This window comes from Marivita cryptomonadis, assembly GCF_002115725.1.
In the GTDB taxonomy this organism is placed as follows: domain Bacteria; phylum Pseudomonadota; class Alphaproteobacteria; order Rhodobacterales; family Rhodobacteraceae; genus Marivita; species Marivita cryptomonadis.
Genome location: NZ_JFKD01000011.1, coordinates 113486 through 170737, shown reverse-complemented (window position 1 = coordinate 170737; position 57252 = coordinate 113486). Strand labels below are relative to the sequence as shown.

The window sequence follows — 57252 nt, the reverse complement described above, 5'->3', positions numbered from 1 at the left end:
TTCCTTGCGCCGCAGGAGGCCGGGATCAAGCCGTGGGTGTAGTTCGAAACCCTCAGACTTGGCCGCCGAAATGAGTGCGCTTGCGTGGTCCACGTATCTGTTAACCGTGCCGACCGCCAAGCCGACCTTTTCCTTCGGGAGACCTTCGGCCTTGGCGAGGACCGATTCTATCGGGAGGGTGTGATCTGACGGCGATTTGCCGAAGGATTTCGGCAACTGAAGAAGGACAGACCTAAGTTTCACGAAATCGGCTTGGAGAAGGGACCGAACATCAGTCTTGCCTGTAACCCGTTGAAGAAGGGTCCCAAAAGCGCGGTACTGGCGCGCCGTCTTTTCTTCCAGTCCGTCATCCGCGTGTTTTTTGAACTGGATCATCCTCTCGATGACTGCGGTGATCGACGGGTCGAGATCGGAAGAGTCTGGTTCATCCGGCAGGATTTCTTGGACCACGATGGGGGTGTCGTGTGGCTGAACATCGGTCACGGCCGAAGCGGCGACGGGATCGGGCGAACGGGGGGATTCTGGTTGCTCAGCGTCTTGCGGGAACGTGCCTTGTACCGGATCGAACCGGTCCATCACGTCAGACGCGAGTGCACGTGCAGGCGGGGTTGTCACCACCGCGTTGGCCGCTCGCTTGCCCTCAATGAACAGCTCGAGCAGCTGGATGGCTTCTCGGTCCCCGTTGATCCGACGCCCGGTGACCTTCTCGAATTCGGCGGCCCTGCGATCTGCGCCGATGTGACCCTGCAACATCGGCCTGTAGTGTCCGTCAAGGATTAGCCGGAGCATGGCCACCTCGGCGCGACTGCGGCCTGCTGCGATCAGCTCCTGCTCAACCTGGTCGGATATTGTCGCGCCGATCCCTTGTTCGGCCAGAATGTCCCAGGCTTCTGTCATGCCGGAGGTGATCTGCCGTTCAATCTTGCAGGGTGGTGCCCCGTAGCGGAACCGCAGGTCTTGTCGCAAATCATGCTCTGCGGTCACATGGGTTCTGACCACGTGTTGCAGGTATTTCCTGGCTTCGTCCAGGGTGATCCGGTCTTGCTCAAGGGACGCCATAAGTGGTTCGCTCTCCGCGCTCAGTACACGGGCTAATATAGTCGCTCGACCCCGGTCTGTGGTGCGCAACGAGACCCTGAGGTCGACGATTCTTGTGGATTGCGGCCGCACCTTGCGTCGCCAGTAATAGACGCCGTCTCGGCAAGTGAGATGGGGGAGAGCGGTCATTTTCGGGCTCCAGATAGGAGACCGACCTAAATACACCGCCGCAGCGGTGTCACAGTCTGGTGTCACAGTAACGGACCCCCGAAGGGGAAAGTTACTGATATCAGACCCTTACGGTAAAATTGGCTCCGGCGGTAGGGATCGAACCTACGACCAATTGATTAACAGTCAACTGCTCTACCGCTGAGCTACGCCGGAACACGAGGCGGGGTTTAGCAACAGTGATCAGGCGCGTCCAGAGGGATTTGTGAAAAAAATGAAATCACCGTCATGTCAGGGAAAAAAGCGCCTCTGCGTGGAGTGATCCTATCGGAGACACAGTGTTTTTCCCATGTAGATCAATGAGATGTGCAAGGACGTTTCGTGTGGCCGCAGGAAGCAGCGCGGCCGGAGTGTCGGTGTAGATGCGCTTGGCAAGGGTGGCGCTCGTGGCGGGGCCGTCCTGTAACGCCTCCAGCACAGCTGCTTCGCGCGACAGTCGGTGGTTGATCAACCAGTCCAGCCGCTCCGCAGGATCGAGGATCGGCGCACCATGCCCAGAATGAAACACGGACCAGTCTTGCGACTGCAATCGCCGACAGGATGCCATGAAGTCTGTCAGGTCCCCATCGGGGGGAGACACCAGAGAGCTGGCCCAGCCCATCACCAGATCGCCGCAGAACAACACGTCGTTCCATGCAAAGCTGAGGTGGTTGCCGAAATGGCCGGGCGTGTGCAAGGCGCGCAGGGTCCATCCGTCGCCCGACACAGTTTCACCATCGGTAAGTAGGATGTCCGGTTGAAAATCCCGATCCACACCTTCACCACCGCCCATCAGGCCGGTCGCCGCGAGTTGCTGCATCACAGCGCTGCGTCCACCTGTGGCGTCCGAGAACGCGTAGATCGGCGCGTTTACTCTGTCCGCAAGAGCGCGGGCCAATGGCGAATGATCAACATGGGCATGAGTAACAAGAATGGCGGAAACACGTTCTGTCCCAATGGATTGAATTAGAGCGTTCAAGTGGTTTTCGTCGGATGGACCAGGATCGATGATCGCCAGATCTCCGTCACCGATCAAATATGTGTTGGTGCCTCGAAAGGTCATGGGCGACGGGTTCGGTGCCAGCACGCGGCGCAGACCGGGGGCAAGCCACTCGGCAATGCCCGGTTCGGGCTGAAAGTCGGGTTGGGGATCGCGCATCATGACCTGACAGCATCAGGGCGCACCGGGAAATGCAATCCCTGTCGCGCCCGGACATTCCGTTTTGCCCACAGCTGGAGTAGCGTCGCAGCATGACATTTGATTGGCTCAAACGCTACATGCCCCGAGGCCTTTACGGGCGCGCCGCGCTGATCCTGCTGCTGCCCGTCGTGGCGCTGCAGCTGGTGGTCTCTGTGGTGTTTGTCCAACGGCATTTCGAAGGCGTCACCGAACAGATGACCCGCGAGATCGCCCGGCAGATCAACACCTCGCTTGATCCGCAATGGGTGGATGATCCGGGGATCGCCAGAGCGCTGCGTCTCGATTTTCTGCCGACGGAACCGGACGCCTTGCCTTCGCAGGATCTGCGGCGGTGGTATGACTTTTCGGGGATCGTGGTGATCCGCACGCTGCGCTCCTATGTCATCGGGTTCGAACGGGCGCATCTGGTCGATGATTGGACGGTTCTGGTCTGGGTGCAACGCGGCGACGATCCTCTGGTTCTGATCGAATTCGACCGAGAACGGGCGTCCGCGTCCAATCCGCACCAGCTTTTGGTGAACATGGTCGTCTTTGGTGCGGTGCTGACTGTCATCGCTTACCTCTACCTGCGCAATCAGTTGCGCCCGATCACCCGCCTCGCCGGAGCCGCAGAAGCGTTCGGGCGTGGACGGCACGTGCCGTATTCACCGTCCGGTGCAGTCGAGGTTCGGGCGGCGGGGCATGCGTTTTTAGACATGCGCGCCCGGATCGAACGGCAGATCGAACAGCGCACCATGATGCTATCGGGGATCAGTCACGATCTGCGCACGCCGCTCACTCGTTTGCGGCTGGCGGTGTCGATGCTCGATGACGAAGATCGCGAGCCGCTGGAGCGCGATATCGACGACATGCAGCGCTTGATTGACGCGTTTCTGGATTTCGCGCGCGGCAATGCCGACAGCGCCCAGCCCGAACCCACTGACATTCCTGATTTTGTTCAGCAAGTCGTCGAGGATTGCGCGCGCAGTGGTGTTCCGGTGACATTGGTCGAGGCGACGGGAACCGGGCAGGTGATGCTGCGTCAGATGGCGATCCGGCGTGCGGTGGAAAACCTCATTAATAATGCCGAGCGTTATGGGTCGCGTTGCGAAGTGTCCGTGGCCTTGACCGACAAGTCTTTGCGCATCCGGATCGAAGATGATGGTCCCGGTATCGCCACCGACCAGCGCGATGTGGCGCTGCGCCCCTTCGTACGGCTGGACCCGGCGCGCAATCAGGACAAGGGGTCAGGTGTCGGGCTGGGTCTGGCAATCGCCGCTGACATTGCGCGTGCGCATGGTGGTGTTCTGCGTTTGGGCGAAAGCGAGACGATGGGCGGCTTGCGGGCGGATATCGTCATCGGTCGGTGAAACGGGCCAGAGCAGGCCGGTCTACGACTTTAGTCTCGCCATCAAATTGAGCGGCAGTGACAAAAAAAGTTGAAAAGTTCATCGTTGTTCTGGAATACAGTGGGATACCGTATGCGCAGTTTGCCAGAAACGGACCGAAAAGACGAACACAGGACGCCCCGGAATGCCGGCTTATCAGTATGTTCACGATGTCATGCTTCGCGATTGCGAGCCGTCAGGCATCGTTTTTCTGCCCAGATACTTCGACATGGTTCATACCGTTATCGAAAATTGGCTCGATGAAGCGCTGGATTGGCCAATGAGCCAAATTCAGGGCAGCGACGGTCTGTCCTTGCCCTTTGTCAACATCAGCGCCGAATTCCCCGCGCCCAGCCGTTTGGGGGATCGTCTGACATGGCGCCTGTCGGTGCGTGAACTGCGTCGGAGCAGCATGTGGCTGGAACTGAGCGCCACCACCGGTGCGGAAACCCGTGTCACGATCACCGGCACGCTGGTTTTGTCCGAAGCCGTGGCCTTGCGCACCCGACGGTGGCCGGATGCAATTGCCGAGCGGGTCAAGGACTACCTTGTCGCGCCTGACTCCAAGTCCGGAAAGAAAGTGGCGGAGTGACGGTCAGCTTGCGATTTCGCGGGCGGTACTGTGCAGAAAGTCGATCAGCTTGGTTCTGTCCAGCGGCTTGAGCAGAAGGTCGATCTCGAGTCGTTTCGTCTCTTGCCGCAATGTCGCAGAGCGCTCCGCAGATACGATAGCACAGGGCAGGCGACCCAGTCGGCGTGTCAGTTCTTCGAAAAGCTCTGTGCCGGAAGCGCCGTCGCCCAACTGGTAGTCCAGAAGTAACCCATCCGGGGTAATCTGCAGATCCTCCATCAGGTCCAGCGCGCTTTCCGCGTCTTCACTTTCGATCACGCTCACGCCCCAGCTTTCGATCAGGATCGACATGGCGCGTCGCAGTTGCGGGTCGTTTTCGACCAGCAGAATGATCAACCCGGATTTCAGCAGGCTCATCGCCGATGAATTGCGTGACTTCACTGGCATGTGCAACTGTGCCTGTCGGGCCAGCGGCACGTTCAGCATGAAACACGACCCGCGCCCGGGTTCGGACCACAGCCCCAGCGGATGACCCAGTCTTGCACAGGCACGCTCCACGATGGCCAGCCCAAGGCCCAGCCCGTCATTGTTGCTGGCCTTGGTATCAAGCCTGCGGAACTCTTCGAAAATCGTGTTCTGGTCTTCTTCGGCAATCCCCGGCCCGGTGTCCCAGACCTCGATCCGGACAGAGTCGCCGTTGCGTCGGGCGCCGACGATCACCCGACCTGTATCGGTATAGCGAATGGCATTGGTCAGCAGGTTCTGAACGATCCGACGCAGGTAGGACGGATCGGATTCGACCACGTGCGAGCTGTCGACGATGCGCAGCACCAAACCTTTCTGGGCAGCCAGCATTTCCATCTCGTCGCGAAGGGGATCGAAAATTTCGCGCAGAGCGACCGGACGAATGTCGAAACTCAACCCGTCAGTTTCCAGTTTCGAGATGTTGAGCAATGCGTCGATGATCTGTTCGGCCGCGCCTAACGCGGTCTCGGCCTTGGCCAGCACGGCCTGTTCGTTTGGGGTTTCGATTTTGTCGGACAAGGACGCCATGAACAGTTTGGCCGCCGACAGGGGTTGCAAAAGGTCATGGCTGGCTGCCGCCACAAAGCGCGACTTCGATGCATTGGCCCGTTCTGCAGCACTCAGCGCGTCTTCCAGCTCAAGTGTGCGCTCCATCACGCGCTGTTCGAGGATCTCGTTCAACTCATAGAGCTTTTGCGCCGCCTCGCGTTCGGCCGTCACATCGGTGCACGAGATCACAAACCCCCGATCCGGCATGGCGCGCCCAAAGATGTGCAGAACGATGCTGTCTCCGCGCTGCACCTCAAAGGACACAGGCTGTCGCAGCCCATCTGACGTGGCCCAACGCCGGAACGACGCCCGGTCGATGCCGCGCGTGAACTGGAATGTGTCATCCAGATCATCCAACAGCCCGGTGAATGACGCACCGATCCGCAATCGCCGCGCGGGGATCGACAGCAGGCTGCCCAGTTTTTGGTTCCATCCCACAAGCCGCGCGTTTTCGTCAAAGATGCACACGCCCTGGTTCAGGTGATCCAGCGTCGCGCGGATCATCCGCGTCTGCTTGTCCCGCAGCTTGGCCTGTTCCTGACGTTCCACCCGCATGATGTCGGTAATGTCTGTCTGAAGCACCACGGTGCCGCCATTCGCAGTGCGGTGTTCCGAGACTTGCAGCCAACGATCATGCGTCAGTTGCACGTTGAACATCACCCGCCGGTCCTTGTGGCGCTGACGGCGCATCTTGGCCCAAGTGTTGCGGTCCTGATGATCCGGCAGATGCAGATAGGCAGACCGGCTGACCCGGTCGACATAGCTGTCAAAGGCAAGACCGGGCTTGAGATCATCCGCCGTATCGCGGAAATCCCGGCAAAAGCGCGAGTTGCACATGACAAGGTCGTCATGCGGATCGAAAAGTGCGAAGCCTTCGGAAATGGTCTCGATCGCGTCGGCAAGGTTACGCCGGGCCGCTTCGGTTTCCTGATTGGCACGGGCAAGCTGGCCATTGGCGTCGTGCAGCAGGTCCAGCGTGCGTTCCAGCTCGAGCGTCCGCTCGCGCACACGCTTTTCCAGCAGGGCCGCGCGTTCGAACTGTGCATACGCCGCGCCGGAATGCGACACACCGTATTCGACGCGCCGCATCAGACTGTCAGCGATCTTGAGCAATTTTTCGTTCTGTCGTTCCAGACTGTCTCGGGGATCAATCAGGGACACGGGTCGCCTCACCGCTGGGGGGCGGGTAGATGGCCACACCCGTCAGGGTCTGGTTCACATGCAGCCCACCGATCTGTTCACCATAGGTCGAAAACCCAACGACATGGTGCGCGCTCAGAACATCTGACACCGCCCGGGTTTTCTGCAAACGCCCGGCTTCGATCCGGCGCAAGATACAATCGCAGCCAAGAATGAACTCGGGCTTGTCGTGTTTGCCCAAGTCGCTCAACCCGCGGTCAAGATGGGCGACGATGTCATCATGGGTCGCCAGCGTCAGGACCATGCCTTCGTTGATGGCCGAAAAGAACACCAGATCGTGGTTTTCCTTGACCTGCTGGATGGCACGCACGTGATGGACATCACCCAGCCGCACCACCACCGGGTGTTCGGCAAAGGTGAATTGGTCCAACTGGTGCGAATCCAGCCCAAGAAGTCGCGCGTATTCCAATGCTGCAGGCTCTGCGTTGATTTCATGCACAACGCGATCCTCGGGCGAGGCCGAGGTCACCACCATCCGCTGCTCGGTCGGCACCAGGTGATCCAGGCTGAACACCCGTACGGGGCGGTCACAACGCACCACCACCACGATCGCAGCGTTGCGCATCACTTCGCCATTTCGGGCAAGCCATGTCTGACCGAACCGCGTGCCATCGCCGGAGGAGCCCCCAAACAGCGGCGTCGGCCCAAGGCCTGCCGACAGGAATGCGGTCAACTGCTCTTCCCGAAGGCTTAACCCGTCGACCATGAGGAACGCGAATTCCGACGTCCAGTCAGGGGTTTTCTGCGTCAGCGACAGTCGGGCTTCGATCAATGCATCGGCGACAGATTGCTCTTCGATTTCGTCAAGTTTTTCAATAGAGTATGTGATTGTTTTAAAGTGATTCTTGCGAAACGCTACGGCAATGATCTGATCGTCTTCGTACCCGGCACGGCCAATTTCCCCCGCCGTGGTGCACGCCAAAACATCTGCGCCCCCAAAGAGGTGCGCAGTGGTGGCCACCAGTTCTGCGAAATCCGCCTCCGGAGACACAAACAGACAAACAAGCTCGAAAGGTCCCGGTCCGAGTTGTTTGGCTATTTGGTCTGCGGGGTCGGGATCATCACAGCGCACTTGCGCGACTGCAATGACCTCTTTGGCGGTCTCAGAACGTTCGGCCTCAGGAAATACCCGGCTTCCTTCCACTCTTTGGTTCCCAAGTGTTGGCTATCGGGGATGATAGGAGGATCAGGCGTCGCTTGGCAAGACTCGGTTAAAGCGCGCCTCTTGGGCGATCAGTACAGCTTGAGTCCGGCTGTGCACGCCCAGCTTGCGCATGATCGCTGTGACATGGGCTTTGACGGTGGTCTCGGCTATGGAAAGATCAAAGGCGATCTGCTTGTTCAGCTTGCCTTCGCAGATCAGATTAAGGATGCGCGCCTGCTGATTGGTCAGTGATGCGAGCCGCGACAGGGCCTCTTCGGGCGCGTCGCGATTGTTGTCCTGCCCCTGCGGATCGATATAGCCATCGGGCACAAACGACTGACCTTCGCGCACTGCGTCAAAGGCCCTTCGGAACACCGCACGTTGAGAATGTTTGGGCACAAACCCGTTTGCGCCAGCCTTGAGCGCGTGGCTGATCATCCGGTTGTCGGCCATCGACGACACGATCAGGATTGTCGATTTCGGTGCCGCTGTCCGCAGCCGGACCAGCCCATCAAGGCCGTTCACATCGGGCAGGTTCAGATCCAACAGGATCAGATCGAAATCCGCATCAGCAGCAACCTTGGCAAGGGCCGCATCCATTGTCCCGGCCGTCTGGATTTCAGAGAAGTCAGCGATGGAGCGCAGGGTGAGCATGAGCGCGTCACAGAACAGGGGATGGTCATCCACCACCAATGCGTTCAGCTCGGCTATCGGAATATCTCGCATGGTTCTGCTCTCTTCTGTCGTCCTTTCGGCAGACGCGGCGACCCTCTGCCTATCACATCAGAGTAAGGAGTTCTGCCCGCGCCGTCTCTTGCCGAAAGGTCTCATACGGCGCGGGTCGATTTCAGCGTTCCGGCAACAGGCCTCTGGGGTTCAGTCGCAGCACCAAAAGCAGGATGATCCCCATGGTCAGCAGGCGCATATGCTGCACGCTGTCCAGAAGATGTGCCTTGAGCCAGGATCCATCCGCCATGCCCGCCGTGATCAGCGACATCAGAAGATGCCCCATCGGTTCCACCTGCACCCAAAGGAACCAGATCAGGAACCCACCCAAGACCGCACCAAGGTTGTTGCCGGATCCGCCAACAATCACCATCACCCAGATCAGGAACGTATAGCGCAGCGGTTGGTAGCTGCCCGGCGTCAACTGCCCGTCCAGCGTCGTCATCATTGCGCCTGCGACGCCGCATATGGCCGAACCAAGGATGAACACCTGCAAATGGCGCGCGGTCACATCCTTGCCCATTGCGCGAGCGGCGGTCTCGTTGTCGCGGATCGCCCGCATCATCCGGCCCCATGGACTGTTCAACGCAAGCTGCGACAGCACCAGCAGCACGATCAGGACGGCGGCGAACAGCAAGCCGTACTCGATCTTCACGTAGATCGTCGATGCTGTGGTCGCATCCAGCCCGAAGCCGGCGGCGCGCTCCACAAAGGCGGGATCGTTCTGCAGGTCCACTTCGTAAGGCACCGGGCGGGGTAGCCCGATGACGTTCTTCACACCCCGCGCCAGCCAATCTTCGTTCTTCAGGATTGCAATGACGATCTCGGCAATCCCCAGCGTCGCGATGGCGAGGTAGTCAGACCTTAAGCCCAGCGCCGTCTTGCCGATCACATAGGCGGCACCCGCCGCCAGAACTCCGCCGACAGGCCAAGCCAGCAACACCGGCAGGCCCAACCCGCCCAAGTATCCCGCCAGCGCTGGATCGACCGCCTCGACCGCCTCGACCGAAGGGTCGAGCACCATCCGGTAGATCACCATTCCGATCAGCAATACGCCCGCCGTGCCCCAGCCGCGCAGTTTGCCCGATGTGCGCGCCCAGACCAGAACCGCCGCCACGATGGTTGCCGCACCCAACACAAGGCCCAACAAGATACCACCGCCACCAGCTTGCCATGCCGCACCCACGGGCGGCATCGAGATCAGCACAACTGCCAAGCCGCCCAGCGCCACAAATCCCATGACACCTACGTTGAACAGCCCCGCAAGACCCCATTGCAGGTTCACCCCCAGCGCCATCACGGCGCTGATCAGCCCCATGTTCAGGATCAGCAGTGCCGAGTTCCAGCTTTGCAAAAATCCGGTTCCCAAAATGAGACAGGCCACAGCCCCGAAAAGCAGAACGGTTCTCATATCGATTTCCCCCGGAACAGACCGGTCGGTCGGAACAGCAACACGATCACAAGGATCACAAAGCTGACTGCGAACTTGTATTCGGTGCTCAGGATCTGCACCAAGCCGTCGGGCTCAAGGGCAGGGGGCATCATATACACCAGCACCTTTTTCCACGCATAGGTGATCCCGACCTCGGAAAAGGCGATCACGAAGCCGCCCGCGATGGCCCCCAGCGGATTGCCAAGCCCTCCGACGATGGCGGCGGCAAAGATCGGCAACAATAGCTGGAAATAGGTGAAGGCCTTGAACGACTTGTCCAAGCCATAAAGCACACCGGCCACCGTCGCCAAGGACGCTACGATCAGCCATGTCACCAGCACCACGCGCTCGGGGTTGATGCCCGACAACAGCGCCAAATCCTCGTTGTCGGAAAACGCCCGCATGGATTTTCCGGTGCGCGTCTTGTTCAAAAACCAGAACAGCGCCGCCACCACGGCAATCGCTGTGATGACGGTTATCACCTGCGTTGTGCGCAGTGCCAGACCTTCCTCAAGCCCCGTCATGTCGCGGAAGGTTCGGGCAGAAATCACAAACCGCTCGCCATCCGCAAAACGGTAATCGTCCGGGCCAATAATGATCCGCGTCAGACCGTTGTAGATAAACATCACGCCCATCGACACGATGACCAAGATCACCGGTTTGGCCTTCTGCGCGCGGTAGAATTTGTAGACATACTTGTCCGTCAGCAGCACAAGTGCCGTCGCACCCAAGATGCCGATCGGAATCGCAAGCAGGGCTGTAGGCAAGGGCCCCAGACTGACCCCCATGGCCTGCAATCCCCAAGTCGCGAGCACCGTGACCATTGTGCCCACAGCCATCGTGTCGCCATGGGCGAAGTTCGAGAACCTCAGGATGCCGTATATCAGCGTCACCCCAAGCGCGCCCAGCGCCAGCTGGCTGCCATAGGCAATCGCTGGGATCAGCACGAAATTGGCCAGAGCGACAACGCCGTTCAGCAGGTCCATATCAGGTGACCTCCGCTGCGGACGGGGCGCATCCCCATCTTCTTCTTTTCAAAAATATGCAAATTCCACATCTCCACGCGCGCCCCGTCAGCCACCAAGGAACGACCGGCGCACATCGGGATTGGCCAGCAAATCCTTGCCGGTCCCCGAATAGCCGTTCGCGCCTTGCACCAAGACATACCCTTTATCAGCAATTTCAAGCGCTTGCCGGGCATTCTGTTCCACCATCAAGATCGAGATCCCGGTGCGGGCCACTTCGATAATGCGGTCAAACAATTCGTCCATCACGATGGGCGACACACCCGCTGTTGGCTCGTCCAGCATCAGCACTTTGGGTTGGGTCATCAGCGCCCGCCCCACGGCAACCTGCTGGCGCTGACCTCCAGACAGTTCGCCCGCCGCCTGATGGCGCTTTTCGCGCAGGATCGGGAACAACTCGTAGACCTGTTCCATCGTCTTGCGGAAATCGTCGGTGCGGATGAACGCCCCCATCTCGAGGTTCTCTTCCACCGTCATCGACGTAAAGATGTTGGATGTCTGCGGCACAAAGCCCATGCCATAGCGCACCCGCGCCTGTGGCGTCAGTTGGGTGATGTCCTCGCCATCGAGAAGCACACGGCCTTCGCGCAGATCCAGCATCCCGAAAACCGCCTTCATCGCGGTCGATTTGCCCGCACCATTAGGGCCAACGATTACCGCGATCTCGCCTTTCTCCACGGCGATGGTGCAGCCGTGCAGGATGTCGGGGCCAGCCTTGCCGTAGCCACCGGTCATGTTCTCGCCGATCAGAAACGGCCCGTCACCGCCCGGCATGGGGCGCACCTGCGTGCCCGAAGCGATCAGCGTGCCCTGACCGTGCGGGTTGGTGATCGACGCGTCCTTGTTGCCACGGTCGTCCTGATAGGGATTGCCGCTCATCCGACCGCTTCCTTGTTTTTCAGACCGGTGCCCAGATAGGCTTCGATCACGCGTTCGTCCGCTTTGATCTCGTCAATCGTGCCTTTCGATAGCACCTTGCCCTCGGCCATGACGATCACCGGGTCGCATAGCCGTCCGATGAAATCCATGTCGTGTTCGATCATGCAGAACGTGTAGCCGCGTTCCTTGTTGAGCCGGATGATCGCGTCACCAATGGTATTGAGCAGGGTGCGGTTCACACCTGCACCGACCTCGTCCAGAAAGACGATGCGCGCATCCACCATCATGGTGCGGCCCAGTTCCAGCAGTTTCTTCTGACCGCCAGACACCTGACCAGCCTTGTGGTCTGCGAGGTGTTCGATGGTCAGGAATTCCAACACTTCATCCGCCTTGGCCCGCAGCGCGCGTTCCTCGTCCGCGATGCGCTTGCGCCCGAACCATGTGTTCCACAATGTTTCGCCGGTTTGCCCCCCCGGCACCATCATCAGGTTCTCGCGACAGGACATGGAACTGAATTCATGCGCGATCTGGAACGTGCGCAGCAGCCCTTTGTGAAACAGCGTGTGCGGTGGCAGGCCTGTGATATCCTCGCCCGCCATGAAAACTTGCCCGGACGTCGGTGGAAGAACGCCCGCCACCACATTGAAAAGTGTTGTTTTTCCGGCTCCGTTTGGGCCGACAAGACCAGTGATGGAGCCGGTCTCGATTTCGAGAGAGGCGCCATCAACCGCGCGGAAACCGCCGAAATGGCGGTGAAGGTTCTTCACCTCGATCATCGTGCATCCCTGTGGCGGTGTTGTCCGGCCCGCCTTCTATAGTGAAACGGCGCGAGAAATCTCCCGCGCCGCTTGGTATCGAGTGCCGTGGACGGCTTAGCGGTAGCCGACAACCGTCAACGCGCCGCCTTCGACAGTGAATTCCGCATAGGAACCCGCCGCTTCACCCGGCTCGACCAATTCGACGCCTGTCGCGCCTTGGTAGTCGACGTCGCCGCCCGCCGCGAGAATGTCGATTGCCTTGCCCAACTCACCCGGCAGGATCTGCTCGCCCGGTGCGTTTGCGATATCGAAGATTTTGGACTGGTAGTCGCCTGGCTCTTTCGAACCTGCGGCGGCCATCGCCAGAAGCATCAGCGCGGCTGCATCGTAGGATTCACCCGCATAGACCGATGTACCATCGATCCCGGCTGCCGTTGCCATTTCTGCGAACATCGCAGCACCCGCGTTGTCCGAACCCGGCGCTGTGCCGATCATGCCGGCGATATCGTCGCCAAACCGTTCGACCAGCGAGTCGCCGATCATGCCGTCACCCATGGCGAACATGTCGAATGCGCCCGTGTCGAGCGCGCCCTGAATGACGCCTGCGCCACCCTGATCGACATATCCGAGCACGACAAGAGCGTCGCCACCGGCAGACGCCAAAGCACCGACTTCAGCCGAGTAATCCGCCTTGCCGTCTTCATGCGGCGCGGACAAGGTCACCGACCCGCCAGCCGCTTCGTAGGCGGCCTGAAACGCGTCGGCAAAGCCCTTGCCATAGTCGTTGTTGGTATAGGTCACAGCGGCACTTGTGATGCCCTTTTCGATCATGATCCCGGCCAGCACGGCACCTTGACGCGCATCCGAAGGTGCGGTGCGGAAGAACAGGCCATTGTCCTCGGCAGCCGACAGAGCGGGCGAAGTGGCGGAAGGCGAAATCATGACCATGCCGTTGGGCACAGACACGTTGGCCAGAACCGCGCCGGTCACACCGGAGCAATCGGGGCCCATCATTGCGCTGATGCCGTCGGATGTGATCAGGCGTTCTGCCGCGGCGGTCGCGGCTGCACTGTCGACGCAGGTCGAATCCGCGCGCACGGCTGACACAGTTGCGCCGCCCAGCAGTTTGCCGCTTTCGGACACTTCGGTAATCGCCATTTCGGCACCGGCCGCCATGGCAGGTGTCAGGGATTCAATCGGGCCAGTGAAGCCCAGGATGATACCCATCTTGATTTCATTGGAATGGCTCGCGGCAAAGGCCGAACCCGCCATCAACGCGCCAGCCGCTGTGGCTGTCAGAAACTTTTTCATAATTATTCTCCCGTGTTGGAACATCGCTGTGTTCTCGCAAAGACGATATTCAGATGCTGTGGAAAAGAAAAGGCCTCACGCATTGCAAGGCGTTCGGTGCATCGCTCACGTTTTCAATAACTTAGGGTTTGAGGTTGGGACGTTTCGAATCTTTTTCCACCATCCGGCATCCGCTCACGACTTCGTAAGTGCAGTTGCCGCAAGGTCAGATGCACTTATTTCAGACGGTAGTTGTGACGAATGGAGATCTGCCCATGACCGCCCTGCGCCGCTTTACGCTTTCCGTGTCTTTGTTGATGTCGTCCGCAGCCCTTGCCCCGGTCATAGCGCAAGTCACGTCGGAAACGATCCAGACCAGTGCCGGCCAGATGCAGGTCTCGGCCGTGGTGACCGGGCTCGACGAGCCGTGGGCGTTTGGCTTTTTGCCAGAGGGCGAAATCGTGGTGACCGAACGCGACGGTCGCGTTTTGCTCGTCACGCCGGGTGCCGGTGTCGTGACGCTGCGCACGCCGCCCGAAGTGGATGTGGACGGGCAGGGCGGCTTGCTTGACGTGCTTGTGCCCCGTGATTTCGCGCAAAGCCGCACGCTGTTCTTTACCCACGCCAAACGTCAAGGTCGTGGCAGCGGCACGGCGGTGACCAAGGCGGTGCTCCATTCCGATGGAACGGCACTTACTGATCACGAGACGATTTTCGAAATCGCGCCCGGGTCGAGCGGGGGGCGACATTTCGGCTCGCGGATCGTTGAGGCGCAAGACGGGACATTGTTCATCACGGTCGGCGATCGTGGGTCTGATGACACAGCACAGGATCGCAGCCTGCATAATGGATCGGTCTTGCGCATTACAAAGACCGGGGCTGTGCCTTCGGACAATCCGTTCGTGAACACCGCAGGCGTTCAGCCTGAGATCTGGTCCTACGGTCATCGCAACCCGCAGGGCGCGGCGATGGACAGTAACGGCCAGCTTTGGGTCACCGAACATGGCGCACGTGGCGGGGATGAAGTGAACCGAATCCGGAAAGGCGCAAATTTCGGCTGGCCGGTGATCTCTTATGGCACGCATTACTCGGGTCGCAGCATCGGCGAGGGCACGTCCATGCCCGGTATGGAGCAGCCAGTGGCCTACTGGGACCCATCCATGGCGCCGTCTGGGCTGACCTTCTACAACGGTGGTCCGATCCGGGCATGGTCAGGCGACATGTTCGCAGGATCGCTAAAGTTCGACTACATTTCCCGCCTCGAAGGCGCGCCGTTACAGGAGGTTGAACAGATCCAAGGGGACAGCACCCAGCGCGTCCGCGATGTCCGGCAAGGACCGGATGGGGCACTCTGGTTCCTCAGCGTCGGCAACGGTGCGCTTTACCGGATGGCTGGCTTAGGCTCGTAACGGCGCAGAGCACATGCGTCGACGCTTGTGCGTCGTTTCGTCGAGGAAAACGGCCTCAGCCTGTGTCAATCAAGCACGACAATTCCAGTGTGTTTCTGTTTGTGCTCCGGCTCGACATGGATGGTCACCCGGCTGTCGGGCACGGCCTTGCCGATCGCTGCTTCGATCCGGTCGCAAATCTCGTGTGCGTCGAACACGGTCATGTCTCCCGGCACCACAAGGTGAAACTCGACAAAGGTCACCTTTCCGGCATGCCGTGTGCGCAGATCATGCGCCTCGACCGCGCCATGGGCCTTGTCCGAGATCGCCTCGCGGATCCGCGCCAACGTGGTTTCGGGCACCGCCTCGTCCATCAGGCCGCTCAGCGACTCTTTCACCACCCGCGAGCCTGACCACAGGATGTTGACTGCCACAAGCGCGGCCATGATCGGGTCGAACAGCCACCAGCCGGTGGCGAAGGCGGCCAACACCCCCACGGCGACACCGACCGAGGTCAGCACATCTGTCCATAGATGTTTGCCGTCTGCGACAAGGGCAGGGGATTTCAACCGTCGTCCCTGACGCACCAGCACCATGGCCCAAATCGCGTTCAGCGCGGTGGCTGCACCATTGATCAAAAGCCCTTCGATCGGGGCATCAAGCGCGCGCGGGGACAAGAAGCCCGCATAGGCTTCGCGCAGGATAAACAGGGCCGCGATGATAATCATAACCCCCTCCAAGACGGCGCTGAAGAACTCGGCCTTGTGATGTCCGAACGGGTGATTTGCATCCGCAGGGCGCTGCGCCACACGGATGGCGATCAACGCCGCAAAGGCAGTGGTCAGGTTGACCGTGCTTTCCAACGCGTCGGACAAGAGCGCCACAGACCCGGTGATCCACCATGCCAGCGTCTTGAGCCCAAGCACAATGACTCCCACCAGCAGGCTTCCTACAGCGAGTTTGAGCGCGGTGGACATGGCGTTCCCCTTTGGATGGGGGCGCTTTACAGGGGGATGGCGGACCGCTCAACCCTCTGAATTTGCGGTTGATACTGACTTGCAATTGGAGTGCTGGGACATGCGTCGACGAAAAGCGTGGAGCTACTGGTTGGACAGCACGACCCCAGCCCCAACCAGACCCACCGCCAACAGGCACGCCGGGTCGAGGTTGCGGGGTTGCAGACCAAACCCACCGACCGCATCGATCATCAGTGCCGCGATGAGTTGTCCAAGGATCATGACTGAAAACATCGTCACAACGCCCAAACGCGGCACTGCGAGGATCGCAGCAAGCACCCAAAGTGCGCCCAAATGCGCCGTCGGAAAGCGCCCACTACGGGATCGAGTTCAGGGCGCTGAAATTTGGTGTCTCTGCTCCGCGTAGGACGGCGATGACAGTCAAAATGATGAAGCCGATCCCGAAAGATAAGGCTGCCGCAGCAACCGGATCGCCCAAGGCGCGCGCCACAACCGCGTTTGCCGGGGCCTGCAGAGAGGCATGGGCTGGCCTCTGCAGCCCATGCCTCTTGTGAGCCTGTCAGGTCAGCAGCTCGTATCCGCGTTGACCGTGCAGCACTTTGTCGAGCCCCGAGTTCTCATGTTCTTCGGACACGCGGATGCCAACCACTCCTTTGCAAAAGAAGATCAGAACCAGTGTGACGCAGATCGTATAGGCTCCAACAATGGCGATACCGCCGATCTGAGCCGTCCAATTCGCAATGCCCAAGGGAGCGATCATCATCGACCCGTAGACACCACCAACACCATGGACAGCGAACACATCCAGCGTGTCGTCGATACCGAACCGACGCAACAGATAGACCGCTTCTTGGCACATCATCCCGGCGATCGCTCCGATCAGCAAGGCATAGGCCGGATCGACAAACCCGGCGGCCGGGGTAATTGCGGCAAGACCGGACAGGGTGCCCGTGACCATTCCAACCAGTGTGAACTTGCCGAATTTCACATATTCCCAAGCAAGCCATGACAGTGATGATGCGGCACCAGCGATAAGGGTCACTGTCAGTGCCATGGCCGCTGTCGGATCCGCAGCAAGCGCCGAGCCTCCGTTGAAGCCAAGCCATCCAACCCACAGCATTGCAGCCCCCATCATCACGAGACCCGGGCTATGCGGGTTGCTGTTGGTGTTGAGCCGGGGCCCGATGACGATGGCAAGAACCAGCGCGGCCAATCCGGCGGTTTGATGCACGACCAATCCTCCCGCGTAATCACGCACGCCCAGGTCGCCGAAAATGCCGCCATCCGACAAAAATCCGCCACCCCACACCCAATGGGCCACAGGCGCGTAGACCAGAAGCATCCAGAGACCTGAGAACAGCAAAACGAAACCGAATTTCACCCGTTCGGCGCAAGCGCCGAGAATGATAACCGGCGTGATGATCGCAAATGTCATCTGGAACGCAAAAAACAGGATCTCCGGCAAGGTGCCGACCATCGTGTCAAGCGTCACTCCATTCAGGAACAGCTTACCAAAGCCGCCCCAATAGCCGTTGCCGTCGCCATAAGCGATGGAATAGCCCGCAACATACCACAAGACCACCATAAGGCAGGCCGTTGCAAAGCATTGCATGAACATGTTGACGACATTTCGTGCGCGCACCATTCCGCCGTAAAACAGCGTTAACCCCGGAATGGCCATGAAGAAAACGAGTGTCGTAGCGACCAGAATCCAAACCATATCAGCCGAATTCATATTACACCTCCCAAATCGATAACAAACAACTACATCTGGTAGAATAATGGGCGGTGCTGCCTAGGGATATGGCAAATTGACCTTGGGTCAGCGTTATCCACAGATATTTCACATGTGGTTGGAAGAGCTACCCGCAGCAGTCGGAACGGCACTGATGTGCCGCGCTGCTTTGCCGCGGTGATTGTCTCGTCAGTGTCAGATCCGATGCGTCAGACGGACAGCCGCGACGCATGCGCCCCACGTTCGCGGTAGGGCGTTGTTTCGTAATGTGCCCGGTAGCATTTCGAGAAATGCGACGGCGATGCAAACCCGCAGGCAAGCGCGACGTTGATCACGCTCATGTCCGTTTGCATCAGCAGGTTGCGCGCCTTTTGCAGTCGCAGTTCCATGTAATAGCGCTTGGGGCTGCGGCTGAGGTAGCGGCGGAACAGACGCTCCAACTGACGTGTCGACATCCCGACCTGCTGCGCCAGAACCGACGGGCTGATCGGCTCTTCGATGTTCTGCTCCATCATCTGGATGACTTTGGACAGTTTTGGGTGGCGCACGCCTATGCGGGTCGGCACGGACAGACGTTGGGTATCCTGATCGGTACGGATCGAGTTGTAGATCAGCTGATCGGCCACAGCACCTGCAAGTTCTTCGCCGTGATCGTCGGCAATAATCTTGAGCATCAGGTCCACCGACGCTGTGCCGCCTGCGGTGGTGATGCGGCTGCCATCGACCACGAAGATCGACTTGGTCAGTGTCACTTCGGGGAATTCCTCGGTAAAGCTGTCCTGATTTTCCCAATGGATCGTCGCGCGTTTGCCGTCCAGCAACCCGGCCAGAGCCAGAGAGTAGGCGGCGGTGCACAGACCACCGATCGACAACCCGCGCCGGGCTTCGCGGCGCAGCCAGTTGATGACACGCTTGGTGGTGGCTTTTTGTACGTCGATCCCACCGCATACGATGACGACATCGTCACGGTTCATTTCGATGAGGTCAGAATCCAGTCGGAACGACACACCCGCCGAACAGGTGATTTCTTCTCCGCCTTCACCGATAATGGTCCAATCGTAAAGTTTGCGGTTCGCCATCCGGTTTGCGATCCGCAACGACTCCACGGCTGCCGCGAAACACAGCATGGTAAATTCGGGCAGCAATACAAAGACAAATCGGCGCGGCCGGCTTGGGACGTGATCAAGTTCAACGGTCTGGCGTGTCGGTAACATGAAATTCTGGACCTTCGGCAGTGCTCTGCGGCACGTTGCAGGTCACAAGGTCAGAAGTGACGCCCGGGGTCAAGCGTTCGGGGACGATTCCTTGCTGGTCAGACCGGGGCGGTTTCTGTATAGCGGGGCCGCTAACGCTAACTTACTTGGATTGACCGGAGTAGAGACGATGACCGAGTGGCAAAAATCAGGCTGGCGCGCGAAACCGCGGGTGCAGATGCCTGACTATACGGATGAGGCAAAGCTTGAGGCTGTCGAGGCCCAGCTGTCGAAGTATCCGCCGCTCGTATTTGCGGGCGAAGCGCGGAAGCTGAAAAAAGCTCTGGGTGCGGCGTCGCGCGGCGATGCGTTTTTGCTTCAGGGCGGAGATTGCGCCGAGGCATTTGACCAGTTCAGCGCAAATGCGATCCGCGACACCTTCAAGGTGATGTTGCAGATGGCAATGGTTCTGACTTTTGGTGCCAAGGTGCCCGTGGTCAAGGTCGGCCGCATGGCGGGCCAGTTCGCCAAACCGCGTTCTGCGCCGACCGAGGTGGTGGATGGTCTGGAACTGCCCAGCTACCGGGGTGACATCATCAACGAGCTGGCGTTCACGCCCGAGGCGCGCATTCCTGATCCAGCCAAGATGCTGCAAGCCTATACGCAGGCGGCAGCAACGCTGAACCTGCTGCGCGCCTTTTCAACCGGCGGCTATGCCGACGTGCATCAGGTGCACCAGTGGACACTTGGCTTCACCGACCGTGAGGAATCTGAAAAGTACCGCGATATGGCGAACCGCATCAGCGATACGCTGGATTTCATGCGGGCCGCAGGGGTCGATAGTGATCGGGCGCACACTTTGGCGACTGTCGATTTTTACACCAGCCATGAATCACTGCTGCTGGAATACGAAGAGGCTCTGACCCGTCAGGATTCGACCTCTGGAAAATGGCTGGCTGGCTCGGGTCACATGATCTGGATCGGTGACCGCACCCGTCAGCCGGACGGCGCGCATGTGGAATTCGCACGCGGCGTGCTGAACCCGGTGGGTCTCAAGTGTGGTCCCACGACCACCGCAGAAGATCTCAAGGTGCTGATGTCCAAGCTGAACCCGGAAAACGAAGCGGGCAAGCTGACCCTGATCGCGCGCTTTGGTGCAGGCAAGGTGGGCGAACATCTGCCGCGCCTGATCAAGGCCGTGGCCGAAGAGGGTGCAAACGTCACTTGGGTTTGCGATCCGATGCATGGCAACACCATCAAGTCGTCCACCGGCTACAAGACCCGTCCGTTCGATCTGGTGCTGCGCGAAGTGCGCGAGTTCTTCGCCATCCATAACGCAGAAGGCACGGTTCCCGGTGGCGTGCATTTCGAGATGACCGGTCAAGATGTGACCGAATGCACCGGAGGTGTCCGGGCGGTGAGCGAGGAAAACCTGAGCGACCGCTACCACACAGCCTGCGATCCGCGTCTTAACGCCTCTCAGTCGCTTGAACTGGCGTTCCTTGTGGCCGAAGAGCTGACATCACGTCGCGAAGCACAGGTCGCCACCAAGGCGGGCTGAACAAACTTTCGAATGTGACAAGTGGGCGGCTCTGCGGGGCCGCCCTTTGCGTCTCATACTGCATCCGCTCTAGCGAGGTCAGTCTCCTAGAGCAGGGATGTGTAAACAAAAACTTCTGGAAGATATCTTCGGGAGCATGTGTGTATTTTGCCTGCTTCGCGGGCAAAGCACTCTCTCATTGCTGCTTTGCGAATGATTGCTTAGACGTTTCTTTGATCGAACCAAAATTCGTTTTCATTTCGATAGCAGACCAAAAAAAAGCTTTACCTTTGCAAGCGGCTAATTTTGGAGGAAATTCAATACCGTTCGAAAAAAAGATGGATTTTCGATAATAGCTATGTAACGCTCGCTATCTATAATGATGGGGAAGACTAAACGTGCCAGTAACAGCTGCAGGATTGCTCAAGATAGCCCTAAAGGCGGGGGCAAAAAAATTTGGAGAGAAGGCCGGTGCAGCCGTCTTCAAGGGATTATTTGGAGATGTTTTTGGGTCGAGTGGTGGATTAACCGCCGGAGAGATGAAACGAATTCTTGATGAAGCCCTAAAGAAATTTGGAGAGCAGTTAAAAATAGACATTAAAGATTTGCTTGATGGAGAACGAAATAGAGATGCTTTAGTTGCTTTAATGAGCTTAGCCGACACGATGGATGCCTTTGGTACTGCTCCAGATGCCCAAACTGACTTGCTAGACGAAGCAGCACGGGACGCAAGGCTTCTCACGAATGCTTACAGCGAAATTGGGAAGGCAGCTATTGAACATTACGTCTATGCCGCAACGTTGTTCATTGCAGTCTATGAGGCTCGGGCAGAGTATATACACAAAGACAATCAGAAAGTAATTACAAACAACATCATACCTGCTGCTTTAGCGCACTATAGTCGTGTGCGCGAAGCACTTCTTCGTGAGGCAGATCAGCGTGTTACAGTTACACAAAGTTACTCGTATTATCCCCCAGCTAACGAAATTGTCGTCGTTACATATAGGCTGCTTTTAGATGGGCAAGCGGTTGGCGGAGCCTCCATCAAGTACCCGGCAATAGGCAAACCCATTGGAGAAGATGCTTACGAGCGGATGAAGGATCAGGAAAAAGAGGTACGCACGCAAGTTAACGACGATGTCAAAATACGCCTCGACGGTGCAAATGATATGGTTAATGCTTGGCAAAAGAAATACCAAGTCGACGTAGCCCGTGTAAAATTGCTTTCAAATTCTGATACTTAAAGGATTTTGATTAGACTTTGTTCATCGTCACAACGGCATTAGTTGGAAGCAATCTTTGCATTCATAACAACATAATTTTTGTTCATTTGACGCTCAAATGAGCCTTTAAAGCAAAGCCTGCGAGGCTATCATTGTGCTGCCGCAGGTCATGGTAAATATTTACATGAATACACGGTGCCAGTAGTAACTATTGATGGCACTGAACCAGCGAATTGCAAAATCGCAAATTGAGCTTTTCCCATAGATCCATCAGAGCTAGACATTTGTCCGTTCAGTAGCTTCCGTCATTTTGGGTTCGAACCCGACATTGCGTTCGGAACTTCTGGTGTGTTTTTGCTTCGATACAAAGTGCGAATGTCAGCTCCGCAAGGTTTCACATGTTCATTGGTTGTCGACGACAAGCCGCAGATGCGGGCGACGTGTCGGGGCAGGGCGGAAGGTGATCGTTGCCACGCCAAACTGGCCGGGCTGTTCAATCGCTTCGCCCGTCAAAGCCAGTCCGCCGAGGAATTGCGTGACACGCCCACCTGTGTCTTTCAGTGGGTAAAGCATCAAACGCGCCGCCACGGTTTTGGTGGCTGCGTCGGTTCTGGATGTCAGCGCCACTTCAACCGCGCGGCGGGTGTCGCAACAGGTGGTCAGCGCATCGTTGAACGTGGCGCGATCCGCGTTCCGGATCAGCAGGCTCAGCGGCAGACCGTTGCAGCGTTGGCCTGACAGGTCCTCCACCGCGCCACCTGCCACGCGGATGCGGGCATGAGAGCGTCCAAAGCGCTTGGCCAGAAAAGCGTGATCCAGGGCGTCCTGAAACTGACCGGGATCGACATCAGACCAAAGCGGCAGATCTCCCTGCACGGCGAGGCCTGTCCAATAGGCGTCCAGTATGTCAAGTGCACGCGCCCCGTGCCTGGTCAATGCATGGTGTGTCATCGACATGATGATCATTGCGTGCCGTCCCATCCCAAGTGTCGACCCAAGGCGTACCATATTTCAGCCGCAATTTGGTCTTGGATCTTAACAAATGGTTAACTTCTCACGGCCCGCCATCGGCTTGCATCATATCGGCGCACAGCGTAACCCAACGCCTGACATCGGGGGAACGAGGACAAAGACATGCGTCAATCCATGACGGGTTTTGCGTCGGGGCAGGGAGAGGCATTGGGCCTCACCTGGACTTGGGATCTGCGCAGCGTGAACGCACGCGGCCTCGACATCCGGGTGCGGGTGCCGGATTGGGTCGACGGTCTGGAACAGACGCTTCGCGCGCTGGTCACCAAACGCGTGGCACGGGGCAGCGTGACGGTCTCGCTCCGGCTGCAATCCAGCGGCACCGAACCTGCACAGGAACTGAACGAGGCGCAGCTTGACCGCGTCTTGACCGCGATGATGCGGATCGAGGCCGAGGCGATGGCGCGGGGCTTATCGTTGACTGCGTCATCCGCCGCCGATTTGATTACGGTGCGCGGCGTCATGGACACTGCGCATCAGCAATCCGACCCAGCGGAAGTGCGTGCTGCACTGGTTGCGGATTTCGCCCCTGTTCTCGACAGTTTTATCGCCTCCCGGAACTCCGAAGGGGCGGCGCTTGAGGATGTGCTGAATGGGCAGGTGGACCAGATCGCGGCACTGGTATCGCAAGCCGATACTGTCGCTGAAGCCCGAAAAGACGAACAGGCGGACCGGATGCGCGCCGCTATGGCGCGTGTGATAGACGCGCACGACAGCGTTGACGAACAGCGTATCGCTCAGGAACTGGCATTGATCGCCGTCAAAGCTGACGTGACCGAAGAAATCGACCGGCTGCGCACCCATGTCGATGCGGCGCGATCCCTTCTTGGGGCCGGCGGCGCTGTGGGGCGCAAGCTGGATTTCCTGATGCAGGAATTCAACCGCGAGGCCAACACTCTGTGTTCCAAGGCTCAATCGGCGCAACTGACGGCGGTTGGGCTCGAATTGAAAACCGTCATCGAACAGATGCGCGAACAGGTCCAGAATGTGGAGTAAGCCATGATCAACCGACGTGGATTGCTGGTGATCTTGTCCTCGCCTTCGGGCGCGGGAAAATCGACCCTGTCGCGGCGTCTGCTGGATTGGGACGAAAGCCTCAGCTTTTCGGTCTCCGCCACCACCCGCGCACCGCGTCCCGGCGAAGTGGACGGTGAGCATTATCATTTCCTGAGCGAAGACGCCTTCAAACGCGACGTGAATAACGGTGACATGCTTGAACATGCACATGTTTTCGGCAATTTTTACGGCAGCCCGCGCAAGCCCGTTCAGACTGCGATCGACGCGGGCAATGACGTGTTATTCGACATCGACTGGCAAGGCGCGCAGCAGATCGTGAACTCGGCCCTCGGCCCACATACCCTGTCGATCTTCATTCTCCCGCCGTCGATCGAAGAACTGCGCCGACGTCTGGAAAGTCGGGGGCAGGACAGTGCCGAGACCATCGGCAAACGGATGCTCAAAAGCTGGGACGAAATCAGCCACTGGGGCAGCTACGACTATGTGCTGATCAATGATGATCTGGACCAGACTTTCGAGCGCCTGAAGACCATTGTCACAGCCACTCGCCTGCGGCGCTTGCAGCAGCCGGGCTTGGTGGATCACGTTCGCAAGCTCCAACAGGAATTCGAGGATCTGACATGACGCTCTACGTTTTGGACGGCATCGCGCCGGAAATCGCTGAAGACACTTGGATCGCGCCAGATGCAAACCTGATCGGGCGCATTGTCGTCGAAGGCGCAGCCAGCGTCTGGTTCTGTGCAACGTTGCGCGGCGACAACGAGGTGATCACCGTGGGCGAAGGCAGCAACATTCAGGAAAACTGCGTGCTTCACACCGATATCGGCTATCCGCTGACCATCGGCAAAGGCTGCACCATCGGTCACAAAGTCATGCTGCATGGCTGCACGATCGGCGACAATTCCCTGATCGGGATGGGGGCCACGGTGCTCAATGGTGCCAAGATCGGCAACAACTGCCTGATCGGGGCAGGGGCCTTGATCACCGAAGGCAAAGAAATCCCCGATGGGTCTTTGGTCATGGGTGTCCCCGGCAAGGTGGTGCGCGCGCTTGATGAAGCGGCCATTGAAGGTCTGCGCAAAAGCGCGCTTGGTTATCAGGCCAATATGCGCCGCTTCCGCGATGGGATGATTGCGCTTTAAGCGCCGATTTTTGTTCGGTTTCTTGAAACTTGTTCTTGAAGCCACGCGTGGATGCATCAACTTTCTCAGTTGGTCAAAAGGATGTGTGTCATGAAAGCGATTTGGGTCAGTCTGTGTTTGATGATGGCGGCTGCCATGGTGTCCGCCCACGAGGTGCGCCCGGCGATTGGTGATCTTGAAGTGGCCGAAGGTCAGGTGGACATCACTCTCACCCTGAACGGCGAAGCCTTGGTGGCTGATGTCAGCCTTGAAGGGATCGACAACACCGACGCATTGGACGCATCCGAAGAGGTGGATCGCCTCCGCGCGCTCGAGCCGGATGCCCTGAGAGCCGAGCTCGAGCCGCGGATGGCAGAATTCATTGATAGTCTAGAAGCTCAGATCGCAGGTGAGCAGCGCGCAGAGCTAAGCGTTTCAAGTATCGAAATAGACCCAGTTGGAAACGTTGAATTGCCGCGCGATACTGAAATCGTTCTTTCGGGTCCGATGCCAGAGTGGGCGGGAACTTTCAGCTTAACTTGGCCCGCAGCCTATGGCGCGCTGGTGCTGCGCCAGCAAGGCGTAAACGAGCCCTACACCGGGTATCTCGAAGGTGGGCAAAGCAGCGGACCGATCGCCATTGGCGGCGGGGATGAAGCCAGCGGCTGGATGACCTTCGCAACCTATATCCCGGTCGGCTTCGATCACATCCTTCCCAAGGGGCTGGACCATATCCTCTTCGTGCTTGGCCTGTTTTTCCTGTCCACGCGAATGACACCGCTGCTGTGGCAGGTCTCGGCCTTCACGCTGGCGCATACCGTGACGCTAGCCATGGCGGTGCTGGGCATCGTGTCCGTGCCGGGCAGCATCGTGGAGCCCCTGATTGCGGCCTCCATCGTCTATGTCGCGGTCGAAAACATCGTGTCCGACAAACTGAACCGTTGGCGACCTTTCATCATTTTCGGCTTTGGTTTGCTGCACGGTTTGGGCTTTGCCAGTGTTCTCGGCGAGTTTGGGTTGCCGGACGGGCAGGTTGTTCCGGCGCTGATCGGCTTCAACGTCGGTGTGGAACTGGGCCAGCTGACCGTGATCGCCATTGCCTTCATCCTCGTCTGGTATGCGATCCGCGTCGATCGCGGCGAGGCGGATGTTGCCCCCGCACAGGGGCTCTACGCCGTGCTGGCGGTGATCTTTGTGGGGCTGGGCTTTGCGATGAACACGCCCGGTTTCCAAGAAATCATGGGCGCATCTGCGATGGTGTTCTTCTGGCCGCTTGCCGCACTTTCCGTGCTTTGCGCGGTGTCGGCCACTCTGGTCGATCAACTTGACGCCTACCGCCGCTATGTCGCGGTGCCGGCGTCGGCGGCCATTGCGCTGGTGGGTGCATATTGGTTCGTGGAACGGGTGTTTCTGTAACTCCAATCATCGCTTGACGGGTCGGCCCAAAGGTCACAGGCCGACCCGTGGCGTTGAACGCCCGTTGTGTCACGTGGGCGACCTGCGCTAGCGTTGACGCAACGAGCAGTCGAATAACGGCAGTCACACCATGACAGGCGGTTCCACCATGCCCACCTCTGGGCTTGTCAGTTGTATGCGCAACGAAGCGCCGTTCCTTCTGGAATGGGTGGCATATCATAGCTTGCTGGGGTTCGACCGCATCTTTGTCTACACCAATGCGTGCACGGACGGCACTGATCTGATGCTGGAACGGTTACAGCAGATGGGTGTCCTCACCCATCTGCACAATCCCATGTCCAAGGGGCTTGGTCCGCAGGAATCGGCGATGCAGCACTTCCTGTCGCTGGACGATGTGCAGCAGCTTGACTGGGTTCTACATATTGACGCGGACGAGTTTCTGAACGTGCAGGCCGGGCAGGGCAGGATTGCCGACCTGCTGGCTGTAGCGGGATCTGCGGATGTGATGGCGCTCATGTGGCGGCCTTTTGGGAACAACGGGTTGACCCGCTGGACCGGAGGCAGCGTGCTTGACACTTTCACCGCCACGCAAGCCCGACCTCGCGCGCCGAACGCGCAGCACAAAAGCCTGTTTCGGCCGCGCAGTTTTGGTGCCGCAATCGACCATATGCCGAAAGAGCCGCTGTCCGGGGACGTGTGCCTTGTCAACAGTGCGGGCGTCACGTGTGACCCGCGCGCCTTGTTCAGCCGCCATCAGGCACGCTACCGGATGCCAGTCGAAAACCTGAGCTGGGACAACGCCTATATCAACCACTATGCCATCCGCTCTGACGACATCTTTCTGATGAAGAACGTGCGGGGTGATGGCATGGGTCGCGTCAGTGAAAAGTATTTCCTCAATTCCAAATTCTATCGCCGTCAGAACAAGAATGGCGGACAGGACACCTCGATCCTACGGCACCGGGATGCCCTGAACGCGCGGATGACCGAGTTCATGGCCGATCCTGTCCTCGACTTCCTGCAGACTCAGGCACTCAGCGCGTTTATCCGAACGCGTGACAGGGTGCTGACGCCGGAACGCATCGCGGAATGGACAGCACCAGAACCCGTCGCCCAAGGCTGATCGCTGGCCCGGTCCCTGAGGGCTTGCGCACCGCGCAAACCCCCGCTATACGCGCGCCACTGACACCACAGGCGGGGTCGGGCCTTTGGGGGAGACATCCCCAAATGTCCACCGGTTGGCCACAAGGCTGATACCCCCGCTGAGGATTGAAACCGGAAAGGATAACGACAATGGCTCTTCCAGAGTTCACATTGCGCCAACTGCTTGAAGCAGGCGTACACTTCGGCCACCAGACGCAGCGTTGGAACCCCCGTATGGGCGAGTTCATCTACGGCGCGCGCAACGGCATCCACATCATGGACCTCACGCAGACCGTTCCGATGCTCGACGCAGCACTGAACGTGATCCGCGAAACCGTCGCGAAAAACGGCCGTATTCTCTTCGTCGGCACCAAGCGTCAGGCACAGATGCCGATCGCGGAAGCCGCTGAAAAGTGTGCCCAGTACTATATGAACCATCGCTGGCTGGGCGGCACGCTCACAAACTGGCAGACCGTTTCCAAGTCGATCCAGCGTCTCAAGCAGATTGACGAGCAAATGGCGAACGGCGCCGAAGGCCTGACCAAGAAAGAGCGTCTGGGCATGGAGCGTGAGCAGGGCAAACTGCAAGCGTCGCTCGGCGGTATCCGCGAAATGGGCGGTGTGCCGGACCTGCTGTTCGTCATCGACGTCAAGAAAGAAGCACTGGCCGTGGCCGAAGCCAACAAGCTGGGTATCCCGGTTGTGGCAATTGTCGACACCAACTGCTCGCCTGCTGGCGTAGACTACATCATCCCGGGCAACGACGACGCCGCCCGCGCGATCAGCCTCTACTGTGACCTCGTGTCCCGTGCAGCGCTTGACGGCATGACCGCCCAGATGGGTGCTGCCGGTGTTGACCTTGGCGCGCTCGAAGAGGCACCGGTCGAAGAAGCGCTGGCCGAAGCCACAGCAGAAGACGCGACCGCGTAAACGCGCGTTACCGCGCCGTTACATCGATATGACAGGGCAGGGCCGTTGAACAAACGGCCCACCACGCCCGAATTTGAAATGAGGAGAGCCAAGATGGCGATCACAGCAGCACTCGTGAAGGAACTGCGCGAACTGACCAGCGCAGGTATGATGGACGCAAAGAAGGCGCTTGTCGAAACCAACGGTGACATGGAAGCCGCCGCTGACTGGCTGCGCACCAAGGGTCTGGCCAAAGCCGCCAAGAAATCCGACCGCACTGCGGCCGAAGGTCTTGTGGCTGTCAAGGTCGATGGCGGCAAAGGCGTTGCTGTCGAAGTAAACTCGGAAACCGATTTCGTCGGCAAGAACGCGGAATTCCAGGCGATGGTCGATGCCATTTCCGGCGCCGCGCTGACTGCAAGCGATGTCGAAGATCTGAAAACCACAACTGTTGGTGGCAAAACCGTTCAAGACATGATCACCGACAAGATCGCCACAATCGGCGAGAACATGTCGCTGCGTCGCATGTCCACGCTCGAAGGTGGTCAGGTCGTGTCTTACGTGCACAACGCTGCGGCGGACGGCATGGGCAAGATCGGTGTTCTGGTTGCGCTGTCGGCTGAAAACGAAGCCTTCGGCAAGCAGGTTGCGATGCACATCGCGGCCGTGAACCCGGCGTCGCTGTCCTCGGCTGACCTTGATCCGTCGGTTATCGAGAAAGAGCGTCAGATCCAGATCGACATCGCACGCGAGTCGGGCAAGCCCGAGCAGGTCATCGAAAAGATGATCGAAGGCCGCATGAAGAAGTTCCTCAGCGAAGTCACACTGCTGGGTCAGGCTTTTGTGGTTAACCCGGACCTGACCGTCGAAGATGCGGCCAAAGAAGCTGGTGTTGAAATCACTGGTTTTGTTCGCCTCGAAGTTGGTGAAGGCATCGAGAAAAAGGTCGAAGACTTCGCAGCCGAGGTTGCAAAGGCCGCTCAAGGCTAAGTCTCTGATCTACGACTGAAAAAGGAAGCGGCGCTGTTGAAATGAACAGCGCCGCTTTTTTGCGGGAGCAATGGACACACATCATATTGGGGATGATGTGGCCCCTCGGCTTGTGACGGCAATCAACCGGGACAGGTCTTTGCCACAACACACCAAGTGACTTTCGAATGAGACCCGCAGAGCCAAAGCAATATCATGGGTGCGGGTCCCGCGTTCCTTGGCTAAAATTGCCACCACTCACGGAACATCACCACTGTGCCAAGTTACGCTGGGTCAAGGAAGTCAGGATTTCCAGACCTCACAGTTTTTTCACGCCTCTAGCGGTCGGTGATAAACATCTGATTTTGCAGCGCTGCTTTCAGAACCGCTTGCGCCGTGGTGTCGACGTTCAACGCCTCACGCGCAAGGCGCAGATGCTTTTCCACGGTCGCTGGCGTCAGCCCCATGATGGTCGCGATGTCCTGCGTGGTCTTTCCGCCGCCGACCCATTCCAGCGCTTCACGCTGCCGCTTGGTCAGCGATTGATTCGGCGGAGTATAGGGCAGGGTGAGGATCTTCAGATGCACGATGTTGTTCATCAGTTGGATCAGTTCGCCGGATTGATCCCACAGCGCGTCTACATCCTTTTGCGACAGACCGTCCCGCGCAATCAGCGCAATGGCGCCTTTGGCGCGATCCGACAGGCTGCGAAAGCTGATCGAATAGCCTGCCGTGATCTTGTGCTGTGCATTGAAGTTCAGAATACGCTTTTCGTCATCGGTGACGGTTCCGCTCTGCATCATCATCTGCAGCACCGACCAGCTTGCCGCGCCGTCATTGTCCAGAGCCCAGCGCACCATTGGCGCCGAACGGTACATGCCTTCGTTGACGAACGCATTCACATAGGCTGTGTCGATATTCGAAAGGACGATGAAATCATCCGGGTCGCCAAGCGAAGTTGCGGTGCGAAACCGTGTGAAGCCATAGAGCAAGCGATCAAAGCCGCAGTCTGCCATGCGACGGCAGTGAAGGTCCCACAGCTCTTCGATGCTGTTGGAATGCGTCAGGTCCAAAAGGGCTGCGTTTTGTTCGGGTGTCATGAGGTTTTGCCGAAGGTTCATCTGTATGCTCTAAGTTGCGAAACTGGGGTTTGTCCAGAAACAGATGCGTATCGTTATTACATAATACTGATTATGCGACTTATGGGTGTGTAGCCGCAAAGCTAAAATGTCACCCATGAGCAATTCAGGAATGTCACTCTGCCCTCAAAAATGACTGAGGGTGAACTGACATGGGATGGGTGGTTATGAGCGCGCGCGAGTTGAACCGAGTGGAGGTCCTGGCGCAGGTCGATGATGGTAGGTTGAGCATCGATCATGCGGCGAGCATGTTGGACCTGACGCGTCGGCAGATTTTCCGGCTGTTGAAGCGGTATCGTCAGGACGGCGCGTCAGCGATCCGGCACAAGGCGCGCGGCAAACCCCCGAACAACCGCATCCATCAAGCCAAGCGCGATTACGCTCTGAGCCTTATCAAAGAGGATTACGCGGATTTCGGGCCTACATTGGCTACTGAGATGCTGGCTGAACATCACGGGTTGAAGGTTTCGCGTGAGACTGTTCGCAAATGGATGGTTAAAGATGGGATTTGGCTATCCCGCAAACAACGACGCACATTCCATCAGCCCAGACTGCGCCGGGAATGCTACGGCGAGCTGATCCAGATCGATGGGTCTGATCATCGGTGGTTCGAGGATCGGGGCGATCCCTGCACCCTGCTCGTCTTCATCGACGACGCGACCAGCACGTTGATGGAACTACGATTTGTGACGTCGGAGAGCACGTTCAGTTATTTCGAAGCCCTGGAGAGCTATCTGCTGAAGCACGGTCGCCCGGTCGCATTTTACAGCGATAAGCACACTGTCTTCCGCGTACCAAAGCCCAATGAACACATGACGGGCATGACGCAATTCGGGCGTGCCTTGGCAGAGCTGAACATCGAGATCATCTGTGCCAATTCATCCCAAGCCAAAGGGCGTGTCGAACGCGCGAACCGAACGTTGCAGGACAGGTTGGTCAAGGAGCTGCGCCTTGCGGGTATCTCCAACATGGAAGATGGCAACGCATTCCTGGTGGGCTTCGCTGAACGCTACAACGCGAAGTTTGCAAAGGCCCCAGCCAAGCCGGACAACCTGCATCGTGCTTTGAACATCGAGCCGGATCGCCTCGCGGAAGTCTTTTGTCTCCGCGACAAACGCTATGTCACCAAGGACCTGACGCTGAAGTATGACCGCAAGCGCATCCGGTTGGAGGTCAATGATCTGACGCGTGGCTTGGTCGGCAAATACGTAGATGTCTACGAGATGCCGGACGGGCGCATCCAGGTGCGTGCCAAAGGCGTTGCCCTACCCTGCAGCATCTTCGACCCGCATCAGCAGCGGGTTACCCACGCAGCAATCACCGAGAACAAACATCTCAGCGCTGTGCTGGCCCACATCAAGAAAGAACAGGAGAAGGCCGCGTCTCCGCCGAAGGTCAAACCCGTTAGCGCAAAGAACAATTACAAAAAGAACGGGCGCCGGAACACTGGCTGGAACAGCCTTGCAGACCAAAAGCGTATCGCAGACCGCAAAGCCAGCCAGGGCTGCGATATCTGAGGTCTCCGCCCTGTCAGGCTTTGCTCCCGTCATCGTCCTTGGTGACACTTCTGCTTTGCGAGCCAGGTGACATTTCTACTTGGTTGCAACATGGGTGCCGATATGACGCACAATAATTACATGTTAACAAAGCGTTAAATAGCAAATTTAATGTTTAATGCGCAGCTCTGGTTTTGACCAACCTCCTGATAAGTCCTGCGTTCAGCCCCCTCCGGTCAAACACATGTGTTTCGGGAATCGCCCCGGAACCGAGTCGCGCCGGATGTTACACAAACGGCAGGTATCCTGCGTTCACCAACCTCCGATCAACCTTATTTCGATCCCAGGCTTCACCTTCCGCAGCGTAAGGGAAAGAATTTTAAACAAAATAAAACAATGTGTTGGGATGCGCAGCCGCCATTTATGCTGATGCAGTGACCTGTGTCATAAAACCGTTACGTAACTGTCACAAAAGCATGGCCGAACATGAATAGACCCACCGCCAACGGTCATCAGGGGATGGCCGAGAGATATCCAACCAAGGAGCTGACATCATGTCCGTAAAACTCTCTGTATCGGCGCTTGCTATCGCTGCCGTTTCCGCAACAGCAGCCGCAGCGCGTGACAACGTGCAGGTTGCAGGGTCGTCCACCGTCCTGCCCTACGCGTCCATCGTGGCCGAGGCATTTGGCGACAACACAGACTTCCCGACACCGGTTGTCGAATCCGGCGGTTCGTCCTCGGGCCTCAAGCGCTTCTGCGAGGGCGTTGGCGAAAACACTATCGACGTAGCAAATGCTTCCCGCGCAATCCGCGAAAGCGAAGTTGCCGTTTGTGCCGAAAATGGCGTAACCGACATCATCGAAGTGCGCATCGGCTATGACGGCATCGTGTTTGCCTCGCAGCAGTCCGGTCCTGCCTTCACCGCGTTCGAACCCGCCGACATCTTCAACGCCATCGGCGCGAAGGTTCTGAAAGACGGCGCGATCGTAGACAACACGCACACCACATGGTCCGAATTCAACGCCGACTTCCCGGATGCGGAAATCGCGATGTTCATTCCGGGCACCAAGCACGGCACACGTGAAGTGTTCGAAGAAAAAGTGCTGCTGATCGGTTGTGAAGCAACTGGCGCAATGGAAGCCATGATCGCTGGCGGCATGTCGGAAGACGACGCAGAAGATGCTTGCCTTGACGTGCGTCAGGACGGCAAGTCGGTTGACATCGACGGCGACTACACCGAAACCCTCGCCCGTATCGACGCCAACACCAACGGCATCGGCGTGTTCGGCCTCGCGTTCTACGAGAACAACACCGACAAGCTGAAAGTGGCCACAATGTCCGGCGTTGAGCCGACCACTGCCACCATCGCTTCTGGTGAGTATCCGGTCTCCCGCCCGCTGTTCTTCTACGTGAAGAAAGCCCATATCGGCGTGATCCCGGGCCTCAAGGAATACGCACAGTTCTTCATCTCCGACGATCTGGCAGGCCCGTCCGGCCCGCTCGCCAACTATGGCCTCGTATCCGACCCCGAGCTGGCAAAGACTCAGCAGATGGTTGCTGACGAAAAGGTCATGGGCGCAGACATGTGATCGTTTGACGATCTGAAACGACGGGAGGCGGCACATAACGCCGCCTCCCTTTTCTTATGACCATCGACTGACGACACTGGGGGCTCCATGCCATTACTTTGGCTTTTCCTGCTCGTACTCGCAATTGCAGCCGGGGCGTTTGTCCTTGCCCGCGCGCGCGTGATGGCACAGGCCGGACAGGACCGGCGCACCCTGCATTCTCTTCCGATCTACTACGGCAGCAATGCCGCGATGAAATCCGCGATCCCTGCCCTGTTGGTGCTGGTTCTGTGGCTTCTCGCGCAGCCGTTTTACGTGAACAACGCGGTCTCGGACATGATCCCCGAAAGCGCCATCGCTGACAGCTCATCGCGCGGACTTATCCTTGCCGAAGTGCGTCGCGCGGCGGACGGGCTGGATCTTGCAGTGTCCACCGGCGGCATGACCGAGAACGAAGCGCGCAACACACGGGCGGATATCTCGGACGTCACAGCGCGTCTGTCCGACGCTGGCGCCATTGTTACTTCGCAGATCACACAGCCGGTTCTGCGTGCTGCACAGCAGTTCCGTGTGCTCAACAGTGCCGGATATCAGATCATGTCTGCCGTGGTGTTGCTGATTGCCGCCGCAGGCGCGCTCTGGGGCTTCAAGGAAACCAAACCCGATTTCCGCGCCCGCAACGTGGTCGAACAGGGTGTCCGCGCCCTGCTCATCGCGGCGGCGTCCATCGCCATTCTGACCACGTTGGGCATCGTTCTGTCTTTGGTGTTCAACACCATCGAATTCTTCCGCCTCTACCCTGCCTCCGACTTTTTCTTCGGCACCAGTTGGGCACCCAGTTTTTCGGGGCGTGGTGGTTCGTCTGATCTGGGCATTCTGCCGCTGCTTTGGGGTACGTTCTACATCTCTATCGTGGCTTTGGTCGTCGCGGTTCCTATTGGTTTGTTCGCGGCGATCTACCTGTCCGAATACGCAAGCTCGAGGGTTCGCGCGTTTGCCAAGCCCATGCTCGAAGTGCTGGCCGGTATTCCGACCATCGTATACGGCCTCTTCGCCCTGCTCACAGTTGGCCCACTTCTGGTGCAGGTTTTCGGTGATGACGGTCTGGGTTGGATGCAGGCAGGCACTGCCGTAATGACCGCCGGTCTGGTTATGGGGATTATGCTGATCCCGTTCGTGTCGTCCCTTTCGGACGACATCATCAACGCTGTGCCCCAGTCGATGCGTGACGGGTCATATGGGTTGGGCGCCACACAATCGGAAACCATCCGCCAGGTCGTCATTCCAGCCGCCCTGCCCGGCATCGTCGGCGCGATCCTGCTGGCCGCCAGCCGCGCCATTGGGGAAACCATGATCGTCGTTCTGGGCGCAGGTGCCGCCGCGCGTCTGTCACTCAACCCGTTCGATGCAATGACCACCGTCACCGCCAAGATCGTGTCGCAGTTGACAGGTGACTCTGACTTTGCATCGCCCGAAGCACTGGTGGCCTTCGCCCTTGGGATGACGCTCTTTGTCATCACCCTCGGGCTTAATGTCTTGGCGCTCTACATCGTGCGCAAATACCGGGAGCAGTACGAATGACCGACGCAAGCATGGACAATGTTCCCGTCAAAGGCAGCCTGACAACCGTCGACGCCCGCACCAAAAAGCGCAATGCTGCCGAAAAGCGGTTCAAGGCATATGGCTTGGTCGCGATCATGATCGGCCTGTTCTTCCTTGTCGTGCTGGCAGTGTCGATCCTGCGCTCCGGCCTACCGGCCTTCACACAGGCGGAAGTGCGCGTCGAATTCACGCTGACACAAGCGCAGTTCGACGAGGCCGAAAGCCAGATGCTCAAGACCAAGGCGTATGAGAACTTCTTTATCGCGGCACTGCAAAGCCAGCTTGAAGAACGCGGTCTGGACGTGAGCTTTGATCCTGCTGCTATCGAACGCCTACTTGGCAAGACGGGCAGCACGATCCGTGAATATTTCCGCGAGAACCCGGACCAGATTGGAACTCCGGTCACGTTCAACCTCGCTGCATCCTCGCGCGTGGACGGCTATTTTAAAGGCCGCGTCAGCCGCGACACCGTGGTCGACAGCCGCTTTCTCGAAGTGACGGACCTTGATCTGGTGGATGCCTTGGCCGACGCCGGGATCATTATCACCGCGTTCAACTGGAACTTCATCACCGGATCGGACTCCGGTGTGGACAACCCCGGTGGCGCTGGCATCGGCGTGTCGGTGATCGGTTCGTTCTTCATGATGCTGGTGGTGCTGGCGCTGTCGCTGCCCATCGGCGTGGCCGCGTCGATCTATCTTGAGGAATTCGCGCCGCAAAACTGGTTCACCGACTTGATCGAAGTGAACATTTCCAACCTCGCTGCGGTGCCCTCCATCGTCTTTGGTATCCTTGGCCTTGCTGTATTCATCCAGTTCATGCACCTGCCCCAATCGGCCCCGCTGGTCGGTGGTCTGGTGCTGACATTGATGACCTTGCCGACGATCATCATCTCGACCCGCGCGTCACTGAAATCGGTGCCGCCGTCGATCCGCGAAGCGGCCTTGGGCGTCGGCGCATCCAAGATGCAAACCGTGTTCCACCACGTCCTGCCGCTTGCCGCGCCGGGCATCCTGACCGGCACCATCATCGGTCTGGCACAAGCGCTTGGCGAAACCGCGCCATTGCTGCTGATCGGCATGGTCGGTTTCATCGCCCGCGCCTATCCCGAAGGTGTCGTGTCCGGTTTCATCGATCCCAACTCTGCGATGCCCGCTCAGATCTACACATGGGCCGCCCGCGCCGATGCGGGCTTCTACGAAAAAGCCTGGGGCGGGATCATCATTCTGCTCATCTTCCTGCTGACGATGAACATCATCGCCATCATTCTGCGCCGTCGCTTTGAGCGTCGCTGGTAAACTGGACCCTGCCCCATGTACGATATACCACACCACACACAGGAGACCGCCGTGACGGACGTCAAAATCAAAGCCAAAGACGTACAGGTCTATTACGGTAACAACCACGCGATCAAAGACGTGTCGGTCGAGATCGAGAACAACACGGTTACTGCTTTTATCGGCCCCTCGGGTTGCGGCAAGTCGACGTTCCTGCGCTGCCTGAACCGGATGAACGACACGATCGACATCTGCCGCGTTGAAGGCGATATCCTGATCGACGGCGACGACATCTATGACAAGCGGGTCGATCCGGTGCAGCTCCGTGCCAAGGTGGGCATGGTGTTCCAGAAGCCGAACCCGTTCCCAAAGTCGATCTACGACAACATCGCCTATGGCCCCCGCATCCATGGCATGGCCCGCAACAAGGCCGAGCTGGATGATATCGTCGAACGCGCCCTGCGTCGCGGCGCCATCTGGGACGAGGTCAAGGACCGCTTGCAAGCGCCGGGCACAGGCCTGTCCGGTGGTCAGCAGCAGCGCCTCTGCATCGCACGCGCCGTGGCGACCGAACCCGAAGTGCTGTTGATGGACGAACCGTGCTCGGCGCTCGACCCGATTGCGACAGCGCAGGTCGAAGAACTGATCGATGAGCTGCGCCAGAACTACGCCGTGGTGATCGTGACCCACTCCATGCAACAAGCCGCGCGGGTCAGTCAGAAGACCGCGTTCTTCCACCTCGGCAATCTCGTGGAATATGACGACACGTCGAAGATTTTCACGAACCCCGAAGACAGCCGCACCGAAAGCTACATCACCGGACGGATTGGATAAGATCGTGACACCAACCAAAGACCATATCTCAAGCGCCTTTGACCGCGATCTTGAGGGCATTCAGGCCCGCATCATGAAAATGGGCGGTCTGGTCGAACAGGCGATCCTTGACGCTGCTCAGGCGCTGGAAACCCGCGATCAGGAGCTGGCCGAACAGGTTCGCGCCAATGACCGCGTGATCGACGAGCTGGAAGAACTGCTCAACGAAGAAGCCGCCCGCGTCATCGCCCTGCGCGCCCCTACCGCCATTGACCTGCGGGTGATCCTGTCGGTGATGCGCATGAGCGCCAATCTTGAACGGATCGGTGATCTGGCCAAGAACCTGGCCAAGCGCAATGCGGTGCTCATGAGCATGCCTGCGATCAACGGCTCGGCCGCCCAGTTGCGGCGTATGTCGCGCGACGTGCAGATCATGCTGAAGGATGCGCTTGATGCCTATATCCAGCGTGATGATGCGCTGGCCCGCGACGTGATCGAACGCGATGTGGACATTGACCAGATGTACAACACGCTGTTTCGCGAATTCCTGACCTTCATGCTGGAAGACCCGCGCAACATCACACCCTGCATGCACCTGCATTTCATCGCCAAGAACGTGGAACGTATGGGCGACCACGTGACGTCTATTGCCGAACAGGTCGTGTTTCTTGTGACTGGCGAAAAGCCGGAAGAACCGCGCCAGAAGGAAGACCTGACGTCTACCGATGTTGACCTGTCTCCGGCAACGAACCGAGGGGCATAAGACATGAACAGCGTCCAGCCGACAGTTCTGGTCGTCGAAGATGAACCCGCGCAGCGCGAGGTTCTGGGCTACAATCTCGAAGCTGAGGGCTTCCGCGTCGCAAAGGCCGAGAATGGTGAAGAGGCGCTGATCCTCGTTGACGAGGAACAACCCGATATCATCGTGCTGGATTGGATGCTTCCGAATGTTTCGGGCATCGAAGTGTGTCGCCAACTCAAGACCCGTGCCGACACGCGCAACGTGCCGATCATCATGCTGTCGGCTCGGTCCGAAGAGGTCGACCGCGTTCGGGGGCTTGAAACCGGGGCGGATGATTATGTGATCAAGCCCTACTCTATCGTAGAACTCATGGCCCGGGTGCGGGCGCAGCTTCGGCGCACCCGTCCGGCCGCGGCGGGCTTGCGCCTCGAATACGAAGACATCGTGCTCGATGCTGAAACCCACCGGGTGTTGCGGGACGGCGCAGAGGTCAAGCTGGGTCCGACGGAATTCCGCCTGTTGTCCACCTTGATGGAAAAGCCGGGGCGTGTTTGGTCTCGGGAACAGTTGCTCGACCGGGTCTGGGGGCGTGATATCTATGTCGATACGCGTACGGTGGATGTGCATATCGGACGCCTGCGGAAATCCCTGACAGGTACCGGTGGCGCAGACCCGCTGCGGACGGTACGCGGTGCGGGATATTCACTGGGCTAAGCCACATTCGGGAATGATGCGTCAACGCATCACCCGTTTCCGTTGCCGGAAACGATCAGGCGCTCATTCCCCCGCTTAGTCTTGCTGACCTTGCAGTGGCAGGATCACCGTAAAGGTAGTGCCCTTGCCTTGCTGGCTTTCGACCTGCAAGCGCCCGCGATGGCGGTTGACGATGTGTTTGACGATCGCCAAACCAAGACCGGTCCCCCCAAGTTCACGCGACCGGTGGCTGTCGACGCGGTAGAACCGTTCGGTCAATCGCGGCAAATGCACCGCCTCGATGCCCGGCCCCGTGTCGCTGACCTCGATCCGAACGCCCTGCCCGCGCAGACGGCTTTCGTAATCCGGTGTACCTAAACTGATCCGCACACATGTGCCGCGACCGGAATATTTGATCGCGTTCTCGATCAGGTTGGTCAGAACCTGCCGCAATTGATCGGAATCTCCCGGCACCGTCACAGTTGTCTCCGGGAGGTGCAGCGACATCTCGATCCCCGCATCCTCTGCCAGTTGCGCAAGGCTGTGGCGCGTCTGTTGCAGCACCGTCGACAGATCAACCGGATCGACCGGGCGCACCCGTTCATCCGCCTCGACGCGGCTAAGAGACAGAAGGTCCGACACCAGCCGGTTCATCCGCTCGGCCTCGGCCCCCATGATCCCAAGAAACCGTTCCTGCGCCTTGGTGTCGTTGCGCGCCGGGCCTTGCAGCGTTTCGATAAACCCCAATAACGCGGTCAACGGCGTACGCAGCTCGTGGCTCACATTGGCCACAAAATCGCGCCGCATCTGGCCGGCCTGTTCCATCGGCGTGATGTCTTCAAAAGACACCAGAACACCCTGACGCCCCTGCATCGGCACAGCGCCACAGGTCACGCGATAAGTGATGTCGTGTTGCCCGTCATTGGTCAGGTACCGGGTTTCCCGCATCGTTCCTTCGCGCTGCACCTGCTCGATTGTGTCCAGCAGAGTCGGTTGGCGCAGCGCGGTGATAAAGTGCCGCCCCTCGATATTCTTGCCAAGCAGCTTTTCCGCAGCGGCGTTAACGGCGAAAATCCGGTCATCCGGCGCGATCAGAACCGCCGGAATGCCCAGAACCATCAGAATATCGCGGGGAGCGGCTGTCATTTTGCAGCAGCCACCGCAGCAAGCCCCGCATCGAAAGCGGCCATCAGGGCGTCCGGATCTTCAAGGCCGACAGACACGCGGAAGAAACCCTCGGTCATGCCCTGTGCGGCGCGGGCTTCAGGTGTAAGGCCCCGATGCGATGAACTGGCCGGATGTGACAGAGTCGTGCCGACATCGCCCAAGGTCGGGGCAAAGGCGACTTGATGTGCCCCTTGGGTAAACGCATTGGCCTCGGCCCGTCCGCCGTCGAGTTCGAAGCTGACCATGTTACAGCCCCGTCCCTGCAAAAGCCCCTGCGCGCGGGCGCGGTCGGGGTGATCGGGACGCGTCGGATACAGCACGCGCTTCACCAAAGGCTGGGACGCCAGATGATCAGCCAACCGCGCTGCGTTTGATTCCGCCCGGTCAAAGCGCAGATCGAACGACATCAGCCCCCGTTCTGCCAGCCAGCAATCGAACGGGCTTGGCGTCATGCCTGTTGTGACAGCAAAATCGTAGATCGCCTTGGCATCCGCTGCTTCGCGCGTGGCCACCCATCCGAGTGTCACATCAGAATGACCGGCAAGCAGCTTGGTCACCGAATGCAGCACCACATCTGCGCCCAGTTCAAACGGTTTGACAGCGCGCGGCGTGGTGAACGTGTTGTCCACAACCAAAAGCACTCCCTTTTCGCGACAGAGATCGGCAATCCCCTGCACATCCGCGATCCGCAGTGTCGGGTTCGACACCACCTCGATCAGCACCAAACGCGTGTTGGGGCGCAGCGCCGCCGCCATCGCCGCCGCATCTGTCGGATCGGCCAGCGATGTCTCGATCCCCAGACGCGGCAGGTCGTCCCGCATCATCCGCAAGCTGCGTCCATAAAGCTGGTCACCGCCCACCACATGATCGCCCGCCTTGCACAGACCAAGCAGAACTGCCGTCACTGCCGCCATGCCAGACCCCAGCACGATGCCGGGAACTGGGGCGCCTTCCATGGCGTCGATGCGGCGCGCCAAGACATCCGCATTGGGATGTCCCTCGCGCGCATAGGTGTACCCCTCGGTGCGGCCCTCGTACTGATCGTCCAGCTGATCCGGGGTTGTGCTGGCGTACACCACAGACGGCATCAGCGGCGTCACCACAGGTGTGGAGGCGGTAAAAGGAAGGCCGCCGGGGCGCATCAGAGTAGGTTTCATCATTGTCGCAAAACTCCGTTCAATTCTGTGCGCAGGCCTGCCACAAAGCGCGGGCGGCAACAATGGGCGGCGCGACGGCACGTTCTGCAATCCCGCTCTTGCGCTGGCATATCACTCGGGCGATGACGGGCACATGACACAGCGTCCAGATATCCTTTGCATCGGCTCCGTCCTGTGGGACGTGATCGGCAGGTCCGACCGCCATATGAAACACGGCTCGGATGTGCCCGGCCACATCACCCGCTTGCCCGGTGGCGTGGCGCTGAACATTGCGATGACCCTGGCGCGCTTCGACCTGTTGCCTGCCTTGCTGAGCGTTGTTGGACGTGATCCCGAAGGCCACGAACTTGTCGCGGCCTGTGACCGGCTTGGCTTGATCACCGATCATCTCTACCGCTCGGATGACTTGCCGACCGATCAATACATGGCGGTCGAAGGCAAGAACGGCCTGATCGCCGCCATCGCGGATGCGCATTCGCTGGAACAGGCGGGGGACAAGATCCTGCGCCCGTTGATCACCGGGCCTGTGGGTTTTGTCGAAGCCCCCTTCCCCGGTCCCATCGCGCTGGATGGCAACCTGACCGAAGCGCTGCTGGACCAGATCGTGCACCACCCAGCCTTTGCCGCCGCCGATCTGCGTATCGCCCCCGCGTCACCGGGCAAAGCAGAACGGCTTCTGCCCTTCATTCGTGCGGGCAAAGGGGTGCTGTATGTGAACCTTGAAGAGGCTGGGCTGCTTTGCCAGACCGAATTCGTCAGCGCGCCACAGGCCGGTGCTGCTTTGATGGAACGCGGTGCAGCCCGTGCGCTGGTCACCGATGGTGGCAACGTCACCTGTGACGCAACCAAGGACGGCATCCTTGCCGAACGCCCACCCGAGGTGATGGTGACCCGCGTGACCGGCGCAGGCGACACCTTCATGGCCGCCCATATCGCATCCGAACTGCGCGGTGCGGACCGCCCCACAGCTTTGCACCGCGCCCTTGCCACTGCCGCTGCCTATGTCGCCGGAGGAACCTGACATGACCGCCCTGCCCCTTGATATCTCTGCCGCTGTTCAGGCTGCGCTTGACGCGGGCAAGCCTGTCGTCGCGCTGGAATCGACGATCATCACCCACGGGATGCCTTGGCCGCAGAACCTTGAAACCGCGCGTGCGATAGAAGACACGGTGCGCGACGCGGGCGCGGAACCCGCCACGATCGCAGTGATTGACGGGCGGCTTTGTGTCGGCCTCAGCGCGGGTCAGCTTGAAGCGCTGGCGCAGGCCAAACAGGTCGCCAAGCTCAGTCGCGCCGACATGGCGGTCTGTATGGCCAAGGGTGCCACAGGTGCCACAACCGTGGCCGCAACCATGATCGCGGCGCATATCGCGGGGATCGACGTGTTCGCCACCGGAGGCATCGGCGGCGTGCATCGTGGCGCAGACCAAAGCTTCGACATCTCCGCCGACCTTCAGGAATTGTCCCAAACCCCCGTCACCGTTGTGGCCGCGGGTGCAAAGGCCATCCTTGACCTGCCAAAAACCTTGGAGGTGCTGGAAACCCTTGGTGTTCCGGTCATGGCTTATGGTCAAGACGTGCTGCCCGCCTTCTGGTCGCGCGGCTCTACCCTCAAGGCACCGCTGCGCGCCGACACACCTGCCGAGATCGCCAAAGCCCATACCATGCGCGCCGCCCTTGGTTTGCCGGGGGGGCAATTGATCGCCAATCCGATCCCCCCCGAGGCCGAAATCCCGCACGCCGAGATCCACCCGATCATCGCCCGCGCCACGCAAGATGCCGAAGCGCATGGCATCTCGGGCAAGGCGCTCACCCCGTACCTGCTGCAACGCATTTTCGAGCTGACCGAAGGCCGTTCGCTCGACGCCAATATCGCACTGGTGCTGAACAATGCCCGTTTGGGGGCGCAAATTGCACAGGAATTGATGTCTCTGCGTTGAAAAACAGGATCTTGCCGCCTACCCCCATTGTAGACGGCAGTCCGACCTCCTAGGTTTTCTCGGAACCAGTGACGGACCCACCATGACCACCCCCTTTGATCCTGAGCGGCGCAAACCCGGCTTGGTAGCCGGGCTGAGGTCCAGCTTTCTGACAGGCATCGTCGTCATTGCCCCAGTGGCTTTGACGATCTGGCTGATCTGGACGATCATGGGGTGGATCGACGGGTTCGTGCTTCCGTTGGTGCCCGGTCGCTTCAACCCCGAACAATATATCGGCATCAACCTGCGCGGCGTGGGCGTCATTTTTTTCCTCGTGTTCACGATTGCCGTGGGCTGGGTCGCCAAGGGTCTGATCGGACGGTCGTTGATCCGCTTTGCCGAAAGCTTTGTCGAACGCATGCCGGTGGTCCGGTCGATCTACAGCGGCGTCAAACAGATCGCTGAAACGATCTTTGCCCAATCCGAACGCAATTTCGAAAAGGCCTGCCTGATCCAGTATCCGCGCAAGGGCATCTGGGCGATCGGTTTTATCTCGACCGATGCACGCGGCGAGGTGTCCAACAAGGCTGAAACCATGGGCAAACTGATCTCGGTCTTTGTGCCCACCACGCCGAACCCCACATCGGGTTTTCTGCTGTTCTTTCCAGAAGAAGACGTGGTCGAGCTTGAGATGTCGATCGAGGATGCAGCGAAACTCGTGATCTCGGCGGGGCTTGTCTATCCCAATGCCAAAGACCCGTCCCAGCCTGCCAAGGCGGCATAATTCTTTTTGCCATCCGCTTGAACGGACCCGCGTCCCTGCACACCTACCCGCTACGGTCCGACGCAGTTTCGCGCGTGACACGCTGAGGTCTTCCCCTTGAACCTGATCCTTGTGGCCTTTGGCCTTGTCGCGCTGCTGGCGGGCGGCGATCTGTTGGTGCGCGGTGCGGTCGGTGTGGCACGCCGGTTCGGTGTATCGCCTTTGGTGATCGGGCTCACGCTGGTGGGCTTCGGCACCTCCGCCCCCGAGCTTGTGACCTCTCTCAGCGCCGCCCTTGCCGGAGCACCGGCAATTGCCCTTGGCAACGTGGTGGGCAGCAACATCGCCAACATCCTGCTGATCCTAGGCGTCGCGGCACTGATCCGTCCGGTGGCCGCGCAGATGGCAGGCTTGCTACGCGAAGCCTCTTGGGTCGGCGGCAGCGCCCTTGCATTGGCGGCCCTTGCTGTCAGCGGTCAGATTTCCACATTGTCTGGTGCCTGCCTGATTGGGTTTCTGGGCTTCTACCTCTGGGGCGCCTTCCGCAGCAGTTCTGTGCCTTCCGATGATCTGAGCATCCTCACCGATCCCCTCCCCAAGGCCGCGACCTTGCTTGTCATCGGGCTTGCCCTCACCATCGGAGGCGCGATTGCGCTGGTCGACGGCGCGACAGGCATCGCGCGGGCCTATGGCGTGCCCGAAGCGGTGATCGGTCTGACGCTGGTCGCCGTCGGCACTTCGCTGCCAGAGCTTGCCACCACCGTGATGGCCGCCCGGCGCGGCCAATCGGATGTGGCGCTTGGCAACATCCTCGGATCGGGCATTTTCAACATCCTCGGAATTCTTGGCGCCACCGCGCTGGTCGTCCCCCTGCCCGTGGATGCGAGCCTGTTGCCCGATATCGGCGTGATGCTGGCCTCCACGGCCTTGCTGATCGGCTTGCTCTTCTGGAAAAAGTGCATTGGCCGCAAGTCAGGCGGTATGTTTCTGCTGCTCTATGCCGGATATATGGCGTGGCTCAGCCAAACATTCTGACAAGATCGACCGTCTGCCGCTGCCCCAGATCATCCTTGTGGTGAGCAAGGAACGACCCTGCGGCACGGCGGCCAGCCGCTTTCAACTCGGCGATGACCGACGGCACTGGGATCATTTTGGTCGCAACCGAAAGATCGTTCATCAGGTCGTCATCGGCGATCATGTGCACTCGGACATTCTTCATTGCCCCCTCCTGAATTTTGCCATCGGCAATCAGGCGCTGCACGAATTCGATGGCGCGAAGCTCTCGCAGCAGCGACGAATTGAAACTGATCTCGTTGATCCGGTTCTGAATCTCGTTCGGCATCACCGGCACGGTATCGCGTTCGAGCGGATTGATGTTCACGATCACCACATCATCGGGCAATTCCGCATCGTAGAGCGGAAACAACGCCGGGTTCCCGGTATAGCCCCCGTCCCAGAACGCCTCCATGTTGCCGGTCTCCGGGTCTTCCACCTCCACAGCTTGAAACAGCGTTGGCAGACAGGCCGAGGCCAAAATGCTTTGGGTACTGATCGCATCGCCCTCGAAAACCCGCACTTTGCCATCGCGGACCTGTGTGGCGCATACGTAAAGCCGGGGTCCTTCCATCGCGCAGACCCGCCCGAAATCGAACTGGTCGACGATCTTCTCCAACGGATTCTCGTAAAGCGGCCCCCAGGCATAGGGCGACATCATCCGCCCAAGCGTATCACCCAGCATGTAGATGGGCGAAAACTCCAACCCGGTGCTGATCGCCGCCGGGGTCGGCAGCCACGCCTGCATCCATTTTGGCACCGCCAGATCATCCAGTCGCGCCACCTGCGCCCAAAGCCATTCCAGATTGTCCCGCGCGCCCTGCCGCCCGTTCTCCAGCCACCCGGATTTCAGCGCGGCCCCGTTCAGGGCCCCGGCAGAGGTGCCGGTGATCGCCGCGATCTCCAGATCGTCCTCTTCCAAAAGCCGGTCCAGAACACCCCATGTAAACGCGCCATGCGCACCACCGCCCTGAAGCGCAAGATTGATCTTTACCATACCGTCCCCTGCACCTTCATCTTGCCCAATAAACTCCGGGGAGCACGAGGGGCTGGCCCCTCGTTACAACCGCGCGCTCAAAGCGCGGTCCAGCCCCCATCCACGGAAATCGTCGTCCCGGTGATTTGCGCCGCCGCATCCGAGCATAGGAACACAGCCGTACCCCCGATCTGCTCGACCGTCGCAAATTCCTTTGACGGCTGGCGTTCAAGGATCACCTTCTGCGTCACTTCTTCTTCGGTCATGTCGTACTTTTTGGCGGTATCTGGGATCTGCGCCTCGACCAACGGCGTCAGCACATAGCCCGGACAGATCGCGTTGCAGGTGATCGGCTCCCGCGCCGTCTCCAAGGCCGTCGTCTTCGACAACCCGACAACCCCGTGCTTGGCCGCGATATAGGCTGATTTAAACGGCGACGCGGTCAGCCCGTGGGCGCTGGCGATATTGATCACCCGGCCCCAACCCGCCTTGCGCATCATCGGCAAAGCGACGGCTGTGGTGTGAAAGGCCGAACTGAGATTGATCGCGATGATCGCGTCCCATTTCTCGGTCGGGAATTCGTCAATCGGGGCGACATGCTGGATGCCTGCGTTGTTTACAAGGATGTCGCAGGCGCCCGCCTGTTCGATCAGCGCACGGCATTGATCAGGCTTCGACATATCGGCCTGGATATAGCGAACCGTGACGCCATGCTCCTTGGCGATTTCCGCTGCGAGCGCATGATCTTCGTCCCGGTCGGTAAACGAATTGATCACCACATCCGCGCCTGCACGGGCCAGTTCATGCGCCACACCCAAGCCGATCCCGGAATTCGACCCGGTGATCACAGCAGTTTTCCCTTTCAGCGACATGATCGCTCCTTCCTTGGTCTTTTGCTTGTGCAGCATGCTACATGCTGCAACTGCATAACACAAAGAAAGGATGGTGGTTCACGCCTCTGGCGGCTGTGCGCCGAAATAGCCGATGATCTCGGTCAGACGGCCATCGACACCGACGCGCCCAAAGTCGACCCCCTGCACCGGAACCGTCCCATCCGTCATGACCATGCGCCACGCAAAACGGATACGATCGTGATGCGCATCCACACCCGAGGTCAGCTCGATTCGAGCGCCCGGAAATTGCGCATGAACCCGCCCGATATGCGCATGCAGCGAATCGCGCCCCCGCGCCTCGCTACCGGGGTCTTGGTAAAGGCCATCATCCGCCCACGCGATCCCAAGAAGGGCGCGCCGTTTGTCCGCGTCGGCTTCGCACCATGCATCGCCATAGGCCTTTAGAACTTGGGTCAAGCTGTCCATCTCACCTCTCCTGCTGTTGCGTCACTCTTGCAGAACGGCTGATATACAGACAGAAAAAAACCCCGGCACGAAGCCGGGGTTAAGTTATTGAGGCAGGTTTCATACAGGCAAGAAACCTATCGAGCAGTAAGTCCTTTATAGGCAATTCTTCGCAGCGTTCCAAGCTAAAAGTTTGAAAAGCCACGAAAGCCCAGTTACCGTCAGGCACAACAAAACAAGGGCAGACAGGGATTGTTGCGAAAATGAGATCGGTTTTTTTCCTAAAACGTCACATCAGCATCGCCGCTTTGACACTCGCGCTTAGCGCGCAATTCGCAACGGCAGACCCGCAACACGGCATAGCTATGTATGGCGACCCGGAACTACCACCGGATTTTGTGTCCCTCCCCTATGCCAACCCAGAGGCACCCAAGGGCGGACGCATCGTGACAGGCGAGGTAGGCGGCTTCGACAGCCTTAACCCGCATATCGCCAAAGGCTCGACCCCGTGGCAGCTTCGGTTCCTCGCATATGAAAGCCTGATGGGTCGAAACTGGGACGAACCGTTCACACTTTACGGCCTTCTCGCCGAATCAATCGAGGTTGGCGAAAACCGCGATTGGGTCGAATTTGTCCTGCGCGAAGAGGCAGCGTTCTCGGATGGCACACCGCTCACCGTGGAAGACGTGATGTGGTCCTACGAGACCCTCGGCACCATCGGGCACCCCCGCTACCACGGCGCGTGGAAGAAAGTGGCGTCGATGGAACAGACCGGACCGCGCAGCATTCGGTTCACCTTCAACGAAGACGACCCCGAAATGGCGCTGCTGATCGGCATGCGTCCGATCCTGAAAAATGCCCAGTGGGACGGCAAGGAATTCGACGCATCCGGCATTGACGAGGTGCCGATTTCGACCGCCCCTTACGTGATCGACGAATTCGAAGCGGGCCGCTATGTCAGCCTCAAGCGCAACCCAGACTATTGGGGCCGAGACGTCAACTTCATGCGCGGTCAGGCGAACCTTGATGAGATCCGCATGGAATTCTACGGCGACGGCACCGCCATGTTCGAGGCGTTCAAGGCCGGTGCGCTGAATTCCAGCCGCGAATTCAATGTCGAAAAATGGGACACCCAATACGACTTCCCCGCCATCGACAGCGGTGATGTGGTCAAATCGGTGATCCCGCATGAACGCCCCTCGGGAATGACCGGTTTCGTGATGAACACCCGCCGCGAACAGTTCAAGGACTGGCGCGTGCGTGATGCGATGCTGCATGCGTTCAATTTTGAATTCATCAACGAAACCATGACCGGCTCAAAACAGCCGCGCATCACCTCGTATCTCTCGAACTCGGTTCTGGGCATGCAGGACGGTCCGGCAGAGGGCCGCGTGCGCGACCTGCTTGAACCATTTGCAGCCGACCTGCTGCCCGGCGCCCTGGATGGCTACGCCCTGCCCGTTTCAGACGGGACCGAACGCAACCGTGGCAACATCCGCGCTGCCATCGACCTGATGGAAGAGGCGGGATACACCATCAACGATGGTAAGATGGTCGGCCCAGACGGTGCGCCCTTCACCTTTGAAATCCTGCTCCAGCAAGGCAGCACCGAGGAACAGTCGATCATCGACCTCTACACGCAATCGCTGGAACGGGTCGGCATCACGCCGACGATCACAACGATCGACTCGGCGCAGTTCAAGGAACGAACCACCAATTACGACTTCGACATGAGCTACAACCGTTGGGGCATGTCTCTCAGCCCCGGCAACGAACAAAAGCTCTATTGGGGCTGTGACGGTGTCGATAATCCGGGCACACGCAATTGGATGGGGATGTGTTCCCCCGCCGCCGAAGCGATGGTGGACGCGATCCTGCAATCGGACTCGCGCGATGACTTCGTTGCCGCCACCCGCGCGCTGGACCGGGTGTTGACCACCGGCCGATACGTTATCCCGATCTACCAGTGGAACATCAGTCGCATCGCCCATGCGAAAGAGCTCAAATACCCGACCGCAATCCCGATCTATGGCGATTGGATCGGCTGGCAGCCTGATGTCTGGTGGTGGGAAGAGGAGTGATCCATGCGTGCATGGGTACTTTTCATACTGGTTTCAGGCGCGCTGAGCGCCTGTGCCACCGTTGATGGCATCGGTCAGGATATCTCGACCACGTCCCGCACTGTCCAAAGTTGGTTCTAAAACTCCGACCAACCAACGTCTGCGGCGCGCTGCCCCATGCGACCGCGCGCCGCTTTTGAGCGACTCGCTCTGCATGCCATCGTAGACAGTGCGAGGGGCGTTTGGAGGAGCGTCTGATGACTTGGACTGACATCACTGAAAACTGGACAACCGCGCTGGCCCATCTTGAGGCCCGCTTTCCGCTTCTCAGCCGCGAGGCTTTGGAACAGCCGCCACAGGATCTGACCGGCCTGACCCAGCACATTGCGGTGACGCATGATCTGACCGATCTGGAAGCCAGCGAGGAATTGGCGGATTGGCTGTTCTTTCAATCTCTCGCCAGACAGGGGCAAGACGTCAGTCTGCACTGACCTTTACGCCGAACTAAGTGACGTGACCCATAGGATGCTGGCATCGTCATCCGAGACCGAGATCACGTTATGCCCCATCGTGGCGTCGTAATAGGCGCTGTCCCCCCGGCGCATTTCGACCGGCTCGTAAAATTCGGTATACAGACGGATCACGCCGGTCAGCACGTACAGGAACTCTTCGCCGTCGTGACGTACCCAACCGTCGAATTCATCAACCGTGCGCGCCCGCACCCGCGCCCGATACGGAAGCATCTGTTTTTTCGTTAGGTTTTCCGCCAAAAGCTCGTGTTCGTAAGTGGTTGTGGCGTGTTGTTGACCTTGCCCATTGGGCGTGACCACCATCCGGCCGTTGACCTTTTCCCGCTGCGGCGGCGTGAAAAGCTGCGGCACGCCGATCTGCAATCCGATGGCCAGCTTCTTCAGCGCGTCATAGGTGGGCGACATTTGCCCGTTCTCGATCTTCGACAGCGTCGACCGCGCCAACCCCGCCTGCTGCGCGGCTTGCTCCAACGTCCAGTTCCGTGCTTTGCGCAAGTCACGCACGCGCTCGCCCAGGTTCAGCGGCTCGGGCTGGTCTTGGGCGCCGGTGTCCCGCGCGATACGGATCAGGTTTTTCGGATCATGAGTCATGGGTGCATCTATAGTGCCAGCTTGCCTCCCCGGCAACCTGCGCTTGCGGCGCTTTCGTTTGCGGCCTAGGGCTTTGGCATGAGCTCGATATCCGACACTGGCCCCTGGCCGCCCTGCCCGCAGGACTTCAATCTGACAGCCCATGTTCTGGCCGCCAGCGACCGCGCGCCGGACAAGATCGCTTTGGCTGTAGTGAAACCCACAGGCGCCCAACGCTGGAGCTATGATCGCCTGCGTAGCGCCATCCTTGGCAGCGCCACCGGGCTTTTACAAAGTGGTCTTGTCCCGGGCGACAGGCTGTTGATGCGGGTGGGCAATTCCGTCGAATTTCCGGTGGCCTATCTCGCCGCCATCGCGGTCGGGATTGTGCCGATCCCTACGTCGTCGCAACTCACCGAACCTGAAGTTCAGGTTCTGGTCGACATGACGGACCCGACAGCGATCCTGCACGACGGTCAGACCGCCTGCCCGGCATCCGTACTGGTGATCCGTACGGATCAGATGTCTGAATGGTACGGCCTGTCACCTGCCCCCTATGCTTTCGGTGATCCGAACCGTTTGGCCTATATCATCTTCACCTCTGGCACTTCAGGCAAACCCCGCGCCGTCTGCCACGCCCATCGCGCCATCTGGGCGCGCGGGATGATGATGGACGGCTGGTACGGCTTGACCAGGTCTGATCGCCTCATGCACGCAGGCGCGTTCAACTGGACCTATACATTGGGTACGGGCCTGTTGGACCCGTGGACCAAAGGCGCCACCGCCCTCATCCCGGCGCAGGGCGTCGAACATGCGCAGATCCCGCTCCTGCTCAAGCGTCATGAAGCAACGATTTTTGCTGCAGCCCCGGGTGTTTACCGGAACATCCTAAAGTCAGGCAGCCTTGATCTTCCGAAACTGCGACATGGCCTGTCTGCCGGGGAAAAGCTGCCCGCGTCGATACGCGACACGTGGCATGCGGCAACGGGCACCCGCGTTCACGAGGCGTTCGGCATGTCCGAATGTTCGACCTTCATTTCCGCGGCCCCCGGATCACCCGACTTGCCGCCAGAAAGCCTTGGCTGGCCACAACAGGGCCGCCGCATCGCGATCATGGGCGATCAAGGCCCAGTCCCCATCGGCACTCCCGGCATCATCGCCGTACACCGCGACGATCCGGGCCTTATGCTGGGATACCTGAACCAGCCCGAGGAAACTGCTGCCCGGTATCAGGGCGATTGGTTTCTGACCGGGGACATGGGCGAAATGACAGAAAACAAAGACATTTTGTATCACGGCCGCGCCGACGACATGATGAATGCAGGCGGGTTCCGTGTCAGCCCGCTGGAGGTTGAAGCAGCCTTGCTGGCCCATCCCGACATCCACGAAGTCGGTGTTACCGATATAGACATCAAAGCCGACACCCGCGTGATCGCGGCGTATTACGTGTCGGACCGCCCGCTGGACCCCACCGCGCTGGAAAGCTTCGCAACTGAACGTCTGGCCCGCTATAAACAACCGCGACTTTATACCCGCGTCGCGTCCCTGCCCCGTAATGCCAACAACAAACTTCTGCGCCGCGCGCTCCCGGACCATCCGCCGCTCTGACCTATGCTTACCAATCGCGGCACAGTCTGCTAGACCGATCCCAACGTCTGGAAAGGAATACCTCATGGTCAAGCTCGACATCATGTCCGACCCGATTTGCCCTTGGTGCTACATTGGCAAAACACACTTCGACCGCGCGTTGGCGCAACGCCCCGACCATCCCTTTCTGATCACGTGGCACCCATTCCAACTGAACCCGGAAATGCCAAAGGAAGGCGTGGATCGGCGCGCGTATCTCGAGGGCAAGTTCGGCGGCAAGGAAGGCGCGATCAAAGCTTACGCACCCGTGGTGGAGCATGCCGAGAAAGCGGGTTTGAGCATCAATTTCGAAGGCATCCAGAAAACGCCAAACACGCTTGATGCGCACCGACTGATCCATTGGGCTGGGATCGAAGGCCATCAAAATGCAGTGGTCGATGCTCTGTTCACAGCATATTTCGTCGACGGCCGCGATATTGGCGACGCTGACGTTCTGGCTGATATCGCGGATTCCTGCGGCATGGATGCCAGCGTTGTGCTGCGGCTCTTGGGCACAGACGAAGACCGTCGTGATATCGTCGACCGGGATGCAGCGGCACGTGGTATGGGGATCACATCGGTGCCCACGTTCATTGTCGCCAGCCAACACGCCGTCCCCGGCGCGCAACCGACCGAACTGTGGCTGAAGGTGCTGGACGATCTGGCACAAGGTGCCACGCTCGACGCATGAACACGCCGGTGCGTATCACAACTTTGATTGTCACACTGGTGGCGATCATCATCGGTGGCACGGCTTTCTTTCGCTGGGCAGAAGGCTGGAGCTGGCTGGACTCGTATTTCTTCACCGTGGTGACATTGTCCACGGTCGGTTACGGCAATCTTGTTCCAGTGACCGACATCGGCAAGGTTGGCACAACCGTCTTTATTCTTTTGGGGCTGGGCATCTTTGCCGTGACAATTCAGCAATTCGGCATGTTCGCAATGCGGAAACGCGAAGAACACACCGAATGGCTGATTGCGCGGTTTCAAGAACCCGAACGGACCGCCAACACTGACGACGATCCGGTGAATCCGTCCGACTTACCTGACAAGACCTGATCACGTTCTCCACTGTTCCCTCAAGCCACATGGTGGTACGGCTCCCGCAGGTTTTCCGGAGTCCCCATGCCCACTGCCATGTCGCGTACAGAGTTCGTCGCCCTGATGGCCATGCTGGCCGCAACGGTCGCCCTGTCCATCGACGCGATGCTTCCTGCGCTGCCGCAAATCGCCGAGACACTTTCCCCCGACAACATCAATAAAGCGCAGCTGATCGTCACAAGTTTTGTACTGGGAATGGGTCTTGGCACATTTGTGACCGGTCCATTGTCTGACACGTTTGGGCGCAAGCCAGTGATGCTCTGGGGGTCGGTTCTTTATATTGTCGGTGCCGTGGTCGCCTCTTGGGCGCAATCACTCGAAGTGCTGTTGGCCGCGAGGGTCGTGCAGGGACTGGGTGCTGCCGGGCCGCGTGTCGTTGCGATGGCGGTGATCCGCGATCTATACGCCGGGCGCGGCATGGCGCAGATCGTGTCCTTTGTGATGATTGTCTTCTCTTTGGTGCCTGCCATCGCGCCACTGCTTGGTTCTATCGTGATCGATATCTGGGATTGGCGCGCAGTGTTTTACGGCTTTGTCGGGTTCTCGGCGATCTCTGCTATGTGGGTTGCCATCCGCTTGCCGGAAACCCTTGCCCCGGAAAACCGCAGGTCCTTGCGCCTCCACGCGCTGCGCAGTGCCTTTGTGGAAATGTTCGTCCACCCCGTTGTCCGCATCTCGATCGCCGTGCAAGCGTTGTCCTTTGGGATGCTGTTCGGGTTGCTATCGTCGATCCAGCAAATCTTCGACATTACCTTTGACCGGGCCGAGTCCTTTCCGCTCTGGTTCGGCGCTGTGGCCATCGTCGCCGCATCTTCGGGCTTTCTGAACGCGCGTTTGGTCATGCGGCTGGGCATGATGTACCTCGTCCGGGTGATGCTGCTGGCGCAGGTGGTGCTGTCGGCTGCGATGATCCTTGTCGCCACTGCTGCAGCTGCGGGCCACGTATCGAACGACCTGTATTTCGGGGCCTTCGTGGTCTGGCAGGTGTCGCTGTTCTTTCAGGCGGGTATGACCATTGGCAACCTGAACGCCATCGCGCAGGAACCGATGGGGCATATCGCGGGTATGGCCGCCAGCGTTATCAGTTCCGTGGCGACCGTCTTTGGTGTGGCGCTTGCCGTGCCGGTGGGGCTGCTCTTTGATGGCACCCCCCTGCCTTTGTCGGTCGCGATCTTTTTTCAAGCCGCGCTTGGCCTTGCGCTCATGCGCCTCATGGTGCGGGTCGATGCGCGGATGACAACCTGATACGGTCACGACCAAGACGTCGAAAAGGACTCTCCCCCATGTCGAAAATCAAAGTCGATAACCCCATCGTTGAAATGGACGGTGATGAAATGACCCGCATCATGTGGGATTTCATCAAGCAAAAACTGATCCTGCCCTATCTCGACATCGACCTGCTTTATTACGATCTGGGCATCGAGGAACGGGATCGCACCAACGACCAGATCACCATCGACGCCGCCGAAAAGACCAAAGAGGTCGGCGTTGCCGTCAAATGCGCGACCATCACCCCCGATGAAGCGCGGGTCGAAGAGTTCGGTCTCAAGCAGATGTGGCGCAGCCCAAACGGCACGATCCGCAACATCCTTGGCGGCGTGATCTTCCGCCAGCCGATCATTTGCCGCAACGTGCCACGTCTTGTGCCGGGTTGGACCAAACCCATAGTCGTTGGACGTCATGCCTTTGGGGATCAGTACAAAGCGTCCGATTTCAAATTCCCCGGACCTGGCAAGCTCACCATGAAGTTCGAAGGCGCCGATGGCGAAGTGATCGAACGCGATGTCTATGACGCGCCCTCTGCGGGTGTCTTCATGTCGATGTATAACCTAGATGCGTCGATCACCGATTTCGCACGGGCGTCGTTCAACTACGGGCTAAACATCGGTTGGCCAGTATACCTTTCGACGAAGAATACCATTCTGAAACAATATGATGGCCGCTTCATCGAGATTTTCGCCGAGATCTTCGAGACCGAATTCAAAGACGCGTTCGAGGCCAAGGGCATCGAATATCAGCACCGCCTGATCGACGACATGGTCGCCTCTGCATTGAAATGGTCGGGCGGTTTCGTCTGGGCCTGCAAGAACTACGATGGTGATGTGCAGTCCGACACCGTGGCGCAGGGGTTCGGGTCGCTGGGCATGATGTCGTCCGTCCTCATGACCCCCGATGGCAAGATCGTCGAGGCCGAGGCCGCGCACGGCACCGTCACGCGCCATTACCGCCAGCATCAGGCGGGCGAACAGACCTCCACCAACTCCATCGCATCGATCTATGCATGGACTGGCGCGCTCAAGCACCGGGCCAAGCTGGACGAGAACATCAGTCTGCGTGCTTTTGCCGAAACGCTGGAGCGGGTTGTGGTGGAAACGGTCGAGGCCGGGTACATGACCAAGGATCTTGCTTTGCTGGTTGGCCCGCAGCAAAGCTGGTTGACCACGATGGGCTTTCTGGAAAAGCTGGATGAACGGTTGAATGCGGCTTTAACGGGGTAAGAACGATGCGGTGGATTGCGGTATTTCTGTTTCTCGCAACACCGATTTGGGCACAGGTTTTCCCCGATTACGACCGCACCACGATCACCGATCGTGCCGACCTTCTGACCGATGCGCAGGAAGCGGCGCTAGATGCCAGGCTGGCAGGTTTACGGCGCGATACAGGGATCGAATTTGCGGTGCTCACCCTGCGGTCGCAAGCACCCTATGCCGCAGGGCAGTCGCTGGAAGACTTTGCGACAGGGCTGTTCAATCATTGGGGTATCGGTGACGCCACCCGAAACGACGGCATTCTGGTGCTGGTCCTTTCCGAGGACCGTGCCATGCGGATCGAACTGGGTGCGGGATTCGCCCGCGACTGGGATCGGGTGTCGCAGAACGTGGTCAACCGCTCGTTCCTGCCCGCGTTCGAAACGGGGGATTACGCCAGCGGGATCAGTGACGGGGTCGAAGACGTAATCGCCTCCATCGCCCTCCCATTTTCGGAAGGATCAGACGCGCCCTCGGCTGACGGAGAGTTGCCCCCGTGGATGGCGTTCGTGGCCATTCTCGGCGCGCTGCTTATCGTGGCGCGGCGATTTCTGGGGGATCTTCTCACACGGTTTCAGCGTTGTCCGAATTGCGGCAGCCGCGCGCTTAGCCGAGTGCGCACGACCCTGCGCAGACCGACCCGCACCAGTCAGGGCAGCGGCGAAGTCACCACGCGGTGCAGCCAATGCAGCTATAGGGATGTGCGGTCCTACACCATTTCGCGCCTTTCGTCGTCATCCAGCAGCGGTTTCGGCGGGGGCCGATCCGGTGGCGGTGGCGCGTCGGGGCGGTGGTAGCGACTTGACTTCACCAAAATATGTCATAATTGCTGACCTATGTTTCTGCTCAGCAAACCACCCGCCGACCGTCACACGGTTCTGGAAGACATCCAAGGCATCCTGATCGGTGCCACACTTGTGGCGCTCGCTATCCAGTTCCTGTCCCAAAGCAATTTGCTGACCGGGCAGATCGCGGGGCTGGCGCTGGTGACGCGCTATGTGACCGATTGGTCCTTCGGGCTGGTCTTCTTTGTGCTGAACCTGCCCTTCTACATCCTTGCGGTGCATCAGCTTGGCTGGACCTTCACGCTCAAGACTTTTGCCGCAGTAGCGCTCATGTCCACGATATCCGAGCTGTTCCCGCATGTGCTGACCCTCGACATGGTGCATCCGGCTCTGGGCGCTGTGCTTGGCGGTGTGCTTGCGGGGATCGGTCTGCTGTCGCTTTTCCGGCACGGTGCGACACTGGGCGGTGTCGGGATCGTGGCGCTCTGGTTGCAGGACACGCGTGGCATTCAGGCGGGCAACACGCAACTGATGTTCGATGTCTTTGTGTTCGGCTTGGCCTTTTGGGTTCTGCCTGCACCGGTGGTGGTCTGGTCGCTTCTGGGCGCGGTGATTCTAAATATGATCGTCACGGTGAACCACCGCCGCGACCGCTATGTGGCGCGCTCCTGACTCTGTTCTGCTTAGAAAACAGTCAAAAACGACACTTTGTCGCAATCAGCACAGATTGCGCGCATCGCTAAAGGCAGCATTTCCGTAGCTTTACGGAGAAGCAGATGCGCGGTGATCGTTCCGCCCTGACACTTGTTCTGCG

General features: G+C 59.1%; 56 protein-coding genes and 1 tRNA gene (1 of these 57 running past the window's edge). 33 read left to right on the top strand and 24 right to left on the bottom strand.

Features of this window, described 5'->3' with window-relative positions; translation table 11 throughout:
* From MCRY_RS13850 to MCRY_RS13840, 3 genes are all read right to left on the bottom strand, one after another.
* A protein-coding gene (locus MCRY_RS13850; RefSeq protein ID WP_085630854.1) for a site-specific integrase crosses the window boundary here: on the bottom strand, window positions 1-1059 show its 5' portion. 681 nt of this gene lie to the left of the window's left edge; 1059 of the gene's 1740 nt are visible here — the first part of the coding sequence; its start codon is at window positions 1057-1059; its stop codon lies beyond the left edge, outside the window.
* Window positions 1060-1347: 288 nt separating this feature from the next.
* Window positions 1348-1422, bottom strand: a tRNA-Asn gene (locus MCRY_RS13845).
* Window positions 1423-1492: 70 nt separating this feature from the next.
* A complete protein-coding gene (locus MCRY_RS13840; RefSeq protein ID WP_085630896.1) occupies window positions 1493-2404 on the bottom strand; it encodes an MBL fold metallo-hydrolase in 912 nt (303 codons plus the stop codon).
* 92 nt (window positions 2405-2496) lie between these two features.
* Between MCRY_RS13840 and MCRY_RS13835 the strand changes: the two genes are divergently transcribed.
* Window positions 2497-3795, top strand: coding sequence for an ATP-binding protein (locus tag MCRY_RS13835; protein ID WP_085630852.1), 1299 nt, complete (start codon window positions 2497-2499; stop codon window positions 3793-3795).
* A 247-nt stretch (window positions 3796-4042) separates the two neighbouring features.
* A complete protein-coding gene (locus MCRY_RS13830) occupies window positions 4043-4405 on the top strand; it encodes an acyl-CoA thioesterase (RefSeq protein ID WP_138488166.1) in 363 nt (120 codons plus the stop codon).
* Window positions 4406-4408: 3 nt separating this feature from the next.
* Here MCRY_RS13830 and MCRY_RS13825 read toward each other — a convergent pair whose 3' ends face one another.
* The 8 genes from MCRY_RS13825 to MCRY_RS13790 all read right to left on the bottom strand — a co-directional run bounded on the left by MCRY_RS13825 (window position 4409) and on the right by MCRY_RS13790 (window position 13933).
* Entirely contained in the window at window positions 4409-6619 is a 2211-nt protein-coding gene (locus tag MCRY_RS13825) for a PAS domain-containing hybrid sensor histidine kinase/response regulator (protein WP_085630848.1), read from the bottom strand.
* Entirely contained in the window at window positions 6606-7802 is a 1197-nt protein-coding gene (locus MCRY_RS13820; RefSeq protein ID WP_085630846.1) for an FIST N-terminal domain-containing protein, read from the bottom strand. Before MCRY_RS13820 ends, MCRY_RS13825 begins: the two co-directional genes overlap by 14 nt.
* Before the next feature lie 42 nt (window positions 7803-7844).
* Entirely contained in the window at window positions 7845-8528 is a 684-nt protein-coding gene (locus MCRY_RS13815; RefSeq protein WP_085630844.1) for a response regulator, read from the bottom strand.
* A gap of 121 nt (window positions 8529-8649) precedes the next feature.
* A complete protein-coding gene (locus MCRY_RS13810; RefSeq protein ID WP_085630842.1) occupies window positions 8650-9939 on the bottom strand; it encodes a branched-chain amino acid ABC transporter permease in 1290 nt (429 codons plus the stop codon).
* Window positions 9936-10946: a branched-chain amino acid ABC transporter permease gene (locus tag MCRY_RS13805; RefSeq protein WP_085630840.1), complete on the bottom strand. Its 1011-nt coding sequence runs from the start codon at window positions 10944-10946 to the stop codon at window positions 9936-9938. Before MCRY_RS13805 ends, MCRY_RS13810 begins: the two co-directional genes overlap by 4 nt.
* An 87-nt stretch (window positions 10947-11033) precedes the next feature.
* Window positions 11034-11864, bottom strand: coding sequence for an ABC transporter ATP-binding protein (locus MCRY_RS13800; protein WP_085630838.1), 831 nt, complete (start codon window positions 11862-11864; stop codon window positions 11034-11036).
* Window positions 11861-12640, bottom strand: a complete 780-nt coding sequence (locus tag MCRY_RS13795) for an ABC transporter ATP-binding protein (RefSeq protein ID WP_085630836.1) — start codon at window positions 12638-12640, stop codon at window positions 11861-11863. Before MCRY_RS13795 ends, MCRY_RS13800 begins: the two co-directional genes overlap by 4 nt.
* A 96-nt stretch (window positions 12641-12736) precedes the next feature.
* Complete coding sequence (locus MCRY_RS13790; protein WP_085630834.1) at window positions 12737-13933, bottom strand: ABC transporter substrate-binding protein; 1197 nt, start codon at window positions 13931-13933, stop codon at window positions 12737-12739.
* A 254-nt stretch (window positions 13934-14187) separates the two neighbouring features.
* On the opposite strand from MCRY_RS13790, the gene MCRY_RS13785 reads away from it, so the two are divergent.
* Window positions 14188-15321, top strand: coding sequence for a PQQ-dependent sugar dehydrogenase (locus MCRY_RS13785; protein WP_085630832.1), 1134 nt, complete (start codon window positions 14188-14190; stop codon window positions 15319-15321).
* Window positions 15322-15386: 65 nt separating this feature from the next.
* On the opposite strand, the gene MCRY_RS13780 is transcribed toward MCRY_RS13785, so the two are convergent.
* The 5 genes from MCRY_RS13780 to MCRY_RS13765 form a co-directional block, all read right to left on the bottom strand.
* Window positions 15387-16277: a cation diffusion facilitator family transporter gene (locus tag MCRY_RS13780; protein ID WP_085630830.1), complete on the bottom strand. Its 891-nt coding sequence runs from the start codon at window positions 16275-16277 to the stop codon at window positions 15387-15389.
* Between the two features lie 123 nt (window positions 16278-16400).
* A complete protein-coding gene (locus MCRY_RS23525; protein ID WP_275296616.1) occupies window positions 16401-16610 on the bottom strand; it encodes a DMT family transporter in 210 nt (69 codons plus the stop codon).
* Window positions 16611-16632: 22 nt separating this feature from the next.
* Window positions 16633-16767 carry a DMT family transporter gene (locus MCRY_RS23520; protein WP_280523427.1) on the bottom strand — a complete coding sequence of 45 codons (135 nt, stop codon included), beginning with the start codon at window positions 16765-16767 and terminating at the stop codon, window positions 16633-16635.
* 69 nt (window positions 16768-16836) lie between these two features.
* On the bottom strand, window positions 16837-18012 hold the full coding sequence (locus MCRY_RS13770; protein ID WP_085630828.1) for an ammonium transporter: 1176 nt from the start codon (window positions 18010-18012) through the stop codon (window positions 16837-16839).
* Between the two features lie 209 nt (window positions 18013-18221).
* Window positions 18222-19226, bottom strand: a complete 1005-nt coding sequence (locus tag MCRY_RS13765) for a GlxA family transcriptional regulator (protein ID WP_085630826.1) — start codon at window positions 19224-19226, stop codon at window positions 18222-18224.
* Between the two features lie 169 nt (window positions 19227-19395).
* On the opposite strand from MCRY_RS13765, the gene MCRY_RS13760 reads away from it, so the two are divergent.
* Together MCRY_RS13760 and MCRY_RS13755 are read left to right on the top strand one after the other, a co-directional pair.
* Complete coding sequence (locus tag MCRY_RS13760; RefSeq protein ID WP_085630824.1) at window positions 19396-20766, top strand: class II 3-deoxy-7-phosphoheptulonate synthase; 1371 nt, start codon at window positions 19396-19398, stop codon at window positions 20764-20766.
* A 377-nt stretch (window positions 20767-21143) separates the two neighbouring features.
* Window positions 21144-21989: a hypothetical protein gene (locus tag MCRY_RS13755; RefSeq protein WP_138488168.1), complete on the top strand. Its 846-nt coding sequence runs from the start codon at window positions 21144-21146 to the stop codon at window positions 21987-21989.
* Between the two features lie 381 nt (window positions 21990-22370).
* Here MCRY_RS13755 and MCRY_RS13750 read toward each other — a convergent pair whose 3' ends face one another.
* Window positions 22371-22934: a PAS domain-containing protein gene (locus MCRY_RS13750; protein WP_176234511.1), complete on the bottom strand. Its 564-nt coding sequence runs from the start codon at window positions 22932-22934 to the stop codon at window positions 22371-22373.
* Between the two features lie 168 nt (window positions 22935-23102).
* Here MCRY_RS13750 and MCRY_RS13745 point away from each other — a divergent pair, with 168 nt between their 5' ends.
* From MCRY_RS13745 to tsf, 7 genes are all read left to right on the top strand, one after another.
* The gene (locus MCRY_RS13745) at window positions 23103-23993 is read left to right on the top strand and encodes a YicC/YloC family endoribonuclease (protein WP_085630818.1); all 891 of its coding nucleotides are present in this window, start codon (window positions 23103-23105) and stop codon (window positions 23991-23993) included.
* A 3-nt stretch (window positions 23994-23996) separates the two neighbouring features.
* A complete protein-coding gene (gene gmk / locus MCRY_RS13740; protein ID WP_085630816.1) occupies window positions 23997-24638 on the top strand; it encodes a guanylate kinase in 642 nt (213 codons plus the stop codon).
* Window positions 24635-25156: a gamma carbonic anhydrase family protein gene (locus tag MCRY_RS13735; RefSeq protein WP_085630814.1), complete on the top strand. Its 522-nt coding sequence runs from the start codon at window positions 24635-24637 to the stop codon at window positions 25154-25156. The genes gmk and MCRY_RS13735 overlap by 4 nt, the downstream gene beginning before the upstream one ends.
* Before the next feature lie 90 nt (window positions 25157-25246).
* Window positions 25247-26551 carry a HupE/UreJ family protein gene (locus tag MCRY_RS13730; RefSeq protein ID WP_238939490.1) on the top strand — a complete coding sequence of 435 codons (1305 nt, stop codon included), beginning with the start codon at window positions 25247-25249 and terminating at the stop codon, window positions 26549-26551.
* A gap of 130 nt (window positions 26552-26681) precedes the next feature.
* Entirely contained in the window at window positions 26682-27674 is a 993-nt protein-coding gene (locus MCRY_RS13725; protein ID WP_085630813.1) for a glycosyltransferase family 2 protein, read from the top strand.
* A 170-nt stretch (window positions 27675-27844) separates the two neighbouring features.
* Window positions 27845-28624, top strand: a complete 780-nt coding sequence (rpsB, locus tag MCRY_RS13720) for a 30S ribosomal protein S2 (protein WP_085630811.1) — start codon at window positions 27845-27847, stop codon at window positions 28622-28624.
* 93 nt (window positions 28625-28717) lie between these two features.
* The gene (tsf, locus tag MCRY_RS13715; protein WP_085630809.1) at window positions 28718-29593 is read left to right on the top strand and encodes a translation elongation factor Ts; all 876 of its coding nucleotides are present in this window, start codon (window positions 28718-28720) and stop codon (window positions 29591-29593) included.
* Window positions 29594-29910: 317 nt separating this feature from the next.
* Here the strand turns inward: tsf and MCRY_RS13710 are convergent, their stop codons facing one another.
* Window positions 29911-30693, bottom strand: a complete 783-nt coding sequence (locus tag MCRY_RS13710; RefSeq protein ID WP_238939840.1) for a LuxR family transcriptional regulator — start codon at window positions 30691-30693, stop codon at window positions 29911-29913.
* 170 nt (window positions 30694-30863) lie between these two features.
* Between MCRY_RS13710 and MCRY_RS13705 the strand changes: the two genes are divergently transcribed.
* The 7 genes from MCRY_RS13705 to phoB all read left to right on the top strand — a co-directional run bounded on the left by MCRY_RS13705 (window position 30864) and on the right by phoB (window position 38926).
* Window positions 30864-32228, top strand: coding sequence for an ISNCY family transposase (locus tag MCRY_RS13705; protein ID WP_085630807.1), 1365 nt, complete (start codon window positions 30864-30866; stop codon window positions 32226-32228).
* Between the two features lie 530 nt (window positions 32229-32758).
* Window positions 32759-33799 (top strand): substrate-binding domain-containing protein, encoded by a 1041-nt coding sequence (locus tag MCRY_RS13700; RefSeq protein ID WP_085630805.1) that lies wholly within the window; start codon window positions 32759-32761, stop codon window positions 33797-33799.
* Between the two features lie 87 nt (window positions 33800-33886).
* A complete protein-coding gene (gene pstC, locus MCRY_RS13695) occupies window positions 33887-35359 on the top strand; it encodes a phosphate ABC transporter permease subunit PstC (RefSeq protein WP_085630803.1) in 1473 nt (490 codons plus the stop codon).
* Window positions 35356-36678, top strand: a complete 1323-nt coding sequence (gene pstA / locus MCRY_RS13690; RefSeq protein ID WP_085630801.1) for a phosphate ABC transporter permease PstA — start codon at window positions 35356-35358, stop codon at window positions 36676-36678. Before pstC ends, pstA begins: the two co-directional genes overlap by 4 nt.
* Window positions 36679-36693: 15 nt before the next feature.
* Window positions 36694-37491, top strand: coding sequence for a phosphate ABC transporter ATP-binding protein PstB (gene pstB, locus MCRY_RS13685; RefSeq protein ID WP_085630800.1), 798 nt, complete (start codon window positions 36694-36696; stop codon window positions 37489-37491).
* A 4-nt stretch (window positions 37492-37495) separates the two neighbouring features.
* Window positions 37496-38233, top strand: coding sequence for a phosphate signaling complex protein PhoU (phoU, locus tag MCRY_RS13680; RefSeq protein WP_244897914.1), 738 nt, complete (start codon window positions 37496-37498; stop codon window positions 38231-38233).
* A 3-nt stretch (window positions 38234-38236) separates the two neighbouring features.
* Window positions 38237-38926 (top strand): phosphate regulon transcriptional regulator PhoB, encoded by a 690-nt coding sequence (gene phoB, locus MCRY_RS13675; protein ID WP_085630796.1) that lies wholly within the window; start codon window positions 38237-38239, stop codon window positions 38924-38926.
* Window positions 38927-39001: 75 nt separating this feature from the next.
* On the opposite strand, the gene MCRY_RS13670 is transcribed toward phoB, so the two are convergent.
* Together MCRY_RS13670 and MCRY_RS13665 are read right to left on the bottom strand one after the other, a co-directional pair.
* Complete coding sequence (locus MCRY_RS13670) at window positions 39002-40051, bottom strand: ATP-binding protein (RefSeq protein WP_085630794.1); 1050 nt, start codon at window positions 40049-40051, stop codon at window positions 39002-39004.
* Window positions 40048-41229 carry a trans-sulfuration enzyme family protein gene (locus MCRY_RS13665; RefSeq protein WP_138488169.1) on the bottom strand — a complete coding sequence of 394 codons (1182 nt, stop codon included), beginning with the start codon at window positions 41227-41229 and terminating at the stop codon, window positions 40048-40050. Before MCRY_RS13665 ends, MCRY_RS13670 begins: the two co-directional genes overlap by 4 nt.
* A 133-nt stretch (window positions 41230-41362) precedes the next feature.
* Here MCRY_RS13665 and MCRY_RS13660 point away from each other — a divergent pair, with 133 nt between their 5' ends.
* From MCRY_RS13660 to MCRY_RS13645, 4 genes are all read left to right on the top strand, one after another.
* A complete protein-coding gene (locus MCRY_RS13660) occupies window positions 41363-42250 on the top strand; it encodes a PfkB family carbohydrate kinase (protein ID WP_085630792.1) in 888 nt (295 codons plus the stop codon).
* Between the two features lies 1 nt (window position 42251).
* On the top strand, window positions 42252-43169 hold the full coding sequence (locus tag MCRY_RS13655; protein WP_085630790.1) for a pseudouridine-5'-phosphate glycosidase: 918 nt from the start codon (window positions 42252-42254) through the stop codon (window positions 43167-43169).
* A gap of 82 nt (window positions 43170-43251) precedes the next feature.
* Window positions 43252-43932, top strand: a complete 681-nt coding sequence (locus tag MCRY_RS13650; protein ID WP_085630788.1) for a DUF502 domain-containing protein — start codon at window positions 43252-43254, stop codon at window positions 43930-43932.
* 96 nt (window positions 43933-44028) lie between these two features.
* Window positions 44029-44946: a calcium/sodium antiporter gene (locus tag MCRY_RS13645; protein ID WP_085630786.1), complete on the top strand. Its 918-nt coding sequence runs from the start codon at window positions 44029-44031 to the stop codon at window positions 44944-44946.
* Here the strand turns inward: MCRY_RS13645 and MCRY_RS13640 are convergent.
* The 3 genes from MCRY_RS13640 to MCRY_RS13630 form a co-directional block, all read right to left on the bottom strand.
* Entirely contained in the window at window positions 44930-45961 is a 1032-nt protein-coding gene (locus MCRY_RS13640; protein WP_085630784.1) for a patatin-like phospholipase family protein, read from the bottom strand. The two genes, MCRY_RS13645 and MCRY_RS13640, sit on opposite strands and share 17 nt — an antisense overlap.
* Window positions 45962-46038: 77 nt before the next feature.
* Entirely contained in the window at window positions 46039-46812 is a 774-nt protein-coding gene (locus tag MCRY_RS13635; protein ID WP_085630888.1) for a 3-hydroxybutyrate dehydrogenase, read from the bottom strand.
* A 78-nt stretch (window positions 46813-46890) separates the two neighbouring features.
* Entirely contained in the window at window positions 46891-47259 is a 369-nt protein-coding gene (locus MCRY_RS13630) for a nuclear transport factor 2 family protein (RefSeq protein WP_085630782.1), read from the bottom strand.
* 242 nt (window positions 47260-47501) lie between these two features.
* Here MCRY_RS13630 and MCRY_RS13625 point away from each other — a divergent pair, with 242 nt between their 5' ends.
* The 3 genes from MCRY_RS13625 (at window position 47502) to MCRY_RS13615 (ending at window position 49789) form a co-directional block, all read left to right on the top strand.
* Entirely contained in the window at window positions 47502-49319 is a 1818-nt protein-coding gene (locus MCRY_RS13625; RefSeq protein ID WP_085630780.1) for an extracellular solute-binding protein, read from the top strand.
* A 3-nt stretch (window positions 49320-49322) separates the two neighbouring features.
* Window positions 49323-49439: an entericidin EcnA/B family protein gene (locus tag MCRY_RS13620; RefSeq protein ID WP_085630777.1), complete on the top strand. Its 117-nt coding sequence runs from the start codon at window positions 49323-49325 to the stop codon at window positions 49437-49439.
* A 116-nt stretch (window positions 49440-49555) separates the two neighbouring features.
* Window positions 49556-49789 carry a hypothetical protein gene (locus tag MCRY_RS13615; protein WP_085630775.1) on the top strand — a complete coding sequence of 78 codons (234 nt, stop codon included), beginning with the start codon at window positions 49556-49558 and terminating at the stop codon, window positions 49787-49789.
* A 3-nt stretch (window positions 49790-49792) separates the two neighbouring features.
* On the opposite strand, the gene MCRY_RS13610 is transcribed toward MCRY_RS13615, so the two are convergent.
* Window positions 49793-50419, bottom strand: coding sequence for a helix-turn-helix domain-containing protein (locus tag MCRY_RS13610; RefSeq protein ID WP_085630773.1), 627 nt, complete (start codon window positions 50417-50419; stop codon window positions 49793-49795).
* A gap of 78 nt (window positions 50420-50497) precedes the next feature.
* Between MCRY_RS13610 and MCRY_RS13605 the strand changes: the two genes are divergently transcribed.
* From MCRY_RS13605 to MCRY_RS13575, 7 genes are all read left to right on the top strand, one after another.
* Window positions 50498-52006, top strand: a complete 1509-nt coding sequence (locus tag MCRY_RS13605; protein WP_085630771.1) for a class I adenylate-forming enzyme family protein — start codon at window positions 50498-50500, stop codon at window positions 52004-52006.
* A 64-nt stretch (window positions 52007-52070) separates the two neighbouring features.
* Window positions 52071-52715: a DsbA family oxidoreductase gene (locus MCRY_RS13600; protein ID WP_085630769.1), complete on the top strand. Its 645-nt coding sequence runs from the start codon at window positions 52071-52073 to the stop codon at window positions 52713-52715.
* Window positions 52716-52723: 8 nt separating this feature from the next.
* A complete protein-coding gene (locus MCRY_RS13595) occupies window positions 52724-53083 on the top strand; it encodes a potassium channel family protein (protein WP_244897913.1) in 360 nt (119 codons plus the stop codon).
* Between the two features lie 66 nt (window positions 53084-53149).
* Window positions 53150-54370, top strand: coding sequence for a multidrug effflux MFS transporter (locus MCRY_RS13590; protein WP_085630765.1), 1221 nt, complete (start codon window positions 53150-53152; stop codon window positions 54368-54370).
* Between the two features lie 38 nt (window positions 54371-54408).
* The gene (locus tag MCRY_RS13585) at window positions 54409-55623 is read left to right on the top strand and encodes an NADP-dependent isocitrate dehydrogenase (protein ID WP_085630763.1); all 1215 of its coding nucleotides are present in this window, start codon (window positions 54409-54411) and stop codon (window positions 55621-55623) included.
* Between the two features lie 5 nt (window positions 55624-55628).
* Window positions 55629-56450, top strand: a complete 822-nt coding sequence (locus tag MCRY_RS13580; protein WP_085630761.1) for a TPM domain-containing protein — start codon at window positions 55629-55631, stop codon at window positions 56448-56450.
* Between the two features lie 39 nt (window positions 56451-56489).
* Complete coding sequence (locus MCRY_RS13575) at window positions 56490-57110, top strand: YitT family protein (protein ID WP_085630759.1); 621 nt, start codon at window positions 56490-56492, stop codon at window positions 57108-57110.
* Window positions 57111-57252 lie beyond the last annotated feature (142 nt).

Excerpts from the sequence above, each read along its gene's own strand:
- MCRY_RS13635 (WP_085630888.1), bottom strand. The coding sequence starts at position 46,812 with ATGTCGCTGAAAGGGAAAACTGCTGTGATCACCGGGTCGAATTCCGGG.
- MCRY_RS13730 (WP_238939490.1), top strand. The coding sequence starts at position 25,247 with ATGAAAGCGATTTGGGTCAGTCTGTGTTTGATGATGGCGGCTGCCATG.
- MCRY_RS13615 (WP_085630775.1), top strand. The coding sequence starts at position 49,556 with ATGACTTGGACTGACATCACTGAAAACTGGACAACCGCGCTGGCCCAT.
- pstB (WP_085630800.1), top strand. The coding sequence starts at position 36,694 with ATGTACGATATACCACACCACACACAGGAGACCGCCGTGACGGACGTC.
- MCRY_RS13620 (WP_085630777.1), top strand. The coding sequence starts at position 49,323 with ATGCGTGCATGGGTACTTTTCATACTGGTTTCAGGCGCGCTGAGCGCC.
- MCRY_RS13830 (WP_138488166.1), top strand. The coding sequence starts at position 4,043 with ATGGTTCATACCGTTATCGAAAATTGGCTCGATGAAGCGCTGGATTGG.
- MCRY_RS13630 (WP_085630782.1), bottom strand. The coding sequence starts at position 47,259 with ATGGACAGCTTGACCCAAGTTCTAAAGGCCTATGGCGATGCATGGTGC.
- MCRY_RS13815 (WP_085630844.1), bottom strand. The coding sequence starts at position 8,528 with ATGCGAGATATTCCGATAGCCGAGCTGAACGCATTGGTGGTGGATGAC.
- MCRY_RS13600 (WP_085630769.1), top strand. The coding sequence starts at position 52,071 with ATGGTCAAGCTCGACATCATGTCCGACCCGATTTGCCCTTGGTGCTAC.
- MCRY_RS13580 (WP_085630761.1), top strand. The coding sequence starts at position 55,629 with ATGCGGTGGATTGCGGTATTTCTGTTTCTCGCAACACCGATTTGGGCA.
- MCRY_RS13785 (WP_085630832.1), top strand. The coding sequence starts at position 14,188 with ATGACCGCCCTGCGCCGCTTTACGCTTTCCGTGTCTTTGTTGATGTCG.
- MCRY_RS13765 (WP_085630826.1), bottom strand. The coding sequence starts at position 19,226 with ATGTTACCGACACGCCAGACCGTTGAACTTGATCACGTCCCAAGCCGG.
- MCRY_RS13660 (WP_085630792.1), top strand. The coding sequence starts at position 41,363 with ATGACACAGCGTCCAGATATCCTTTGCATCGGCTCCGTCCTGTGGGAC.
- rpsB (WP_085630811.1), top strand. The coding sequence starts at position 27,845 with ATGGCTCTTCCAGAGTTCACATTGCGCCAACTGCTTGAAGCAGGCGTA.
- MCRY_RS13840 (WP_085630896.1), bottom strand. The coding sequence starts at position 2,404 with ATGCGCGATCCCCAACCCGACTTTCAGCCCGAACCGGGCATTGCCGAG.
- pstA (WP_085630801.1), top strand. The coding sequence starts at position 35,356 with ATGACCGACGCAAGCATGGACAATGTTCCCGTCAAAGGCAGCCTGACA.
- MCRY_RS13725 (WP_085630813.1), top strand. The coding sequence starts at position 26,682 with ATGACAGGCGGTTCCACCATGCCCACCTCTGGGCTTGTCAGTTGTATG.
- MCRY_RS13810 (WP_085630842.1), bottom strand. The coding sequence starts at position 9,939 with ATGAGAACCGTTCTGCTTTTCGGGGCTGTGGCCTGTCTCATTTTGGGA.
- MCRY_RS13665 (WP_138488169.1), bottom strand. The coding sequence starts at position 41,229 with ATGAAACCTACTCTGATGCGCCCCGGCGGCCTTCCTTTTACCGCCTCC.
- MCRY_RS13670 (WP_085630794.1), bottom strand. The coding sequence starts at position 40,051 with ATGACAGCCGCTCCCCGCGATATTCTGATGGTTCTGGGCATTCCGGCG.
- MCRY_RS13710 (WP_238939840.1), bottom strand. The coding sequence starts at position 30,693 with ATGAACCTTCGGCAAAACCTCATGACACCCGAACAAAACGCAGCCCTT.
- tsf (WP_085630809.1), top strand. The coding sequence starts at position 28,718 with ATGGCGATCACAGCAGCACTCGTGAAGGAACTGCGCGAACTGACCAGC.
- MCRY_RS13625 (WP_085630780.1), top strand. The coding sequence starts at position 47,502 with ATGAGATCGGTTTTTTTCCTAAAACGTCACATCAGCATCGCCGCTTTG.
- MCRY_RS13605 (WP_085630771.1), top strand. The coding sequence starts at position 50,498 with ATGAGCTCGATATCCGACACTGGCCCCTGGCCGCCCTGCCCGCAGGAC.
- MCRY_RS13575 (WP_085630759.1), top strand. The coding sequence starts at position 56,490 with ATGTTTCTGCTCAGCAAACCACCCGCCGACCGTCACACGGTTCTGGAA.
- MCRY_RS13805 (WP_085630840.1), bottom strand. The coding sequence starts at position 10,946 with ATGGACCTGCTGAACGGCGTTGTCGCTCTGGCCAATTTCGTGCTGATC.
- MCRY_RS13745 (WP_085630818.1), top strand. The coding sequence starts at position 23,103 with ATGCGTCAATCCATGACGGGTTTTGCGTCGGGGCAGGGAGAGGCATTG.
- MCRY_RS13585 (WP_085630763.1), top strand. The coding sequence starts at position 54,409 with ATGTCGAAAATCAAAGTCGATAACCCCATCGTTGAAATGGACGGTGAT.
- MCRY_RS13610 (WP_085630773.1), bottom strand. The coding sequence starts at position 50,419 with ATGACTCATGATCCGAAAAACCTGATCCGTATCGCGCGGGACACCGGC.
- MCRY_RS13790 (WP_085630834.1), bottom strand. The coding sequence starts at position 13,933 with ATGAAAAAGTTTCTGACAGCCACAGCGGCTGGCGCGTTGATGGCGGGT.
- MCRY_RS13760 (WP_085630824.1), top strand. The coding sequence starts at position 19,396 with ATGACCGAGTGGCAAAAATCAGGCTGGCGCGCGAAACCGCGGGTGCAG.
- phoB (WP_085630796.1), top strand. The coding sequence starts at position 38,237 with ATGAACAGCGTCCAGCCGACAGTTCTGGTCGTCGAAGATGAACCCGCG.
- pstC (WP_085630803.1), top strand. The coding sequence starts at position 33,887 with ATGCCATTACTTTGGCTTTTCCTGCTCGTACTCGCAATTGCAGCCGGG.
- MCRY_RS13795 (WP_085630836.1), bottom strand. The coding sequence starts at position 12,640 with ATGATCGAGGTGAAGAACCTTCACCGCCATTTCGGCGGTTTCCGCGCG.
- MCRY_RS13780 (WP_085630830.1), bottom strand. The coding sequence starts at position 16,277 with ATGTCCACCGCGCTCAAACTCGCTGTAGGAAGCCTGCTGGTGGGAGTC.
- MCRY_RS13735 (WP_085630814.1), top strand. The coding sequence starts at position 24,635 with ATGACGCTCTACGTTTTGGACGGCATCGCGCCGGAAATCGCTGAAGAC.
- MCRY_RS13655 (WP_085630790.1), top strand. The coding sequence starts at position 42,252 with ATGACCGCCCTGCCCCTTGATATCTCTGCCGCTGTTCAGGCTGCGCTT.
- MCRY_RS13770 (WP_085630828.1), bottom strand. The coding sequence starts at position 18,012 with ATGAATTCGGCTGATATGGTTTGGATTCTGGTCGCTACGACACTCGTT.
- MCRY_RS13835 (WP_085630852.1), top strand. The coding sequence starts at position 2,497 with ATGACATTTGATTGGCTCAAACGCTACATGCCCCGAGGCCTTTACGGG.
- MCRY_RS13750 (WP_176234511.1), bottom strand. The coding sequence starts at position 22,934 with ATGATCATCATGTCGATGACACACCATGCATTGACCAGGCACGGGGCG.
- MCRY_RS13705 (WP_085630807.1), top strand. The coding sequence starts at position 30,864 with ATGGGATGGGTGGTTATGAGCGCGCGCGAGTTGAACCGAGTGGAGGTC.
- MCRY_RS13640 (WP_085630784.1), bottom strand. The coding sequence starts at position 45,961 with ATGGTAAAGATCAATCTTGCGCTTCAGGGCGGTGGTGCGCATGGCGCG.
- gmk (WP_085630816.1), top strand. The coding sequence starts at position 23,997 with ATGATCAACCGACGTGGATTGCTGGTGATCTTGTCCTCGCCTTCGGGC.
- MCRY_RS13650 (WP_085630788.1), top strand. The coding sequence starts at position 43,252 with ATGACCACCCCCTTTGATCCTGAGCGGCGCAAACCCGGCTTGGTAGCC.
- MCRY_RS13800 (WP_085630838.1), bottom strand. The coding sequence starts at position 11,864 with ATGAGCGGCAATCCCTATCAGGACGACCGTGGCAACAAGGACGCGTCG.
- MCRY_RS13590 (WP_085630765.1), top strand. The coding sequence starts at position 53,150 with ATGCCCACTGCCATGTCGCGTACAGAGTTCGTCGCCCTGATGGCCATG.